Source organism: Flavobacterium arundinis (assembly GCF_038289855.1).
Classification (GTDB): Bacteria; Bacteroidota; Bacteroidia; order Flavobacteriales; family Flavobacteriaceae; genus Flavobacterium; species Flavobacterium arundinis.
The window spans coordinates 1-56,527 of the sequence record NZ_JBBYHR010000012.1; the positions used below are offsets into that span (position 1 = coordinate 1).

General features: G+C 43.1%; 57 protein-coding genes and 1 tRNA gene (1 of these 58 cut by a window edge). 23 read left to right on the forward strand and 35 right to left on the reverse strand.

The genetic code is table 11. From position 1 onward, the window contains the following. Positions 1-56: 56 nt before the first annotated feature. The gene (locus AAEO56_RS17765) at positions 57-1,925 is read left to right on the forward strand and encodes an OmpA family protein (protein WP_341698422.1); all 1,869 of its coding nucleotides are present in this window, start codon (positions 57-59) and stop codon (positions 1,923-1,925) included. Positions 1,926-2,208: 283 nt separating this feature from the next. Here AAEO56_RS17765 and AAEO56_RS17770 read toward each other — a convergent pair whose 3' ends face one another. After that, a complete protein-coding gene (locus tag AAEO56_RS17770; protein WP_341698423.1) occupies positions 2,209-2,661 on the reverse strand; it encodes a 6-pyruvoyl trahydropterin synthase family protein in 453 nt (150 codons plus the stop codon). Between the two features lie 93 nt (positions 2,662-2,754). On the opposite strand from AAEO56_RS17770, the gene AAEO56_RS17775 reads away from it, so the two are divergent. After that, the gene (locus tag AAEO56_RS17775; protein ID WP_341698424.1) at positions 2,755-3,381 is read left to right on the forward strand and encodes a 2OG-Fe(II) oxygenase; all 627 of its coding nucleotides are present in this window, start codon (positions 2,755-2,757) and stop codon (positions 3,379-3,381) included. A 295-nt stretch (positions 3,382-3,676) separates the two neighbouring features. Here AAEO56_RS17775 and AAEO56_RS17780 read toward each other — a convergent pair whose 3' ends face one another. Next, positions 3,677-4,450: an enoyl-CoA hydratase/isomerase family protein gene (locus tag AAEO56_RS17780; RefSeq protein WP_341698425.1), complete on the reverse strand. Its 774-nt coding sequence runs from the start codon at positions 4,448-4,450 to the stop codon at positions 3,677-3,679. 121 nt (positions 4,451-4,571) lie between these two features. Between AAEO56_RS17780 and AAEO56_RS17785 the strand changes: the two genes are divergently transcribed. Continuing rightward, a tRNA-Ala gene (locus AAEO56_RS17785) sits at positions 4,572-4,645 on the forward strand. Between the two features lie 420 nt (positions 4,646-5,065). Further along, positions 5,066-5,731 (forward strand): hypothetical protein, encoded by a 666-nt coding sequence (locus AAEO56_RS17790; RefSeq protein WP_341698426.1) that lies wholly within the window; start codon positions 5,066-5,068, stop codon positions 5,729-5,731. A 3-nt stretch (positions 5,732-5,734) separates the two neighbouring features. On the opposite strand, the gene AAEO56_RS17795 is transcribed toward AAEO56_RS17790, so the two are convergent. Continuing rightward, positions 5,735-5,962, reverse strand: a complete 228-nt coding sequence (locus AAEO56_RS17795) for a helix-turn-helix domain-containing protein (RefSeq protein WP_341698427.1) — start codon at positions 5,960-5,962, stop codon at positions 5,735-5,737. 77 nt (positions 5,963-6,039) lie between these two features. On the opposite strand from AAEO56_RS17795, the gene AAEO56_RS17800 reads away from it, so the two are divergent. From AAEO56_RS17800 to AAEO56_RS17815, 4 genes are all read left to right on the forward strand, one after another. Beyond that, positions 6,040-6,585 carry a hypothetical protein gene (locus AAEO56_RS17800; protein ID WP_341698428.1) on the forward strand — a complete coding sequence of 182 codons (546 nt, stop codon included), beginning with the start codon at positions 6,040-6,042 and terminating at the stop codon, positions 6,583-6,585. 7 nt (positions 6,586-6,592) lie between these two features. Beyond that, complete coding sequence (locus AAEO56_RS17805) at positions 6,593-7,126, forward strand: tetratricopeptide repeat protein (RefSeq protein WP_341698429.1); 534 nt, start codon at positions 6,593-6,595, stop codon at positions 7,124-7,126. A gap of 11 nt (positions 7,127-7,137) precedes the next feature. Beyond that, positions 7,138-7,407, forward strand: coding sequence for a hypothetical protein (locus tag AAEO56_RS17810; RefSeq protein ID WP_341698430.1), 270 nt, complete (start codon positions 7,138-7,140; stop codon positions 7,405-7,407). A gap of 106 nt (positions 7,408-7,513) precedes the next feature. After that, on the forward strand, positions 7,514-8,965 hold the full coding sequence (locus tag AAEO56_RS17815) for a toll/interleukin-1 receptor domain-containing protein (RefSeq protein WP_341698431.1): 1,452 nt from the start codon (positions 7,514-7,516) through the stop codon (positions 8,963-8,965). A 58-nt stretch (positions 8,966-9,023) separates the two neighbouring features. Here the strand turns inward: AAEO56_RS17815 and AAEO56_RS17820 are convergent, their stop codons facing one another. The 4 genes from AAEO56_RS17820 to AAEO56_RS17835 all read right to left on the reverse strand — a co-directional run bounded on the left by AAEO56_RS17820 (position 9,024) and on the right by AAEO56_RS17835 (position 12,532). Continuing rightward, complete coding sequence (locus AAEO56_RS17820) at positions 9,024-9,941, reverse strand: hypothetical protein (protein ID WP_341698432.1); 918 nt, start codon at positions 9,939-9,941, stop codon at positions 9,024-9,026. Next, the gene (locus AAEO56_RS17825; RefSeq protein ID WP_341698433.1) at positions 9,941-10,249 is read right to left on the reverse strand and encodes a helix-turn-helix domain-containing protein; all 309 of its coding nucleotides are present in this window, start codon (positions 10,247-10,249) and stop codon (positions 9,941-9,943) included. Before AAEO56_RS17825 ends, AAEO56_RS17820 begins: the two co-directional genes overlap by 1 nt. Before the next feature lie 83 nt (positions 10,250-10,332). Then, complete coding sequence (locus tag AAEO56_RS17830) at positions 10,333-11,247, reverse strand: hypothetical protein (protein WP_341698434.1); 915 nt, start codon at positions 11,245-11,247, stop codon at positions 10,333-10,335. A 19-nt stretch (positions 11,248-11,266) separates the two neighbouring features. Further along, positions 11,267-12,532, reverse strand: a complete 1,266-nt coding sequence (locus AAEO56_RS17835) for a phage integrase SAM-like domain-containing protein (protein ID WP_341698435.1) — start codon at positions 12,530-12,532, stop codon at positions 11,267-11,269. 485 nt (positions 12,533-13,017) lie between these two features. Here AAEO56_RS17835 and AAEO56_RS17840 point away from each other — a divergent pair, with 485 nt between their 5' ends. The 5 genes from AAEO56_RS17840 to AAEO56_RS19305 are packed head-to-tail and all read left to right on the forward strand — an operon-like array spanning position 13,018 to position 14,945. Further along, complete coding sequence (locus AAEO56_RS17840; protein WP_341698436.1) at positions 13,018-13,260, forward strand: Arm DNA-binding domain-containing protein; 243 nt, start codon at positions 13,018-13,020, stop codon at positions 13,258-13,260. A 4-nt stretch (positions 13,261-13,264) separates the two neighbouring features. Next, positions 13,265-14,116, forward strand: a complete 852-nt coding sequence (locus tag AAEO56_RS17845; protein ID WP_341698437.1) for a site-specific integrase — start codon at positions 13,265-13,267, stop codon at positions 14,114-14,116. 1 nt (position 14,117) lies between these two features. Beyond that, positions 14,118-14,252 (forward strand): hypothetical protein, encoded by a 135-nt coding sequence (locus tag AAEO56_RS17850; protein ID WP_341698438.1) that lies wholly within the window; start codon positions 14,118-14,120, stop codon positions 14,250-14,252. A 9-nt stretch (positions 14,253-14,261) separates the two neighbouring features. Further along, a complete protein-coding gene (locus AAEO56_RS17855; RefSeq protein WP_341698439.1) occupies positions 14,262-14,708 on the forward strand; it encodes an HAD-IC family P-type ATPase in 447 nt (148 codons plus the stop codon). Between the two features lie 15 nt (positions 14,709-14,723). Then, complete coding sequence (locus AAEO56_RS19305; protein ID WP_407934970.1) at positions 14,724-14,945, forward strand: cation transporting ATPase C-terminal domain-containing protein; 222 nt, start codon at positions 14,724-14,726, stop codon at positions 14,943-14,945. Positions 14,946-15,033: 88 nt separating this feature from the next. Here the strand turns inward: AAEO56_RS19305 and AAEO56_RS17860 are convergent, their stop codons facing one another. From AAEO56_RS17860 to AAEO56_RS17955, 20 genes are all read right to left on the reverse strand, one after another. Next, positions 15,034-15,219, reverse strand: a complete 186-nt coding sequence (locus AAEO56_RS17860; RefSeq protein WP_341698440.1) for a YgaP family membrane protein — start codon at positions 15,217-15,219, stop codon at positions 15,034-15,036. 177 nt (positions 15,220-15,396) lie between these two features. Then, positions 15,397-15,540 (reverse strand): hypothetical protein, encoded by a 144-nt coding sequence (locus tag AAEO56_RS17865; protein WP_341698441.1) that lies wholly within the window; start codon positions 15,538-15,540, stop codon positions 15,397-15,399. A 23-nt stretch (positions 15,541-15,563) separates the two neighbouring features. Beyond that, a complete protein-coding gene (locus AAEO56_RS17870; RefSeq protein WP_341698442.1) occupies positions 15,564-18,755 on the reverse strand; it encodes an efflux RND transporter permease subunit in 3,192 nt (1,063 codons plus the stop codon). A 29-nt stretch (positions 18,756-18,784) separates the two neighbouring features. Beyond that, positions 18,785-19,867 carry an efflux RND transporter periplasmic adaptor subunit gene (locus tag AAEO56_RS17875; protein ID WP_341698443.1) on the reverse strand — a complete coding sequence of 361 codons (1,083 nt, stop codon included), beginning with the start codon at positions 19,865-19,867 and terminating at the stop codon, positions 18,785-18,787. A 2-nt stretch (positions 19,868-19,869) separates the two neighbouring features. Beyond that, entirely contained in the window at positions 19,870-21,183 is a 1,314-nt protein-coding gene (locus AAEO56_RS17880) for a TolC family protein (RefSeq protein WP_341698529.1), read from the reverse strand. Between the two features lie 124 nt (positions 21,184-21,307). Then, positions 21,308-21,760, reverse strand: coding sequence for an OsmC family protein (locus AAEO56_RS17885; protein ID WP_341698444.1), 453 nt, complete (start codon positions 21,758-21,760; stop codon positions 21,308-21,310). Between the two features lie 2 nt (positions 21,761-21,762). Further along, positions 21,763-22,464 carry a peroxiredoxin gene (locus AAEO56_RS17890; protein ID WP_341698445.1) on the reverse strand — a complete coding sequence of 234 codons (702 nt, stop codon included), beginning with the start codon at positions 22,462-22,464 and terminating at the stop codon, positions 21,763-21,765. A 170-nt stretch (positions 22,465-22,634) separates the two neighbouring features. Beyond that, on the reverse strand, positions 22,635-22,817 hold the full coding sequence (locus AAEO56_RS17895; RefSeq protein WP_341698446.1) for a hypothetical protein: 183 nt from the start codon (positions 22,815-22,817) through the stop codon (positions 22,635-22,637). A gap of 303 nt (positions 22,818-23,120) precedes the next feature. Next, positions 23,121-23,423 (reverse strand): thioredoxin, encoded by a 303-nt coding sequence (gene trxA / locus AAEO56_RS17900; protein WP_341698447.1) that lies wholly within the window; start codon positions 23,421-23,423, stop codon positions 23,121-23,123. Between the two features lie 37 nt (positions 23,424-23,460). After that, positions 23,461-23,715 (reverse strand): heavy-metal-associated domain-containing protein, encoded by a 255-nt coding sequence (locus AAEO56_RS17905; protein ID WP_341698448.1) that lies wholly within the window; start codon positions 23,713-23,715, stop codon positions 23,461-23,463. A 1-nt stretch (position 23,716) separates the two neighbouring features. Further along, the gene (locus tag AAEO56_RS17910) at positions 23,717-23,923 is read right to left on the reverse strand and encodes a YgaP family membrane protein (RefSeq protein WP_341698449.1); all 207 of its coding nucleotides are present in this window, start codon (positions 23,921-23,923) and stop codon (positions 23,717-23,719) included. A 10-nt stretch (positions 23,924-23,933) separates the two neighbouring features. Then, complete coding sequence (locus AAEO56_RS17915) at positions 23,934-24,203, reverse strand: rhodanese-like domain-containing protein (protein ID WP_341698450.1); 270 nt, start codon at positions 24,201-24,203, stop codon at positions 23,934-23,936. A 71-nt stretch (positions 24,204-24,274) separates the two neighbouring features. Further along, complete coding sequence (locus AAEO56_RS17920) at positions 24,275-25,690, reverse strand: MBL fold metallo-hydrolase (RefSeq protein ID WP_341698451.1); 1,416 nt, start codon at positions 25,688-25,690, stop codon at positions 24,275-24,277. Positions 25,691-25,760: 70 nt separating this feature from the next. Then, the gene (locus AAEO56_RS17925) at positions 25,761-26,195 is read right to left on the reverse strand and encodes a DUF983 domain-containing protein (protein WP_341698452.1); all 435 of its coding nucleotides are present in this window, start codon (positions 26,193-26,195) and stop codon (positions 25,761-25,763) included. 164 nt (positions 26,196-26,359) lie between these two features. Then, a complete protein-coding gene (locus tag AAEO56_RS17930) occupies positions 26,360-27,151 on the reverse strand; it encodes a sulfite exporter TauE/SafE family protein (protein ID WP_341698453.1) in 792 nt (263 codons plus the stop codon). A 68-nt stretch (positions 27,152-27,219) separates the two neighbouring features. Beyond that, positions 27,220-27,846, reverse strand: a complete 627-nt coding sequence (locus AAEO56_RS17935; protein ID WP_341698454.1) for a Crp/Fnr family transcriptional regulator — start codon at positions 27,844-27,846, stop codon at positions 27,220-27,222. Positions 27,847-27,998: 152 nt separating this feature from the next. Further along, complete coding sequence (locus AAEO56_RS17940; RefSeq protein ID WP_407934968.1) at positions 27,999-29,126, reverse strand: efflux RND transporter periplasmic adaptor subunit; 1,128 nt, start codon at positions 29,124-29,126, stop codon at positions 27,999-28,001. A gap of 6 nt (positions 29,127-29,132) precedes the next feature. Beyond that, positions 29,133-33,476, reverse strand: coding sequence for a CusA/CzcA family heavy metal efflux RND transporter (locus AAEO56_RS17945; RefSeq protein WP_341698455.1), 4,344 nt, complete (start codon positions 33,474-33,476; stop codon positions 29,133-29,135). 766 nt (positions 33,477-34,242) lie between these two features. Beyond that, the gene (locus tag AAEO56_RS17950) at positions 34,243-34,773 is read right to left on the reverse strand and encodes a YeeE/YedE family protein (RefSeq protein WP_341698456.1); all 531 of its coding nucleotides are present in this window, start codon (positions 34,771-34,773) and stop codon (positions 34,243-34,245) included. 184 nt (positions 34,774-34,957) lie between these two features. Then, complete coding sequence (locus AAEO56_RS17955) at positions 34,958-37,942, reverse strand: histidine kinase dimerization/phosphoacceptor domain -containing protein (RefSeq protein WP_341698457.1); 2,985 nt, start codon at positions 37,940-37,942, stop codon at positions 34,958-34,960. 105 nt (positions 37,943-38,047) lie between these two features. Here AAEO56_RS17955 and AAEO56_RS17960 point away from each other — a divergent pair, with 105 nt between their 5' ends. Continuing rightward, entirely contained in the window at positions 38,048-38,806 is a 759-nt protein-coding gene (locus AAEO56_RS17960) for a response regulator transcription factor (protein WP_341698458.1), read from the forward strand. Positions 38,807-38,808: 2 nt separating this feature from the next. Here the strand turns inward: AAEO56_RS17960 and AAEO56_RS17965 are convergent, their stop codons facing one another. From AAEO56_RS17965 to AAEO56_RS17995, 7 genes are all read right to left on the reverse strand, one after another. Beyond that, positions 38,809-39,561: a LytR/AlgR family response regulator transcription factor gene (locus AAEO56_RS17965; protein ID WP_341698459.1), complete on the reverse strand. Its 753-nt coding sequence runs from the start codon at positions 39,559-39,561 to the stop codon at positions 38,809-38,811. 968 nt (positions 39,562-40,529) lie between these two features. Then, positions 40,530-42,809, reverse strand: coding sequence for a phage tail protein (locus AAEO56_RS17970; RefSeq protein ID WP_341698460.1), 2,280 nt, complete (start codon positions 42,807-42,809; stop codon positions 40,530-40,532). A 68-nt stretch (positions 42,810-42,877) separates the two neighbouring features. Then, complete coding sequence (locus AAEO56_RS17975) at positions 42,878-43,564, reverse strand: hypothetical protein (RefSeq protein WP_341698461.1); 687 nt, start codon at positions 43,562-43,564, stop codon at positions 42,878-42,880. Positions 43,565-43,574: 10 nt separating this feature from the next. After that, complete coding sequence (locus AAEO56_RS17980) at positions 43,575-45,974, reverse strand: hypothetical protein (RefSeq protein WP_341698462.1); 2,400 nt, start codon at positions 45,972-45,974, stop codon at positions 43,575-43,577. A gap of 50 nt (positions 45,975-46,024) precedes the next feature. Then, positions 46,025-46,276, reverse strand: coding sequence for a hypothetical protein (locus AAEO56_RS17985; protein WP_341698463.1), 252 nt, complete (start codon positions 46,274-46,276; stop codon positions 46,025-46,027). 640 nt (positions 46,277-46,916) lie between these two features. Beyond that, the gene (locus AAEO56_RS17990) at positions 46,917-47,342 is read right to left on the reverse strand and encodes a hypothetical protein (RefSeq protein WP_341698464.1); all 426 of its coding nucleotides are present in this window, start codon (positions 47,340-47,342) and stop codon (positions 46,917-46,919) included. A gap of 71 nt (positions 47,343-47,413) precedes the next feature. Next, on the reverse strand, positions 47,414-48,532 hold the full coding sequence (locus AAEO56_RS17995; RefSeq protein WP_341698465.1) for a hypothetical protein: 1,119 nt from the start codon (positions 48,530-48,532) through the stop codon (positions 47,414-47,416). Positions 48,533-48,854: 322 nt separating this feature from the next. On the opposite strand from AAEO56_RS17995, the gene rlmF reads away from it, so the two are divergent. The 4 genes from rlmF to AAEO56_RS18015 all read left to right on the forward strand — a co-directional run bounded on the left by rlmF (position 48,855) and on the right by AAEO56_RS18015 (position 51,290). Continuing rightward, positions 48,855-49,820, forward strand: coding sequence for a 23S rRNA (adenine(1618)-N(6))-methyltransferase RlmF (rlmF, locus tag AAEO56_RS18000; protein WP_341698466.1), 966 nt, complete (start codon positions 48,855-48,857; stop codon positions 49,818-49,820). A 143-nt stretch (positions 49,821-49,963) separates the two neighbouring features. Beyond that, positions 49,964-50,284, forward strand: coding sequence for an ArsR/SmtB family transcription factor (locus AAEO56_RS18005; protein ID WP_341698467.1), 321 nt, complete (start codon positions 49,964-49,966; stop codon positions 50,282-50,284). Then, the gene (locus AAEO56_RS18010) at positions 50,281-50,781 is read left to right on the forward strand and encodes an SRPBCC family protein (protein WP_341698468.1); all 501 of its coding nucleotides are present in this window, start codon (positions 50,281-50,283) and stop codon (positions 50,779-50,781) included. The genes AAEO56_RS18005 and AAEO56_RS18010 overlap by 4 nt, the downstream gene beginning before the upstream one ends. Before the next feature lie 101 nt (positions 50,782-50,882). Continuing rightward, on the forward strand, positions 50,883-51,290 hold the full coding sequence (locus AAEO56_RS18015; RefSeq protein ID WP_341698469.1) for an SRPBCC family protein: 408 nt from the start codon (positions 50,883-50,885) through the stop codon (positions 51,288-51,290). 70 nt (positions 51,291-51,360) lie between these two features. On the opposite strand, the gene AAEO56_RS18020 is transcribed toward AAEO56_RS18015, so the two are convergent. Further along, entirely contained in the window at positions 51,361-53,547 is a 2,187-nt protein-coding gene (locus AAEO56_RS18020) for a T9SS type A sorting domain-containing protein (RefSeq protein ID WP_341698470.1), read from the reverse strand. A 310-nt stretch (positions 53,548-53,857) separates the two neighbouring features. Here AAEO56_RS18020 and AAEO56_RS18025 point away from each other — a divergent pair, with 310 nt between their 5' ends. The 5 genes in view from AAEO56_RS18025 to AAEO56_RS18045 are tightly spaced (at most 14 nt apart) and all read left to right on the forward strand, a layout consistent with a single transcriptional unit that may run on beyond the window. Continuing rightward, positions 53,858-54,253: an OB-fold protein gene (locus AAEO56_RS18025; RefSeq protein ID WP_341698471.1), complete on the forward strand. Its 396-nt coding sequence runs from the start codon at positions 53,858-53,860 to the stop codon at positions 54,251-54,253. 14 nt (positions 54,254-54,267) lie between these two features. Further along, a complete protein-coding gene (locus AAEO56_RS18030; RefSeq protein ID WP_341698472.1) occupies positions 54,268-55,110 on the forward strand; it encodes a DUF5777 family beta-barrel protein in 843 nt (280 codons plus the stop codon). 1 nt (position 55,111) lies between these two features. Beyond that, complete coding sequence (locus AAEO56_RS18035) at positions 55,112-55,474, forward strand: cytochrome c (protein WP_341698473.1); 363 nt, start codon at positions 55,112-55,114, stop codon at positions 55,472-55,474. A gap of 11 nt (positions 55,475-55,485) precedes the next feature. Beyond that, positions 55,486-56,034: a YceI family protein gene (locus tag AAEO56_RS18040; RefSeq protein WP_341698474.1), complete on the forward strand. Its 549-nt coding sequence runs from the start codon at positions 55,486-55,488 to the stop codon at positions 56,032-56,034. A gap of 3 nt (positions 56,035-56,037) precedes the next feature. Then, positions 56,038-56,527, forward strand: partial view of an ankyrin repeat domain-containing protein gene (locus tag AAEO56_RS18045; RefSeq protein ID WP_341698475.1) — the 5' portion only. The gene runs 38 nt beyond the window's last position; only the first 490 of its 528 coding nucleotides appear in the window; the start codon lies at positions 56,038-56,040; its stop codon lies beyond the right edge, outside the window.

A 56,527-nucleotide genomic window follows, 5' to 3' on the forward strand; every position in this document is an offset into this window, starting at 1 on the left:
AGTATCCCGTTCCCCACGTTATTTCTAACCTAAAAGCGACATAATAAGATAAGACAATGAAGAAATTATATATTACCCTTAGTTTTATGCTCGCCACTATGGCAGTAACGGCACAGGATAACACCGACCTGGAAGCAGCCGACAAGCTGTATGCCCGTTATGAATACGTGGATGCAGCCAAGGCCTACGAAAAGCTGGACAAGAAAGACACCTATGTTTACGGGCAGATAGCCGACAGCTACTACAATGTATTCAACAGCAAGGAAGCCGTGAAATGGTACCCAAAAGCCATTGAAGGCAGTACGGATGCCGAAATATACTGGCGCTATGCCCAGATGCTAAAGGCCGAAGGCAAGTATGAGGAAGCCAACGCACAAATGCAGAAATTTGCATCAATGGCAGCGGGTGACCAAAGGGCTGTGGAGTTCAAAAAAGACCCGAACTACCTTCCTAAATTAAGGAACCAGGCGAAGCTTTATGATGAGAAAGCGCTGGATATCAACGACAAGAAATACGGCTCTTTCGGGGCAGTGCTTGCCGATGACAACACGTTATACTTTACCAGCGCAAGGAACACCGCAAGAAGGACCTACGGATGGAGTGAAGAGCCTTTCCTTGACATGTACACGGCAACCTACAATGCCAACGGTACCTACAGCGAGCCGGCACTATTGCCGGAAGTGAACAGCCGCTACCATGACGGGCCTGCATCGGTAACCGCCGATGGGAACACGATGTACTTCTCGAGCGAGAGCTTTAAGGAGCGCAAGCAGTACGAAAGGGACAAGGAAAACAACCTTAAGCTTGGTCAGGTCTATTTGTATGTAGCTACCAAAGAGAATGGCAAATGGGGCAATATAGAACCCGTACCGTTCAACAACCAGAAATGGTCAACAGGCAACCCTGCTATCAGTAAAGACGGCAAGACATTATACTTCTCATCAGACAGGGAAGGCACACTGGGTGGCAACGATATCTGGAAAGTAGAAGTGACGGGCAAGAACACGTATGGCGAGCCGGTGAACCTTGGCCCGAAAGTGAACACCACAGGACGCGAGAGCTTCCCGTTCATCACCGATGACAACAAACTGTTCTTCTCTTCCGACGGCCACAAAGGCTTTGGCTCACTGGATGTATTTATGATCGACCTGAATAAAGGCACCGATGCCATCAACGTAGGGGCTCCTGTAAACGGACCTAAAGATGACTTCGCCTTTACCTTCAATACCAAGAACAACATTGGCTTCTTCTCCTCAAACCGTGACGGGTTCGACAAGATCTACAGCGCAACACCATTGTGTGCAGTAGAAGCGATCGTACAGGTAAGAGACAAAAAGACCATGCAGCCAATTGCGGGCGCAAGGGTAGCGATACTTGACGAAAAGAACAATGTTATTGAAACCAGGACAGCCGATGCCAAAGGTATGGTGACCTACAATGTAGACTGCAACAGGGGCTACGGGCTTCAGGGCAGCATGGAGAAATACAGCAACGGCACAGCGAAGATACCTGCGGGCAAAGGCCCACAGGCTAACATAAACCTTGATCTTGAGCCAATACAGGATATCGTGACCCCGGTAGCAGTAGTGCTTAATGAAATCTATTTCGAATTCAACAAAAGCAACATCACTAAAGAAGCTGCTTTCGAACTTGACAAGCTAGTGGAAGCAATGAAAGCTAATCCTGAAATGGTTATCATGGCTAAATCGCACACGGATAACCGTGGCAGTGACAAATACAACATGGCGCTATCGAACCGCAGGGCGAAATCAACCGTACAGTATGTGATCTCCAAAGGCATCGCCAAAGAGCGCATCTCCGGCGAAGGCTATGGTGAGAGCCAGCCTAAGGTTGCCTGCACCGAATGTACCGAAGAGCAGCACGCACAAAACCGCCGCTCTGAGTTCATTATCGTGAAGAAATAAGCTTTACAAACCAACCAATACCTTAAAGCGGTTCCATACGGAGCCGCTTTTTTTTGTAGCCTCACCCCTCCCGATAGCTATCGGGACCTCTCCGAAGGAGAGGGGCAGCTTCACTCGGGCGGAATACATGACTATAATTATCTCGTAAATATGAAGTTTACGCAATTATGTAACTGCGTGAGCGATGGGAGCGGCATCCTGCCTGAGGAACGAAGGCAGATACAGCGGACAGCGCGGCCAAGCGTTGGCAGTAGCAGGGGAGGGACACGCCCAAATATAAAAGCTACTCGTTATCGCTTTGGTACCACTCGGCGAAGGAAGTTTCGGTTTCCTGGAGCCTTAGGGAATAGAGGCTGATGGAGGAGGGCAGGCGTTTTTTGATCTTATCGGCAAAGTCGATGACCATGTTTTCGCTGGTAGGCTGGTAGTCTACAAGTATGACATCATGGCCCCGGTCTTTCAGTTCGTTAGCGAGTTCAATATGCGGCGTGTTTTTGTTGAACACGGTGGCGTGGTCAAAAACATCTACAATCTCCTCTTTCACGATCTTTTTAAGGTCGCCGAAGTCGATAACCATACCGAATTTCACATTACCGGAGTCAGTGATGGGCGTACCAATAACCGTTACAGAAAGTTTATAGCTGTGGCCGTGCACGTTTTTGCATTTCCCATCATAGCCGTAAAGGGCATGGCCTGTTTCGAAACTGAACTGCTTGGTAATCCGTATCCTGCTCATCGTACTTGTATTAAGGCTGCAAATTTACTAAATAATATCCATATTGCAGGCTAATGGTTTTCGGGGTATCTTTGGCAGGCTAATAATAATGGTATGGACGAATTGCAACTGAACCCGCTGTATGAAACGGTTATTGACGAACTGATGAGTCAGAAATACAGTATTGTTGACAATTTCTTTTCGAAGGAAGAAGTGCTTGCATTGCGCAAATCGCTGCTGGCAAAATATGAAGAAGACCGCTTTAAGAAGTCGGCCATCGGCAACCAGGCGAATGAGAAGATCATTGGGGCGATACGCGGCGACTTTATCCTGTGGCTTGATGAAAGCAGTGCTGATACTGCCGAAAAGCAATTCTTCGCAAAGCTTCAGGACTTTACTGATTACCTGAACCGTACCTGTTTTATGGGGATTAATGAGAAGGAATTCCATTATGCTGTATATCCCGAAGGGACGTTTTATAAGCGCCATCTGGATACGTTCCAAAACGACAGCCGCAGGAAGCTTTCGATTGTGTGCTACCTGAACGATGAAGACTGGAAGCCCGAATATGGCGGCGAACTGACTATTTATATTGACGATAACGGCAGCGAAAAACCCATAGACATCTACCCGATGCAGGGCAGGATGGTAGTATTTGAAAGCCAGGTGTTGGAGCACGAGGTAAAGCCCGTTAAAAGGGAGCGTATGAGTATTACCGGGTGGTTAAAGACGCGCGGGTAATTAGCTCTTTGTTATCTCGTCTGAAAAAATTAAATTATTCATTTGTAGAGTTATCGAACCATCCTTCTTCTTTTGTCTTGAAACAAAAGAAGCATCCGCCGCGGCGGACAAGGCTCCAAATATTTCACTTAAAATCTACGTCAGGATTTTTGCATCGCGACCTAAGCCGCGGCTTGCTGCGCGCCGCTTGTGGGTCGCTCTCCTCCTCCCGGCGCTAAATCCTTCCTTGATTTTTACGAGAAATATTTGATGCCGAACTTCACTCGAACCTGCTTACTCTTACGGTTTGCAGATTTTATTTATTCTTGAATTTATTCAGTGCTTCCCTTGTAAAATCAGAAAGCACAAGTCTCCCGGATATCTTTGCGTTATCGGTAAGCAGCGTGTCCCAATGTTCCGTACCCTGCCAAAGCACCTGCTTCATAGCGGTAAGCGCTTCGGGATTATAAGAAGCAAATTTTGACGTGAAAATATCGAGTTCCTTATCTAATTCGCTTATAGTATCAAAAACTTTGGCGTACAGTCCTTTTTCTTTTGCCCAGTAAGCGTTTTTCCATTCGTCGGCAGCCAAGGTCATTTCGGCTAGTGCTGCTTTCCCCATTTTACGCTCTACAGCGGGTGCAATAACAAATGGGCCGATGCCGATGGTGAATTCAGACAGCTTCACAGCACTGTCTACAGTTGCCAGTGCATAATCGCATGCCGCGGCAAGCCCAACACCGCCGCCCACCGCCTTGCCCTGTATGCGGCCTATAGTGAGCTTGGAGCAATTGCGCATAGCATTGATGACATTGGCAAACCCCGAAAAGAAAACAGCACCTTCCTCAAGGTTAGAAACTTCAAGCAGTTCGTCAAAAGATGCGCCGGCACAAAAAGCCTTTTCGCCTTCGCTTTTCAGCACAATGATGTTCACATCAGGATCCTGGCTCAGGGTATTCAGTTCGTCAGTTAATCGCTGCAGCAGCTCTGCAGGGAACGAATTACTGGCCGGGTGTCCGAATTCTACTGTTGCTATTTTGTTTTGTATCGAAGTGTATAGTGAACCATTTGGCCTTGTGGTAACGCTCATAGTGCTGAATTTTTTGTAAAAATACTGGAATTCCACAAAGTTGGGAGCACTTTTTTAAGTTTTGTAAATTGATATTTGGATTTTGGAATTTATTTATACTATATTTGCCCCTGAAATTATTGGGGATGTAGCTCAGCTGGCTAGAGCGCTTGCATGGCATGCAAGAGGTCGTGGGTTCGACTCCCATCTTCTCCACCTTGTAAAATCGTAACAAATTCTTAGTGAATACGTTGCGATTTTTTGCATTTAATATCTGTACGATTCCTGTACGATGAGTTGTAAAATTATTTTTGCGATAGGTTCTCACACTTGTTTTTTTCTAATGCTCGACATAATATGTCATTTAAAAATGGGGTGGGGTAGGCAAAAACACTTCTCTCCAAGCACGTTCTACAGCATGGAGGTTTCAGTGTTATACACACACGAAAAATATAAAAAACGATATAATAGATATATGTACTATTACACCTTATATTCTTTACGATTTTCTAACCTTGAAATCCTTCCTTTTGGGGTGGGTCTAAATATTGGAACACGACTTAAATAACATAGTTATTTCTATATTAGTACAACCTCTACCCATAGGGTTCGGAATTAACTCCTAAAAGTATATATATGAAGATTAAAGTATTACAAGAGCAGCAAATAGATAAGTTGTTAGAGAAACTAAATATTGATTTTGAGCATGAAGTTGTGCCTGTTAAGGTCGAAGATTATTCAAGAGCTAAGCAATGTTACGCTAACGTGACAGAGAAGGTATTGAGAGATGGGGGGAAAATTCACTATGGCTGGTCTGTCCATTTTACTGAGGGAATCATCATTGAAGCTGAAAGGCATGCAGTATGGGAAGATGATAACGAGCAACTGCTTTGTGTCACTCCACATCCAAGTGGTTCCAAAGATGTGATATTTTTAACGGATAACTTACCAGTAGACCCTTCTTTACAGATTGATAATGTAAGGTTAAATATTACAAATAATTCTTTAGTCAATGACTGGATTCACCTTAGCAAAACAGTGGGAGATATATTTTATGGTTATACTGATAGGAAAAACGATGAAGAAGTCATTGCTAACACTAAGATTCTGCATGTAATACAAACTTTAGAAGAATATAGAGGTCTCGTTATTGGACTTATAAAAAAAGGCAGGGCAGAAAAAAGCAATTGCTTTTGCAAAGAAGGTGTAAACGGTAAAAAATACATTCACTGTCATCGAAAATTCATAGAGGCTGAAATTCCAGAACTCATTGCAAGTCTTGCCGAGTTTAAACTTCGATAGCAATTACTTTGTAAAGTCTAACAAAGTTTTAGGCTCTACACCCAATGCATTTGCAATCTTTACAAGTGTCTTAACAGTTGTGTTTATTTTGGCAAGCTCAATCCTTTGGATTTGTATTTTTGGAATTTCACTATCCATCGCTAAATCCTCCTGAGATAAGTTTTTAAGCTCTCTCAGTCGCCTTATATGCATCCCTAAGTCGATAAGAAATTTGTCCTCTGAAACTTCCATATCCAAAGGTCAAAACATTTATATTTGCCTTGGATACATTAAAGTATCCAATTAGACTAACCATAAATTTAATCACTATGAAAAAAATTGTACTCATTCTATCTGCTGTATTAGCGTTCGGTTGCTCAGGTTCTGATGATAGTTCGGATATTAACCAATCAACTAATAACTTCTTTAAGGTTAATAATACTACTTACAGTATTACAAACGCCAACATCAATAAACAGTCATCTGGGGATGGGACTGTATTTTTCATTACTCTAACAAATGCAGAAGTGTCTACCAGTTCAGATGGCATGCACGCAGTTATTCCTGATAACCTAACTCATTTGGCAAGCTTCACCCTTGATATGCATTCTGTGACCAATCAGTTACCAACGGGAACATTTAACTTTCAAGGAGATTATGGTTTTGATGCCTATTCGATTCAGGATAATATTATTGTTGAGGCGGGGCAAATCATCTCTAAAAATGTAGTTTCTGATGAAAGCGACTTTATCAATCAGGATGGGAGAATAATAATTACGAGAACAGGTGATAATTATAATTTTAATTTCAACTTGGTAACTTCATTGGGTTTAATACAGGGACAATACACAGGGGATGTAACAAAAAATTATTAAAAGTTACATGAAAAACTTATATATACTTTTTTGTATTGGAGTCATATCCTGCCAAAAACAACCCAACAATGATTACAACCCAAATGACACAATTATTACAGATTCTATCAAAGTCACGGATACCATTAGAAAAGCAGAAAATCCTACAGGAGGAATGAAATTAGTGCCAATTGTTTATGAACGTGATACAATAAAAGCTGCTATATTAAAAGATGAAGGATTGCGACTTTTACTTAATAAAGAAAATCTACTTGATGCAAAATATAAGACAGAGGAATCCTTAATGTATAATAACCAAGATGCTAATACATGGTATGTTTTAGGCAATATCAACCAGCAGATGAACAAATATGATGAGGCTCTATTTGCATATAAACATGCTATAGAATTAGACCCCGCTCATATTGATGCAATAATGAAATGTGCTATAGTTGCAGGCAAAACAGGAGACCAGTTCTCGGCTTGTGTTTATTTGCATCAGGCTTGTAATTTAGGTGACCCTGAAGCCTGTGAAGGAGTAAGAAAGTATTGTAATAATTAACTTGATTAGCTATGTTCGGATTTTTTAAGAAACCTATTCCTGAAGAAAGACTAACTAAGGAACTTGCAGGAGCAATCCAAAGTACTGTAAATTTAGCATTACTGGAATTCCCTTTGAAGGAAACACAAGGAATATATGTACGTATGGCTATTGATACGTGTAGACAGACTGCACTTGATAGAGCAGGCTACTTAGGGCAAAAATATAACTTAACAGTTTATGAGGTCTATTCGGTTATTGCAAAATGTCATTTTAAAGCCTTGGAGTATTTTTTAGAATAACTGCAAGCGTAAATCTTTGTGAATAACTCATCTAAATTGATGGATTATTTTTTTGTATAGATATTGTGAAATCTATAAATTTAACAGATAACTAATCAACGTTAAAATGAGTAAAAAAGTTTTTATTTCTTATGCATGGGGAGATACATCTCATCAGGAATGGGTCTCGTATTTAGGTACTCGTTTGATGGGTAATACAATTGATGTCGAGTTAGACCAATGGAGTTTAAAAGATGGACATGATATACATGAGTTCATGGAGTCTATGGTTAAAGCCGATGATATTTTCAGAGTTATAGTAATCTGTGATAAGAATTATAAAAGTAAAGCAGATAATAGAAATGGAGGTGTTGGTACCGAAACACAAATAATTACACCTGCAATATATAGTGACCAAAAGCAAGAGAAATTTATACCTATTGTAATTGAAAGAGATGAAGATGGGAAGGCTTATTTACCAATTTATTTAGCTTCACGTAAGTATATTGACTTTTCAAATACTGATGATTTTGAGAAGAGTTATGAAGAATTACTGAGAAATATAATGGAAGCACCTGCATTGCCCAAACCTAAGTTAGGCACTTCAATACCATTATATATAACCCAATCTCCAACGAACGACTCTGACTTGAACTCTATAGTACGAGTATTAGATAGCCAGTTAAAGAAAACTCCTGAGAAAGTAAATTCTTATTTTTCAGATTTCTTAGAGAAATTATTGGAGAAGTTAAAAGACTTTGATTTTAAACCTACAAGTCGTGATTACACTGTTTATGGAGATGAATTGCTTCAAAACTTACTTTCTTATAAAGTAATAAGAAATGATTTTATTGACTGCTTACTAATAGTTACGAAAGAAGAATACAAATTAGATGTTGAGACTATAATAAATTTCTTTGAAAAGTATTTGATTTACTGTCAGTCTACATCTAATATGAATGAAGGATGGAGTCCAAACCATACAGATAATTACAAGATTATTTTTCACGAGTTATTCATTTATACTGTGGCGATTAGTTTAAAGAATAAAAATTATACACTTACATCTGACTTATTACATTCTAAGTATTATGTAGCTAATAGTTATAGGGGAGGAAAGGAAAAGCGATTTACTTTCTTTTACACATGGCATGAGAATCTTGAAAAGTATAATGAAATAAAGTATAAGCGTCAAGCGGCTTTTGGACAGTATATCGTAAGTAATCTACATGAAAAATTATCTAAAGAAGATATTATTTTAGCAGATATTATATGTTACTATATTGGTGATGCATTTAGTATTGGAGACATTACTGACACTTGGTTTCCTACTACTTATGTTTTCAGAAATCCTTATGACGACAAAATGGATTTTTTTAGTAAACTAAGCTCACTTCGTCATTTTGATAAAACTAAAGTCGTTTTTGATGTAAGTACAGTAAATGAATTTAAGGAATTATTGGAAAAATATAAGGAGAGTAAAGAAGGACAGAAAAATGATTATAGTTATAGTTTTCGGGACAGGATTCAATTTTTACATGAGATAATTGATATTGATAATGTTGGTAAAAATAGATAAACAAAACCCACCGCTGATAGGTGGGTTTGTTGTACTTGCTATATTTGACATTCAAGCCCTAAGCAGCTAATTTATTTATTTGGGATGCTTCACAGTCCATCATTTCAGCAAACTTCTCTGAAACTCCTTTTAAAATCTCTCTTTGGGTAGTATCTAAGCCATATTTTACGATAAGGGCTTTAAACTTTCTCTGCCTGTCCTTTCTGACCTTATAACTACGGTCTCTGCTGAGTTTTTTCCAGTAATGTGGATTAGTGTACTCGTTCAGGCTATTTTTGTCTTCAGGGGGCATCTGTACGTTTGTGAAGTCGTCAATTATAGTAAGCTTTTGCAACTCCTCCCACAGAAAGGAATAAATCCTATTGACAATATCTTCTCGTTGCAGGTCTTCAAGGGAAAATATACCAAGTTGTTGGAGTTTTCTCTTAGATATGATTTTTACTTCCACCCGCAGAATATTACCCCTAATTCCATACTGCTTAGATTTGTTGTAAATCTTCAAGGAATAGTCGGTCTTGTGAAACTCCTTGTAATCGCCTTTTCCCCTAAATTTCAGGTCTTTATTATGGCTTTCAGAATCATACATTAGTAGATTGTAATCTAAAAAATGTTGAGGGTCTTTTGATATATGGATATTTAAGCCCAACTCTAAATTAGTTAAGGATGTTTTTTGAAGCCCAAAAGCCTCTATAAGGTGGGCAATGCTTTCACTTGCCGAGCAAAAGCTCAGGTCGTTGTAGTTATGTCCTTTCCCTCCTTTCAAAAGGTTTGTCAACTTATGTATGCTGCCTTTTACATAAGCTCCTTGACAGCTCAATACAACGTCCATGTTGAAGTATTTACCCTTCATCGGGCATTGTGATTCTTCACCTGTAAAAAGGTTAAGAGACGTGCTTAAATCAACAACATGAGTCTTTTTTATGTGATGCTCTAAAATCTCCCTCTCAAGCACCTTAAATCTAATGTTGTCAATCATTATGCTGCTTTTTTAAAGGTTCTTTTTTTAGGTGTCATTGGTATTAAAGATTCCATAATTTCTGACCTCTTATAGTATCTTCTCCCAGCGATTCCATAGACTTTTACCTTTCCATCATTTCTCCAGTGCCATAGAGTTGAATCGTCAATATTCAAAAGTTCACAGACTTCTTTTGGCGTAAGGATTTCTTTCTCTGTACATTGGATACAGGTATTTACAAATTTCTCAAATAGGGCTTGAGCTTTCTGAACGATAAGTTCGGCTAATGTCTCTGGGGACATTTCAATTAACTGCATTTTTGCTTGCATTTTTTAGATTTTTAGAATTATAATGCAAATTTATTTACGATTTTGCGCCCAAGAAGATTACGCCTTGTACCTTTTTGGATACATTATTTATCAAGTGATTGATACTGGAGTTTTAAAATGTTGTAAATAGGCATTCTTTTGGTATCGGACTTAAAATCCTCAAATCGAGGTTTTTCTATACCTATCTCATAAGCTTCATTTAACCAGTTTAACATATCTGTTAGTCTGATAGTTTTATGTATATACCTATCATGTTTCATAGCTTCATACATGAACCTGAAATCTGCCCTACTGGTATCATCCAGTTGAAAATGCTCACGCAATCTTTCCCATAGATAAAAAGCGTTTCCTGAAAAGATTTGACTGTAAATCTCCTCTTTTGGTGGGTCGGATTGTTCTATTTTGGGTTTAGATTCTTTAAAAGGCTCAATAATTTGGTCGTATATGTCACCATATTGCCCAACAAGAGATTTTAGACTGTCCCAATAATTGGAAGAATAGGTTTCAACAATGATTTCCTGTAATCGGTTAAGAGTTCCATCGGTTAGGATTGCTGCTTGTTTCTTTGAGTATGTATCTAAGGTTTGAAGTATTGATTTTAGCAATGATTTAGCTTGCCCGTCTGTTTGAGCCTGATTTATTGATTTCTGAGCAAACTCTAAAAACAGGTTCTGCTCTTCATGTATAAACGAATCATTTATTATGGTCTCAAACTCTTTACAGAGGTTATTATAATCAGGTCTGTCTATCAGGTCTTGATAATTAATATAACTCGTGTAATCGCTATCTTCGTGATTGTTGTTATAATCTTCTTCTGAAATAGGTTCTTCCTCCCAAGTTCCATCTCCAGATGGGAATACATAGCAATAAGAGCGAACTAAGTTTAGTTCGTATTCAATATCAAACCAATTACTGAATCTAAGTATAGTAGTATCAATATTGTATGTGTCGTTAAAAAGGTATCTTTTTCTGTTCGGGGCTTGCCAAAAATCCTCCATTTTATAATATATCAAGTGGTTAATGAAAATGTATGCTCATATCAATTGCGCTATCTTTTCCACTTTTGCCTATGTAGTTCAAAAACATGGCCTCACTACTATGGCCTGTCATTTTTCGTAAAACAGCTGTTGGAATATTTTTAGCATAGTTATTTGTCGCAAATGAGTACCTGCCAACGTGTGATGATACTAATTCGAACTTTGGATAAAAACCTTCTTTGTTTCGATATTTTTTACTCCCTTTTGAGGTCTCAACCTTTTTAGTGCCAAAAACTAAATCTGTAATGTTAGCTTTTTCGCAAAGCTCTTTAAGATAAATATTATACTTCTGGTCAGAAATTTTACGTGGGAACTCGCCATTCCTTTTGTTTAAGATGGTCATAACCTTTGCTGTTAAAGGGATGGTCATTTCATTACCTGTTTTTTCCTGAGTAAATTCTAAGAATGGTCTCAGTTCTCCCTTTGCAACGGTATGCATTTTTATCATGTCGCTTTTAAATCGTAAAAAATCAGATATACGTTGAGCTGTGTTATAACTTATTAAAAACCAGTCTCTAACATTTTCCAAATAGTCTGATAAATTGGTGAGCTCTTCGATACGACTAATTTCTTCAGGCGTTAGATATATAGGGTCTGACTTTTTGTATGAAATTGAGATGGCATCTAACTGGGCGTGTGTTTCAAGACCTAATGTTTTTGCATGACGGCATATAGTCTTGATGTATCGTATAGCTCGTGCAGTAGTATTTTGGCTATAGTCCTCAAGATAGCAATAGTCTTGAAATTCTTTGACAATTAAGAGGCTGAAATCTTTAATATAAACTGTTTTTTTTCTGTAATCTTGAAAACGTTTTACAACCTCCTGAACAACCCTAATTTTTCTTTTGGTGCTTTCGGTTACATTGCTTTTTCTGTAATCAATATAAGTGCTTATATAGCTTACAAGGTCTTTGGGTAAAGCATCAGTTTCATGTCGGGGATTGTAAAAATTATCTATAACTGCTTTTAGCCACTCCTTATTTACAATAGAAGGACTGACAGAATTAAACTCTTTAAGGATATGTCTTTCCAAGTCGTACATCTTATCGTTATTACTCCTTTGCAACTCTACTATTTCAGGGTCTTTGGTTCTCTTATTATGAAGCTTATCCCAGTATTGTTTTGAAACCTCAATTTTGCTCGTTCCTTGATAGACATGGTTTTTCCCTTCGTGGGTAAATAAAAGTCGTACATTTACAAAGGCAACGCTCTTTGTCGAGCGATAGAGGAAGTTTACAGCACTCATACAGCTAAATTTTGTACTGTAAAGATATGAAATCTGTACGATTATCGTACGATTAAGTTCAATTTACATCAAGTTCGTACAATATATTTCACGAATGTTTATCTTTGTAATGTTGATAATGCCTTGAAAATATGTGCATATATGCGTGTTTATGGATTTTGGTGAGGTTGTAAAATTTTACTACAGTACTCCCATCTTCTCCACTTTTAATGAATTTTACGCTTTTTCAAAACAAAGCAAAATCTTCAAAAAGTATCGTAAAACCTGCAAAATCAATGTTTTGCAGGTTTTTTTGTTTTTAATCTACCTGCAAAATTTTCAAAAGTGCACAAAAAGTTTGTGGCAAAATCGTGGCAATTTCATGTCATAGGTAAAATTGCCACAAAAAGGGGGTTAAGCTTTTGATTATCAACCTGTAAAGCGGGTTAACAACTTGACTTAGAGACGCTATAATTCGACCTTTATTAATTTAAAAATGTTGAATTATGTTAGAGCAAAGTTTTGGGCTTACCTTCTTTTTGAAGAACTCATCAAAAGAAAGCAAGGAGCGTATTATTTACCTAAGGGTAACAGTAGATGGAGTTCCTAGAGAAACGTCTACAAAGCGCAAATGGGACGCCACACGCTGGAATCAAAAGTTAGAGCGCGCCAGCGGTACTAAAGAGGACGCAAAAGCTACCAACTTGTTCCTCGATTCATTGGCTGCGAAAGTCAATCAGTACAGGTAACCTCATGTTAGAGGGAGAAACCATTAATGCACAAAAGCTGATCGATTTTATTCTTGGCAAGACGGTGTCCAAAGCTAAAGTTATGGAAGAATTTAGCCTTCATAATAGTGAGGTCTTGGCACTTGTGCCAAAAGAATATTCTAAGGTAACTTACATCCGGTATGAAACGGCAAAAGCGCATGTGCACCAGTTTCTAAGTTTCAAGTATGGGATCGATGATTTGGAGTTCAGGGAACTAAACTATGAGTTTATTAAAGACTATGAGTTTTATCTGAAGACAGTTAAAAATATCAGTAACAATACTACCCTGAAATATATATCGAACTTCAAAAAAATCGTCCTCAGGGCAATTGACAAAGATATTATTACCGTCGATCCGTTTAAGCGGTTTAAAGGGAAGAAGGATAAGATAGTCAAGAGGCCCCTGACTAGGCAGGAACTTTCCGTGCTTGAAAGCCATCCACTGCTTGTTGAAAGGCTGGCAATGGTAAGGGATGTCTTCGTCTTCCAGTGCTATACCGGCCTTGCATATATCGATGTTTTTAATCTTAAGCATTCTGATATCAAGCGTGGCGACGACGGCGACTTATGGATTATCAGTGACCGCCAGAAGACGGGCAGCGCTTTCAATGTGCCGTTATTACCACAGGCGCTCAGGATAATTGAACGCTATAAAGACCATCCCCAGTGCTTGATGCGCAATACAGTCCTTCCGGTAATTTCTAACCAAAGGATGAATGGCTACCTTAAAGAGATTGCAGACCTGTGTGGAATTGAAAGCCAGCTCAACACCCATAAGGCAAGGCGCACCTTTGGCAGTACCGTAACGCTAAATAATAATGTCCTATTCATGTAGTATGGGCAGCATAGCAAGCGACCGTGACCTGCTGATGACCGGGCAGCAGCTCAGCGAGCTTGATGAGGATACTTTTGCAGCAACCGTGGAACAAATAAGGGTATATGCCCGGGTTTCCCCTGAGCAGAAGCTGTAAATTATCAGGATGCTCCAGTCCAGGGGCCATTATGTGGCAATGACCGGTGACGGTGTCAATGATGCCCCATCACTAAAGCGGGCCATCATCGGTATCGCCATAGGTATTACAGGGACCGATGTTTCAAAAGAAGCCGCCCATATGATATTGTTGGATGACAATTTCTCAACCATCATACAAGCGGTCAGGGAAGGCAGATGGTTGTATGACAACAGATTAAAGTTTATAAAGTACCTGATGACCACGAATTCAAGCGAATTGCTACTGGTGTTGGTCGCTCCTCTGATCGGGCTGCCTGTTGCCTTGCTGCCAATACATATCCTTTGGGTTGGATTGCTGATGACAGATGTCGCATTGGCTGCCCAGGCAGGGGCCTTTAAAATAGGCTTTCCGTGGCAGACTACTGTTTTCAATGTTGTAAGCCTCAGCCAAATGGGCCATTTGCTGGCTATATGATCTGAACGGCCTTTTATAAGATCAGGCTTATTCTCAAATATCAGGCTTATTGCTGCCGTGGGGGCCGTTGTCGCATTACAGGCAGTGATCACCTACACCCGGGCATTTCAATCCGTTTTTCAAACACAATCGTTGAGTGTAGGCGAATTCCTGTTTGTCGGCGCAGCATCCAGCATTGTCTTCTTTGCAGTTGAAGCTGAGAAAGCGCTTTCCCGCAGAAAAGGGAAGGTTGACTGAATTATGCACCGATGATCGGGTCGGCCATGACCATTCACCACATGTTGATTCAGGTCATTTCCCTGCATGCGGAATGTAGGGCATTGCATCAGCCCTTTACGCCCAATTTCCTTAATATATCTTCCATAAGGCACCATTTTGTAATGGAGGACTGTAACAGGTTCGCACCTACAAAAGCAGTAAGCCATAGCCAGTCCCGGTTTACATAGATGCTAAGAATAAGGCTGATCAGGATTAGGGTTCCGGCAATGGCACGTATAAAGCGGTTGATCATAGTTTACATGTTTAAGTTAATAGATCGTTCTATATCCAAAACGGCGAGATGTATGTGCGATGCGGTTTCCTGCATTGCATTATGGGTAAGGGCAAGCTCCATAAGAGGAGCTATACTTTCCGGTTTAACGAAAGCATAGAAAAGCACCGACTCTGTTTCGGGGGGTTCTTCAGCAAACTAATTGCTTTCCACGTTATCGTTGCCTATATTGCTAACCCCTTTGACTTCCTGAAATGAATAACTCCTGATATCCGACGTCAGGAGCATTTTTTTAATGTCGGCTTCAAAAGCCAGAATTGCTGTAATAATGAGTAATTTCATACAAAATGATTTAAATGCAGGGATTATTTTTCCCATTTTTTTCTTTCGGTTATGTAGTAAATGATCGGCACTACCAAAAGGGTTAATATAGTAGAGACAATAGCCCCAAAAACCAATGATATTGCCAATCCCTGAAAGATAGGGTCGAATAAAATTATAGAAGCCCCGATAACCACGGCCCCTGTTGTCAGTAGGATAGGGGTCGTCCTTACTGCTCCTGCTTCGATAATAGCCTGTTTAAGGGCTATGCCTTCTTTGAGCCTGATCTCAATAAAGTCGATTAGCAACACGGAGTTCCGCACCATTACCCCGGCAAGAGCGATCATCCCGATGAATGAAGTCGCGGTAAAGAATGCGCCTAACAGCCAATGCCCAAACACGATGCCTATCAATGAAAGCGGTATTGCCATCATCATGACCATCGGGGTTTTAAAATTCTGGAACCAGCCGACGATCAGCATGTAGATAATGACGATAACGACCATAAAGGCAATTCCCAAATCCCGGAATACCTCGAGGGTGATCTGCCATTCGCCATCCCATTTTACAGTATAGTCGCCTTCATCAGCAGGCTGCTCCATATAAAGCCCGTTTATTTTGTAACCTTTGGGCAATTCCATTTTCCGGAGCCTCTCATTCATCCCTAAAATGGCATATACCGGGCTCTCCAACGCTCCTGCCATATCAGCGGTAACATATACGACACGTTTCTGGTCTTTACGGTAAACGGTTTTTTGCAGGGTATCGGCAACTACTGTTACTAAATCGCTTACAGCAACCATATTACCGCGGTTTCCCTTTATTTTAAGGTTTTCTATATCCTGCAATGACGTTTTGTCTTTATCATCGAGAGATAAAACGATACCCACATTGTCATTGGAGTTTTCAATATATAGGTTCGAGACAGGGTATTCTTTGAGTACATACGTCAGATTACCAACAATCTGTTGTGGCGCAATACCGCTTAGCATCGCCTTTTCCTTATCAACTTCGAGTTTGTATTCGGTTTGGTCATCTTCCGCCATCCAGTCTGTATCCACAATATCGGGAGTGGTTTCTAAAATTTCTTTTACCTGGGCAGCTACCTTGATCTGGCCTTCGTAGTCCGGGCCGTATATTTCCGCTACCAGTGTTGACAACACAGGCGGCCCTGGCGGTACCTCAATTACCTTGACATTTGCACCATATTTTTTAGCGATCTTCTGTATTTCCGAACGCACTTTCCCCGCAATGGCATGGCTCTGCATCTCACGGTCGTCTTTGTGCAGGAGGTTAACCTGTATATCGGCCATGTTGCTGCCCCCGCGCAAGTCATAGTGCCGCACCAGCCCGTTAAAGGTAATGGGCGCAGAAGTGCCGATGTAATTTTGGTAATTCACCACTTCAGGAACTCCCGATAAATATTGGGCGATCTCCCGGGTAACGGCCGCTGTCCTTTCTAAGGTAGTTCCCTCGGGCATATCAATGACAATTTGAAATTCGTTTTTATTATCAAAGGGCAGCATCTTCACGACGACCGATTTGGTAAAAAACAGTGTTACCGACCCTAGCAATAATAAGGCGGTTATACCCACCAAAACCCTTCTTTTCCTGCTGCTTTCCAGTAAGGGGCGTTCCAGCGCATTATATATTTTATATATCCGGCTGGTTTCGGGGCCCTGTTGCCTTTTATGCTCCTGCGCGTCTTTTTCCTGCAGCAGATGATACCCAAGATAGGGCGTTACTGTAAGTGCGACAAATAATGAAAGGAGCATGGCAATAGAAGCCCCAATAGGCATAGGGCTCATGTACGGCCCCATCATGCCCGATACAAATGCCATGGGAAGTATTGCGGCAATAACGGTAAAAGTTGCCAGTATCGTAGGATTTCCCACCTCGTTGATGGCATAAATGGCAGCCTGTTTAAAAGGCAGCCGCTTCATCTTGAAATGCCGGTGCATGTTCTCGGCAATAATGATGCTGTCATCTACTACAATACCAACTACGAAAACCAGGGCGAAGAGCGTAATGCGGTTTAAGGTATAGCCTAATAAGTAGTAAGCAAATAAGGTTAAGGCAAATGTCAGCGGTACAGAGAAAAACACAACTAATCCGCCGCGCCAGCCCATTGCCAAAATTACCAGGAATGTCACGGCAATAATTGCAATGCCTAAGTGCAGCAATAATTCACCCACTTTATCCGATGCGGTTTCCCCATAGTTTCGGGTAATCTCAACGTGAACATCATTTGGAATAAGCGTTCGCTGCAAATGCTCTACACGCTCAAGGATCTTTTCGGATATCTTCATCGCGTCGGCCCCTTTGACCTTACCTATGGAAATTGTTACCGCCGGGTACTCTGAAGGTGCCGTTTTTGATTTTTGACTGGCCTTGCCGTAGCCAAAGGAGACGTAGCTGGTTGGCGTAGCCGGACCATCCTGGATTTTAGCGACCTGATTTAAATATACCGGCAAATTAGCATTCACGCCAACTACCAAACGCCCGACGTCTTCCGGGGTTTTTAAGAATTGCCCTGTTGTTACAAGATATTCCTTATCGTGATTCACGAAGCTTCCGGATTGAGAACTGCTGTTGTTCGCCTGGATCATTTGCATGATACCCATTGCGTCGATGCCATTCCCGGCCATTTTATCTTTATCCAAAATAACTTTGACCTCGCGGTTCCTGCCTCCAATTTCTTTGGTGATCGCCACGTCTTTCACTTTCTCAATTTCAGAGGTGACCTCTTCTGCAAGCTGCCGCAGTTGGAAATCGTCGAGCTTTCCGCTCCAGAGCGTCAGGCCCAGCATTGGGACATCATCGATGGACCGCGTTTTTACAACCGGTTTGTAAACACCTTGGGGGAAGATGTTTTCGTGTTTCGCTAATTCGTTATACAATTTTACATACGAGCGCTCGACGTCCTGGCCTACATAAAACTGTACGATCAGCATGGCCCGGCCGTTCATAGCCATGCTGTGTATGTGCTCAACGCCTTTAATATTAGCTATTATTTTCTCTAAGGGCTTTACTACGCGGCTCTCAACTTCTGTCGGGCCTGCCCCGGGATAGCCTACCATAATATCGGCCATAGGCACATTGATCTGTGGCTCCTCTTCGCGGGGGATCAGAAACGAACTGTAGATGCCAATGATCATCAACCCTGCCATAAGCAGGATGGTAAGTTTTGAGTTAATGAAAAAATGGGCGATCTTGCCTGATATACCTTCTTGCATAGTTGTAGTTTTAAGTTTGTGGCGAACCGTTACTGTATCGAAATTTTTGCGCCGTTAAATAGTTTCCCTTCAGCGGAAACTATGTAGTGTTCCCCGGCCCCGAGCCCTGAGAGCACTTCGACCTGGTTCCCGAATGCTCTTCCTGTGCGCAGCCATCTGAGGATCGCAATGTTCCCGCTGCCTATAGTATAGATCCCGGTAAGCTGGCCTTGCTTTACAAGGGCGCTTTCAGGCACCAAAACTGCAGACGAAGCAGTGGTCTCCTTTGAACCAGCTATAGGGAATTGTACGTTGACGAACATTCCGGACAGCACTTTGCCACTTGTATTCGCCAAGTTGATTTTTACAAGGTATTGTGCGCCGGTATTTTTTGAGGAAAGGCTCACTTCAGCTACTGTCCCGTCAACTACTTCCCCGGTGGATTTTACCAGGACTTTCGCAGCCATCCCGTTTCTAATCGAGGTAATATCGGTTTCAGCCACCATGGCGGCTACCTGTAAACGCGAGGCGCCTTCAACGCTTAAAAGCGGCATTCCGGGATTTGCCATATCGCCCTCTTTTACAAATGTATTGGCCACTTCTCCTGAGAATGGCGAAGTTATGCTGGTATAAGAAAATTGCGCCCGGACTTCATTCCTCATTTGTTTCGCGCCTTCCAATGCTGCTTTTGCCATTTCGTAACGGGCGGCCATATCGTCCAGCTCTTTCTGCGAAGCACTTTGCTGGCCGAAGAGCGTCACGAACCGGTCATAATCTTTTTTGGCATTATTGAAAGCGGTTGCGGCTTGTAAGACGGATGCATCTGCCTGTGCTTTTTTCGCCTGCAGATCGGTATTGTTGATGCTTACCAGAAGTTGGCCTGCGCTTACTTTTTGGCCTGCTTTTACATGTACTTTGGTAATATATCCCATGATCCGGGTGCTTACAACAGCACTATTTTCGGCTTCTGTCTTTCCACTTGCGGTAACGTAACGCGTGTTATTCCCGGCTGTAGTTTCGCTCACTTTTACCGGAATCACGGTGACGTGAGTGACACTTTCGTTTTTATCTTTTCCGCATGATACCGCAAGAATGACTGACAAAACGGTAAGAGCTGTAACTATCTTTTTCATTGTTATTTCGTTAAAAATTGTAAGTATCGTTTGTTAAGGCTGTATTCAAAAACGGCTTGAAGGTGCTCCAGTTCCTTTTGGATCATCTGCGATTCGGAGGCTAACAGATCAGTGGTCTTTTCGAGTCCCTGCGTAAAACGGTTCTGCCGGATGCGATACGCCTCCTGAGATTGCTCAAAAGCGAGCTGTGAAAGGCTAACCTTATTCTCTGCATCTTTCAACTGGCGGTTTACCTTCCTTAACTCTAACTGGCTTTGCGCTTTGTATTGCTGCAATTCGATTTCTGATCTTTGGAGATCGGCTTTCGCCTTTTCCGTTTTCCCGATTGTCCTGTAACCGTCAAAAAGGCTCCAGGATAGTTGCAGGCCTGCTGTATAACCATTAGCGCCCGTCCCGAAAAGGCTGCGGTCATACAATTGATAACTTCCGAATGCATTAAGCTTGGGAAAGAAACCCATTTTTGCAGACTGCAGCATTTTTTGATAAGCCTCTGAAGATCTTTCCATAGCCTGGATGTCTTTTCTTTGGCCTGGTAACTGTTCAGAGGTAGTTTCAATGGTGATGGTAGTATCTAATTCTTCAGTGGGTTTATAAATGGCGCCTTTAGTATCTTCATTCATTAAGAAAGCCAGGTAATCTGAAGCATTTTGCACGGCACTTTTGGCATATTGCAATTGGTTGGCTATATCATTCACGCGCACCCGGGCATTCAGGACATCGGTTTTCTGCAAAAGCCCCTGCCTGAAATAATTGCTGACCATCTCTAAGTTGGCCTCCCCGGTAGCAGCGGCTTTTTCCAAAACGTGTATCGCCTTATATGCAAGCTGTAACTGCATGAAAGCCTTGCTGACTTCAAGTTCCAAATGCTCCGTCGTACGAAGCACCTGCAGTTCGGATGCCTGCATTTTCGCTCTGGCAGCCTGCCTTCCATAGAGGCCATCCAGATTAATGAGAGGTTGCAGGATCGCGAATTCTGTAGCGAAGTTTTGCGTTTCCCCCGGATCATTAAGTAACGCAGGATTAAAATCGGAAGCCGTCAGGATCTCCTGATTCAGTTTAGAGCCAAAAGCCATTAAGGGATTCGTGGTTGAAATGGCTGTTGCCGAAGCGCTGATTGTTGGCAAAAAAACAGAATTTGTCTGGCGGTATTCCGCTTTTGAAGCGCTGAATTCCTGTTCTGCGATCTTACGTTGCAGGTTTCCGGATGCCGCTTTCTCCCAACTGTCTTTTTTGGACAATGGAATCGTGTCTTGTGAAAAGCCGTGGGAGGGAAGGGCAAGCAGTGTGGCGAAAATTATTTTCCTTATTTTATCCATCATGGTATTTGTAATGATGAAGCAAAGGTATTGCTGCGGTAGAAGCCAGTCAGTAACTAATGTCACACAACAAAAAATGCCTGATCGCTCAGACATTTAAAATAATCAACTGGACATTATGAATCTATATAGACCGGACATGTATTGTCGGCTCCATGATAACTTTTGACCTGACGGAATTTGAGATCAGGCAGGCAGCCTCTGATTTTCGCAAAACCTTTTCCGCCCTTTCGCGATCTTTACCATCCGCAATAGTTACAGTGGGTTCAAGGATGATCTCGCTCATCATAAATGCGCCATCAACCTGTTCGAGTTTGCCTTTTGCCTTGCAGCTAAAACTTACAAAGGCCAATTTTGAATTTTCGGCTATCGATAAGAAAGTCGTCATCAGGCAGCTGCTTACCGCAGCTGTAAATAAATGTTCGGGCGACCAGATTCCGGGCATGCCGTGGGGAAACTCCGGTGGCGTCGCGACCTCGATGCAGGTTCCGTTCCCGCGATCCAGTTCAGGAGAACACATTACCCCTTTACGTTCTGTGTTCCAGTTTACTTCAACGTTGTAATAATGTGCTTCCATAATTATTGGGTTCTTACTTTTTCTAACGGCAATGGCCTGGTGCAGAAAAACCAGTCATAACAAGTCATTTCGTCCTTGTCTTCCATCCTTTCTTTGGCCACTCCGCAAGATCCGGCTGTTGGCACGATCACATCGTCGCCGGGACGCCAGTCGGCCGGGGTCGCAATGTTATAGGCATCGGCAGTTTGCATCGCTATCAAAGCCCTTTTGAGCTCGTCAAAATTCCGGCCCATCGACAGCGGATAATAGATCATCGCCCGTATTGTGCCTTTTGGGTCGATAAAGAAAACGGCACGTACGGCCTTGGTCGTGCTTTCTCCGGGCTGGATCATCCCGTATTTTTTTGCCACCGTCATACTGATATCTTCTATCAGGGGAAATTTAACTTCGATATTTTTCATGCCCTTGAATTGGATCTTTTCCTTTATGGTCCTTAGCCAGGCGATATGGCTATATAGCCCATCGATGGACAGGCCTACCAACTGGCAGTTCAGTGCCGTGAATTCGGGCTCCATGTGGGCAAAGGTCATAAACTCTGATGTACAGACCGGAGTGAAATCAGCAGGGTGACTGAAGAGAATGATCCATTTTCCCTCATAATCGGCGGGGAAATTAATATCTCCTTGTGTTGTAACTGCTGTGAATGCGGGTGCTTTGTCGCCTATCCTTGGCAATGTAGCGATTTGTTGTTCCGGGTTTTCCATACTATGAACTGACTAAAAACTGTTTAGGGTGTGTTCTTTTGATAATTGTATCAGGTAAAGGTATCTTATCGAATAGCCGATAGCTGTGATATTTATCACTTTACGGTTAATTTTTTCAAATAAAGAGTGCTTGGTTGCCCAAGCACTCTTTATTAAGTCCAAAACAGCCATTAAGGCTTTTTAGCGCAGCATCCAGCCTTTTTTTCTTTGGTGCAGGATCTTTTTTCTGCAGCAGTGCAGGACTTCTCCGTTTTGGCCTTCTTTTTTTGTTTTGGCTTTTCCTTCTCCTGGGCAGTTAGATTCACTGAGAACAGAACGGCTGCCAAAGCCATGATCGAAACAATTTTTTTCATCGTGTATAAATATTAATTACTATTTATTTTATTAGCCATCTATTATTTTTTTTCATCCTGATCGTCAGGTTTCTTTTTTTGCCATTCGAGCCTGTAAAGCAACCATCCAAAGCCTACTACTACGTGCAGTATAACTATCCCGAAAAATATTTTATCCATTATCTTACTTTTTAATAATCTGCGCTGCCTGAAGAGTTTTAATAGCTTGTTTCGTCAATTTTTACTTTCCCGCTGAAGTTCCTTACCAATGTTTTGTTAGAATTGTTTTATGAAACACTGTACCGCAAAAATCACAGATCTGGCCTACATGCTTTTTTCCAGGATCGTCCTGATGATTTCTTCCTTTGAAAGTACGCCGGATTGCCGCCAAAGCTGCTTGCCGTTCTGGAAAAGCATCAGTGTAGGTACACCACGAACACGGTAATGCTCTGCTGCTGCCTGATTTTTATCGACATCGATCTTGATGATGGTAACCCTGTCGCCAAGGTTGTCCTTGACTTGTTTTAAGATCGGGCCCAGCATTTGGCACGGGCCGCACCAGGCCGCAAAGAAATCGACCAGCACCAGTTTGTCTGAATTGATGATGTTGTCAAATTTATCGTCCATTTTATTTAGCCTATAAGTTTAGTTTGTAATCACTGGATTAACTTAATTTCCCTACCGCACAACTAAAATACGATTTTGCTTTGCATACGATGGTATTATTCCCCTTCTCGGGATAGCCGAGTTCTGCCAGCTTCCGTACAATTTGCTGCCTATCGGCATCGCCAACGATCACGACAATACCGTTTTCAATGGTAACTATGACCTCATCAACGCCTTTAAGCGTAAGCAATGCTTTCTCAATGCTGCTTACGCAGCCCCCGCACTTGATGTTCTCAACTTCGATCTGGTACATTTTATTTTCTTGTTTTACAGGTGTTTGTGTTTAAAATAGCATAGAGCGGGCAAAAGCTGATAAATGAAGTAGCAACGAGAATACAAGCAAAAATGCCCAATACGAGGCCTGCGGTGCCGCTAATTACATTTGTCAAATACAATATTCCAACTAAAACTGCCAGGACGATTCGTATGGCTTTGTCTGTCGAACCCATATTTTTTTTCATAACCCTGATTTTATTTATTAATGATATTATTTACCGCCTGCCAGGTGCCGCCGTTGGTGACATTGGTAAAGCCGTTCTTTTCCAGAGTGGCTTTTGCCCGGCTGCTGCGCATGCCGCTGCGGCAAAATACAACGATTTGCTTTTTATCCCTGAATTTGTCCAGTTGCATTTCCACCTGGTCAACCGGAATGTTTACAGAACCTTTGACATTTCCCTGGGCATATTCTCCAGGGGAGCGGACATCGGCAAGGAAGGCGCCTTCTTTTATTAGTTTTTCCATTGTTGTACTGTCTTTTTTTGAAAATATATTTTTTAGGATCCTTAGCATATATGATTTATTTTGGATGAATATTATTTTAGGGTTTTGCCTTGGCAAATGAAGCCTGTTTGGGATAAATTGGTTGTAGCAATGGCATTGAACCCTCCTTCGACTTCGGTAAAATCCCTATACCCGCGCGCCTGCAAGATAGAGGCGGCGATCATGCTGCGGTAGCCGCCGGCACAATGCAGGTAAAAATGTTCCCGGGGGTTAATGTCCTTTATCCATTCGTTTATAAATGCTAAAGGTTTGCAATATGCTTCTTCGACATGTCCGGCCTCATATTCGCTTTCTTTCCTAACGTCAATCACCTTATCCCGTAACAGTTTGACGTTTTCAGCAAACGCTGTGGCGGTAATGCGGTAGACGTTATCGATCTCATATCCGGCGTTTTTCCAAGCTTCAAATCCGCCGTCAAGATGCCCTACAATGTTGTCAAACCCAACGCGGCTTAAACGGGTGACGGACTCTTCCTCAAATCCCGGCTCTGTCACCAGGATAACCGGCTGGTTTACATCTGCGATAAGGGTACCCACCCATGGGGCAAAATCGCCGTCGATACCGATGTTTATGGATCGCGGAACGAATCCGTGGCAAAATACATTGCCGGGACGGGCATCCAGGATCAGGGCACCGGTCTCTTCCACTACTGCTTCAAACGCTATGGCGCTTATCTTGCGCATCCCCTGATTGAAAACGCTTTCAAAGCTCCCAATCCCGGATTTATTCATAGCCACGTTCATCCCGAAATAGGTCGGTGGCGGCAGGAGCCCGTCAGTGACTTCCTTTACAAATTCGCTTTCACTCATATCGGCCCTTAGGGCGTAATTGGATCTCGTTTGTTCGCCAATGGTGGAAACAGTTTCCTTGCTCATGTTCTTGCCGCAGGCGCTTCCGGCGCCATGGGCGGGATAGACGATCACGTCGTCGGGGAGCGTCATTATTTTTGTCCGGAGTGAATGGTAGAGGGTGGCTGCCAGTTGTTCCCTGGTCATCAAGGCCGCTTTTTGTGCAAGGTCGGGCCTTCCCACGTCGCCGATAAACAAGGTATCCCCTGAAAAAATCGCATGGTCTTTGCCGTTTTCATCAATTAGCAGGAATGTTGTGCTTTCCATGGTGTGGCCAGGGGTGTGCAATACCTTGATCCGGCAGGTTCCCAATGGGAATTCCTGTCCGTCAGCGGCGGAAATGTGTTTGAAATCGGCTGAAGCATTTGGGCCATATATGATTCCTGCACCTGTTTTGTTGGCCAGGTCTACGTGGCCCGAAACAAAATCAGCATGGAAATGTGTTTCAAAAATGTACCGAAGCTTTACATTATCGCGTTCCAGGCGATCCAGGTATGGTTGTGTTTCGCGCATCGGGTCAATTATCGCCGCCTCATTACCCGAAGTGATATAATAAGCGCCCTGTGCCAGGCACCCTGTATAGATCTGTTCTATTTTCATTTTACTGCTTTTGTCAGATTTATTCCAAAACGATGCTAATGCTTATATGCTGACTTTGAATACTGTTACATTAGTGAATAGTTGTTTTATTTTTTGTGGCTGGACTTGTGCTTACATCCCCAGGCCGATGGTATTTGTCGTCATCATGGAAAAACCAGGAAAGCCATAACATCCTCGACCATCGCATGAAAAATGGCTGCAGCAGTATCAGCAGGGCAATATTCGCAATAAGCCAGTAGAAGATGCGGATGTCACTGATCCCGATCCCTGTGGCCGCGATCCATAGTACAAAAGTGATGATCGAAAACCCGACCGTCAGCGCATAGCTGACATATCCTGTGCCAAAGTAAAATCCGGGCTCAAGCTGGGTGCGCTGCCCGCACACCTTACAATTACCTACCATTTTATTAGCAGACCCCATATGGTACCACCGGTGGGTAAACATTTCACCCTTGTGACAGCGCGGACATTTTCCGGATACGATATTTCTGATATAATTGACCATTATTTTATTTTTTGATAAAGGTACTCCCGGGACTTTTATCCTACAGTGACATTTGTTACACAACAGAAGATAGTAACGTTCGCACTTCTGTCGAATTTTATTAAAGTCCGCGGGGCAATCCGGGAGAAGAAGTGCATATGGCTGTTTTTAAGATATACAGGGATCTACCACACTGCGGTTTCTTTTATAATGATGTATATGCCCATTACCAAAACAAACCAGCCAAATATGGGTTTTAATGCTGCACCGTCTATCTTCCTGGATAATGCCGTCCCGATAAGCATGCCAAGAATTGCGATCGCTGTAATGGCTCCTAAAAGCATATGATCGATGGAAACACCGGACAGGGCATCGCCACCAAAACCGATTAGTGAATTGATCGAAATGATCAGCAGTGAGGTGCCTACGGCCTGCTTCATGGGGAGTTTTGCAAGGAACAGCAAAGCAGGAATTATTAAAAACCCGCCTCCCGCCCCAAGCAAGCCGGTAACAAGTCCGACCAGGAACCCGATCAGCGACAATCGGGTCATATTTGTTTTTCCAATCCCCTCGCTACCGGCAGCTGATCTTCTGATCATTGAAGTGGAAGCAGCTATCATAAGAACGGCGAATACGATCATTAGGAGCAAGTCCTTCGTTATCTCTAAATGGCCAAGCTGAAACAGGGCGCTGGGTATGGCGGGAAGTATAAGCTTTCGCACAAATAAGAGCGATACGACCGATGGAAGAGCGAAAACCAGTGCGGGGCCTATTTTTAGATTCCCAAGCTTGTAGTGTTGGTAACTACCTACCAGTGCTGTACTGCCAACTATAAACAGCGAATAGCTGGTGGCATCCTCCGGGGTAACCTTAAAGAGATAGACCAGGATAGGTACCGTTAAAATGGAGCCTCCCCCGCCAATAAGACCTAAGGCTATCCCAATTAGTAATGAAGCGATGTAGCCAAAATATTCCATCTCAAAAATTTTAGGCAAATATTGGCCTATAAATTTTTACGCAACGTAACATTTATCACACAGTGGATCTATTTCAGCAGCTCAATATGATTACGGTGAAGCCTGAGCAATTGGCGTTGTTCCATTTTCTTCAATAACCTTGAGACCACTTCCCGTGATGTATTCAATTCCGAAGCAATGTCCTGGTGCGATAATTTCAGGTCGTTAGTGCCAAGAGCCTGCTGATGGCGCTTAAGGTAGAAGTCCAGCCGCTCATCCATCGCCCGGAAGGCTATGCTGTCGATCACTTCCAGAACTTCTTCAAAGCGGCTGCGGTAGGTGTCGATCACAAACTCATACCAGGTGCGGTGCTGCATCATCCATTTGTCCATTAGCGGAAGCGGCACCATCATCAGTTCGGCATCTTCGACTACTTTGGCCATGATCTGGCTTTTCTCGCTTTTGGTCGCACAAATCATGGATATGGCACAGGCTTGTCCGGGCTGGAGGTAGTACATGAAAAATTCACCGCCGTTATCATCTTCGCGATAAATTTTGATCGTGCCGCTCAGCACAAGCACGGTACTCTTAATGTACTGGCCGGTGCGCATAATTACATCGCCCGAATGTACCGTTTGAAACACCGCATTGCTTTCAATATCTTCAAGCAGTGCCTTTGAAAATGCTGGGAATAAACTTTTAATATTGTCGGTCATAGGATTCTTATCAGATGGCAAAGATAAGATTAGTATAGATAAAGAAAGACGATAATCACCAATACCACAACAATTGGGACTATGATCGGCAAATGGTTAAATAGTAAATGATAGTGTGCCTGATTCAAAATTTTATATAATTAACGTTACGATTACTCTTCTTTATTTTTAAGTTTCATCAATAGGGTATAAGCCCCTTTAGTAACTATAGCCTTATTTTTCAACGACGCTGCATCTGTTAAGGCTATGTAGCCGTTTTCTTTAGTGCCGGTAGTTATGGCTATCATTTCGTAGTGTTGCGCTGCGGTTTGTATAAAAACATAGTCCTTGCCTTCAAAAGACACTACCGCTGATTCCGGTACCGCATTGGCCATAGCGGCTAAAGTTTCCACTTCGGCGTTCATGTACATACCGGGGAGCAGGCCCTTATCATATTGCTTAAAATGGCAATGCACTTCGGTGCTTCCATTAGCATTTATATCCTTGCTTATCAAAATAATTTCACATAGATATTTTTTATCAGGCTGGGCATTACTGTATGCAGATACTTTCTGCCCAATAGCCAGCAGAGCAACATCTTTGTCATAAACGTTTAGGTTTAAATGTATGTCGTCGGGGTTAATAAGTTCAAACATTACATCGCCCGGGCTGACGTACTTTCCTATGTTTATATTCACCTTGCTTACAAAACCTGTTATCGTACTTATTACCGTAATGCTCTTAGAAATTTTACCCGATGATAAGTTTTCAGGGTTAATATTTATTAGCTTAAGCTTTTCCGAAAGGGCACTTACCAAAATGCGCAGGTTTGCCAGTTCGGCTTCTGCCTGCTGGGTTACCTTATCGCTGGCGGCTTTGCTCTCATTCAGGCCTTTCTGGCGGTTGTATTCCAAACCTGCAAAATGCAGCCTGGATCTTGCCGTTAAATAATCCTGTTGCAGCTGCACATATTGTTCATCCTGTAAGATCGCTATGACTTCCCCCTTTCTGACAGGCATGCCGGGCAATAATTTAGTTTTTACCAGATAACCACCTAAAGGAGCGCTGACCGAGATCAGGTTTTGCGGTGGTACCTCAATTTTTCCATTTAGCTTAAGCACCGTCGCGATATTTTTTTCAGACAGCCTGGAGGTTTCTATCGCTGCATTTTGCAGTTGTGCTTTGGTGAGTACCACAGTATTTGTAGTGATGGCCTCTTGTGGAGCTTGCTGTTCTTCAGCAGGATTTTTGCATGCTGCCAGCATAAGGAATGTGCCGGCAAGTATTAGTATTTTTTTCATTTTAATTTAATTTGAGGTAATGGAATTAATTTCAATAATGGTATCATTAAAGGCTTTAACAGCCTCCAAATAATCGTTTTGTATTGCTATGGCCTGATTGGCCAGCATTACGAAATCTAAAAAATTGATCTCGCCGTTTACAAACTGGCTTTTGGCGGTTTGGCTAATAAGAAAGGCGTTTTTTAAACCGGAATCCTGGTAATAGTCCAAAATTTCACTGGCAGTGGTGTAAGCTAACAGTAAATTTTGGTATTGGGACTTAATAAGCTGCAACTGGGTTTGATACTGATTTTCTGCCATATTTACTGCTATCCCTGCTGCTTTTATCTTTGCATTCTGGCTACGTGTAAAAATTGGAATCTCCAGGCCGAGCTGTACCGAGCTAAAACGGTCATTGCTATAATAAAAACTATTATCGGGGCCCATACCCTTAAAGCTGTTATTAAAATACCCAACGGTAAGGTCCGGTAATTTTTGCGACTTCTCTAATTGCTTTTGGGCGGCGGCACTTTTTTGCTCTTGCTGTAAGAGTTTTAAATACACATTGTTTTCTATGCCTTCATTTATAGCTATAAGCCCGGCTTTTATATCCTGTGATTCCGGCATAAGTACTGACTCCGTATTTAGAAGTACCTGAAATTGAAGTAGTGTTCCCTGTAGTTCCTGTTGCAGCTGTTTTAATTGCATATGTATTGCTGCGCGTTGCGTTTCAGCGGTGGCTTTCTCCAATACATTACTTTCCCCTTTTTGCAGTATCAGGCTTGCTTTTTCATAAAAATCAGAAAAAAGGGTATCTGCCCGGAGCAATAGTGCTTCTTTTTCTTTTAGGTACAATACGGTGTAAAAGACCTGTGTTACCGCTTTTCTAACCTCATTTTCCTTTAGGGCTGCATTTAACAGCGATGATTTCCACTGCTCTGTAAAAAGCTGTTTCTGTCTTTTATAAACCGTAGGGAATGTGATGGTCTGCGAGATGCCAAAACGGGTATCGTTGTAGGCACTGTTGATCTGTCCGGTCTCACCAAAAACTGAGGTTTTGGGTATGTCAGCGGAAGATTTAATTAGTGCCTCGGCATATGCGGCATTAAGTTTTTCGTGCTTTACAGTATTGTTATTGGCTACTGCCATTTTAAGGGCGTCCTCAAGGCTTATTTTCTCCTGAGCATTTACTGTGCTAAGCATAAACAGGCAAACCATTATGGTAAGGCTGCCTTTTATTTTAAGCCTGTTTACCGGGATACCTTTTTCAAATAAGATATAGAGCAGGGGCAGCACAAAAAGCGTAAGGAACGTAGCAACCAGCAAGCCTCCTATTACAACGGTTGCCAGTGGGCGCTGCACTTCGGCACCTGCACCATTACTCACAGCCATAGGCAGGAAACCCAGCGAGGCTACAAATGCCGTCATCAATACCGGTCGCAGCCTTGATCTTGTCCCTTTTAAAACAATATGGGAGAGGTTTTTCATACCGTTGTTTTTAAGTCGGTTAAACTCGGCTATAAGTACAATGCCATTCAAAACGGCTACCCCAAACAGTGCGATAAAGCCTACCCCGGCACTTATGCTAAAAGGCATGCCACGCAATGCCAAAAAGAAGACGCCGCCAATGGCAGACAATGGTATAGCGGTATAGATAAGCAGGCCTTGCTTAACAGAATTAAAAGCGAAAAACAAAAGGATAAAAATAAGTAGCAGCGATACAGGAACAGCTATCATCAGCCTGTCTTTTGCCTGGTTAAGGTTTTCAAAAGCGCCACCATACGTAACATAATAGCCTACAGGAAGTTTTACGCCCTTATTTATTTTTGCCTGCAGTTCATTTACAATACTTTGTACATCCCGGCCTTTTACATTAAAGCCTACAACTATCCGTCGCTTGGTATCCTCGCGCTGTATCTGGTTGGGCCCGTTTTTAATTTGTACATCGGCTAATTGCTGCAATGGTATCTGGGTGCCATCGGGCGCGGGTATGAGCAGGTTTTGTATGTCTTCAACATCCTTTCTTTGGCCCTGATCTACGCGTACAACAAGGTCAAACCTTTTTTCCTGCTCAAAAACCAATCCCGCGCTTTGTCCGGCGAAGGCGGTATTCACTACTTTGTTTACATCGGCTATAGAAAGGTGGTGCTGTGCTATTGCAGGGCGGTTGTAGGCAATAACTACCTGAGGCAAGCCTGTAACGGGTTCTATGTACAGGTTTGTAGCGCCATTAACGGTAGTTATTATTTTGCCAAGTTTACTTGCAGTGATGGCAAGGGTATCAAGGTTTTCGCCAAATATTTTAAGCACTACATCCTGGCGCGCTCCCGTCATAAGTTCATTAAAGCGCATTTGCACCGGATACTGAAAACCTGCGGTGATGCCCGGGACATCTTCAAGGGCTTTGCTTATTTTTTCTGAAAGTTCATTAAATGTGTGGGCAGATGTCCACTCTTTTTTATCTTTTAAGATTACCATCATGTCACTGGCTTCCATGGGCATCGGGTCGGTGGGTACCTCGCCACTGCCTATTTTTGTAACTACTTTAAGCACTTCAGGAAAACGCGTTTTTAATATATGGGCCGCTTTTTGTGTACTTTCTATGGTAGTATTTAAGTTGCTGCCGGTCAATACGCGGGTATCTACAGCAAAATCGCCCTCTTCGAGTGCCGGTATAAATTCACCGCCTAAAAATGTTACCGTTATTATTGCTGAAACAAAAAGCAGCAGCACGCTGGCTAAAACCGTTTTTGGAAACCGCAATACTTTAGCAAGCCTGTGCTGGTATATATTTTCAAGGCGCTGCATTAATCTGTCCGACAGATTTTTTGCCAGCTTTGATCTTTTACTTAAAAAGAAAGCGCTCATCATGGGTATGTAGGTTAACGACAGTATAAATGCACCAAGTAATGCAAACGCGACGGTTTGCGCCATTGGCTTAAACATTTTCCCTTCAATACCCTGTAGCGTGAAAATAGGCAGGTATACGATAAGGATGATTATTTGGCCAAATACGGCACTATTCATCATCTTGCTGGCCGAGCTTTTAACGGTATCATCCATTTGCAAAGTAGTAAGTGTAGTAAAACCGTCTTTATTTCGGGCTTTAACTGATAGTTGGTGCATTACGGCCTCCACAATTATAACGGCCCCATCCACGATCAATCCAAAATCAAGGGCACCAAGGCTCATCAAATTTCCGCTTACCCCAAAGAGATTCATCATACAAATGGCAAAGAGCATAGCTAAAGGGATTACTGATGCAACTAATAAGCCAGCCCTGAAGTTGCCCAGGAAAACTACCAGCACAAACACTACAATGAGCGCCCCTTCCAGCAAATTTTGTTCTACCGTGCCAATGGCATTATTAACCATCTTTGTGCGGTCTAAAAAAGGTTCTATCTCAACCCCTTCAGGAAGCGTTTTTTGTATCTTGGCAATACGCTCTTTTACATTTTTGATTACCTCACTGCTATTAGCGCCTTTAAGCATCATCACAATAGCGCCGGAGACTTCGCCCTCATCGTTATAGCACATGGCACCGTACCGTGTGGCATATCCGGTTTTAACCTCGGCAACATCCCTTATAAAAAGGGGTACATTATTTTTGCCGGCTATGGCTATGTTTTCTATATCCCCGGTAGTACCTATAAGGCCTTCGCTGCGTATGTACAGCACTGTAGGGCCTTTTTCTATATAGGCACCTCCCGTATTCTGGTTGTTGTTTTCTACGGCATCAAAAACATCATTAATAGTAATGCCGTAAGCATTAAGCTTATTGGGGTTGATTGCAATTTCATACTGCTTGAGCCTGCCGCCAAAACTGCTTACTTCGGCAACGCCCTTAACACCTATGAGCTGCCTCCTTACGATCCAGTCCTGGATGGTACGCAACTCTGTTACATCAAACTTTTTCTCATAACCTTTTTTAGGTTTTACTACGTACTGGTAAATTTCTCCGAGCCCCGTAGATATAGGGCCAAGTGTAGGCGTGCCTATACCCGGGGGTATCTGGCCCTGTACCTGCTGCAGGCGCTCTGCTACCTGCTGGCGCGCCCAGTACACATCGATATCGTCATTAAAAACAATCGTTACAAGAGAAAGCCCAAAGCGGGAAAAGCTGCGGATCTCTTTCATACCGGATATGTTGCTGTTAGCCTGTTCTATGGGGAAGGTGACTAACCGCTCAATATCGGTAGCGCCAAAGGATGGCGCAATGGTAATGACCTGCACCTGGTTGTTGGTAATATCAGGTACGGCATCTATGGGGAGGCGGATGGCTTCGTAGGAGCCATAGGCTATCAGGGCAATTATAAAGAGCCCTACGATGAGTTTGTTCCGTACGGAAAACTCAATTATTTTAGTAAGCATAAATTTTCTTGTTAATCGTAGTTTTAAAAAATAAGGCATAGCACAAAACACACAAGTGTTTGTGAAAAAATCATAAACTATAAATGATTAACAGTTCTTAGGAGGCTGCCAAATTAAAGTATGAAAGCCGGGAGAATATGAAAAAGAGTATCCAAATAAATTTTGTTTTTTAAAGCTGTAATTAACCGCAGGCAAAAATTTAAATTCAGGTACTAGTGGATAAAAGGCGACAGATATACAACAGGTACTTGTATGCGATTTAAAGGGGAGTTTCATATCCTTTTCATAATCCGCATCAAACACGTCATGACCCTGGTAGTGATTGCATAAAAACCCCCAGATGGTTATGGTAGTATCAAGTTCCTTGTGTTCCATAAAATGCTCCACCATTACGGGCAGTTTTAGCAATTCACCCAACTGTGTTATAGACAGCAGGTAAACAGATAAGAATAGTATGGAAACATATTTTTTCACCTAACAAATATACCGCTAATTTTATAAAATTATTTTTGAAACCAACCTTAATGCGTTGTTTATAAGAAGTATAAATAAAACAGTGTACTGTCGTTTTAGTCGGTTCTGTCGCATCTGGAAATAAGATCTGCCTTATTGTCTTAAATTTTTATTTTATGAATATCAAAGGTTATTGCTGTCCGAAATCTATAATTCTTCAGGCCTGATATTTTAGGCTTAGGTTTATTCTGAGCTGTTGGGATGTTGAAAAGCTATTGAAGATGCTTGGCGTTCAGGGTGGTCATGCTATAATTTAGCGTTGGGTATATAAATGTACAGCATATATCAAGTTGCAAATGAATAAAAGAAAACGTAAAGTAGAGATTATTTGGGGAGTGTATGAAACATCTATTAACATGAAAGGAGAATATCGCGCTCCAAACCTACCAAAAACCCGCCAATAAGCAACAGTGCTATGGTTTGAAAAAGCACCGTTACCAAAAAGTTCTGTTGGCTGGTAGCTGCTGCCCGCGCTTTCAAATCTTTTTTGTCTAAGTTGGACTATAACCTCAGGGTTGATATCAGGAATGGGATTACCCGACAGGAAGTGCATGGCGATAAAGCCCCCAATAATAGCACCTGCCATAATCAGGAGGTTCCACCGCTGGCTGCGCCAGTCAAAGTAAAAGAAATCACAGTTTTTTCCCGCACCCAATTCGGCGCACACGGTACACAGGTTAGACGACATGCCGAAATTCTTCCCGGCAATAAAAGTGCTGTCATGGTAAGTGCAATTAGTGGACCTGACACATACCAGGGGGCACGATTCATAAATCCAGCTCATATTAGCAGTTTAATGAACTGCAAAATAAAGCCATGCAGTACAGCCAGTCAATATCATTTGCTACGTAACTTAAAATTGTCCTGTAACAAGATTTTCAAAATCGAACAAAAAGTTTGCGGCATATTACATAAGTTTAATAGTTGTCAATGAATAGAACCAGTGGATTATCCAAATTGTAAATTCCTTAAAATACCAGGACAAATTTTGTATGCCCTACAGAATTTACAGACAATTTTGCATTCAATTGGGTTGACATGATTTTTATCAGTTCCAGTCCGAAGGTTTTTGCCTTTGTTGTACCCGGGTCAAATCCCACACCGTTATCCTGCATCTTTAGCCTCATCTTATCATTCATGGTGTCCAGGCAAATCGTTATTTCGCCTGTGTTTTTATCCGGAAAACCATGCTTCATCGAATTGCTTACAAATTCATTTACTATAAGCCCCATGGGGATGGCAGTTTCAAGGTTCATCTCGATATCAGGCGCATCCACGTTTATAGTAATATCTGTACTGCCGGAATGGCTTTTCAGGATGGAGAGGGTTAAATTTTCAATGTAGCTCTTTGCACTTACATATTCTATCGACTGCGATTGGTATAAATGCTGGTGTATCAGTACCATGGCCATTATCCTGTCACGCCCTTTGGACAGGAATTCTTCAATCGAATTATTGTGCCTCCGGCTTTGGATGTTTAATAAGCTTATTACAAGTTGCAGGTTGTTTTTAACCCTGTGGTGAATTTCTTTTAATAAGGTTTCTTTCTCAATAAGCGATTTTGAAATTTCAGCCCTGGATGCGGTAAGCTGCTCGATAGCATAACGTAGCTCACGGGTCTTCTCAGCAACTTTTTCTTTCAGTGCCTCCTCCCGGCTCTTATGTATCTTTAAACCCATACGAAAGAAAAAATATGCCGCGAGTAGTGCAAAAAGGAGTATCCCAAGCCAAAACCAGGCAGTTTCGTAGTAACGGCTTTCAAACTGAAAGTCAAATTCCCTTGTTACGCTTTTCCCTGTGCCGTGCGTTATAATCCGTATATAAAGCTTTTCCATTCCTCCGCATGTCCGGGCAAAGCTAAAGTTATTTCCGGTTATTTTTTGCCATCGGCCCTGCTTTTCGAGCCGGTATTCAATGGTAAGGTTATCCCGGTTAAAGTAATAGGCGTAGGCAAAGTCAACTTCAATAATACCGGCATTGCTTGTAATAGTATAACCTGCCTTTCCCGGCATTATGGCTTCACCTTCGCACAAAACCCTGTCTATTATTATATCTTCACTGAAAGCCTGCTTTTTTAACTCCGATGGGTGAAACCACAAAAAACCTTTCATATTAGGAAAACCTATAATATGCCCATCATTAACCGAAGGATGCGTGCCGCCACCGTTAAATTCGTTTGTAACCAGCCCCTCCTGCGTTGTAAACCGGTACAAATCGACAGCTTTCCCTTCCAGTGTGTTTTGTATCACAGCGCTTTTTACGCCCGATAACAGGCCTTCGTTGGTGCTTATCCACATGTTGCCAAGCCTGTCGGTTTCCACTGCGTGAGTGGTGGTAATTGCTGCGTTACGTCCCTTAACATGCCAGGCTTTACCGCCTGATACCAAATACAGCCCCTGCCCGTAGCAGCAAACCCAGTAACTCCCTTCGTCGTTGCGCACAATTCTTCGCGCATAAACACTTTCCAACCCCTGTACAGCGTTGATCCTTTGTAAAAAAGGACTGTACTCGTACACTCCTTTTTCTGTTGTAATAACAATCTTGTTCTTCCACGAAAATAAACCTGTTACGCATATACCTTTTAATGCATTGGCTAAAAAAATATCGATCTCCGTTTTTCCGTTGCGCAGGTACATAACCGGCCGGTCCGGATGCCTTGTGGATACCCAAAGCATGCCGCCGTGCATACAATAGCCCGTCATTTCTGCCCAGTGGCCACCGTCATTGTTATCCCACAATATGTCAGAATTATCAATATTCCTTAAGACAGTTGTATCCTGTCGATAGAATTTGCTGTTATACTTCATTAAAAAAGAACGATTACTATTTTTAAAATACTTGTCTTCTTCCAAGTAGCCTGTTTCCAGGTCATATCTCCATCCGCTGGCGCTGTAGAGGGAATGCATATCAATCTTTGCTACGGAGTAATTAATATCCAGCTTGTAGTCCGAAAATCTCAGGGTTTTAAAACCGGTTTCCTTTACCATTAGTATGCCCGCAGTAATGGTGTTCATGAAATAGATGCCTCGATCATGGTCATGGTAAATACTATTGATGTCGGCAATGCCTGTAAAAGCCACAAAACGTGTCTGAAGCCTGTTGTTTACGTATTCCACAACATATACGCTGCCATCGGAAAATAGGTAGTAGTCGTCTTTATAGCCATGAATGAAGCGGTCGTTCCCGGTATCGTTTTTTAGCGAACGTAACAGGAAAGATTGCAGTCGCCCATCTGTTGTTACCGGCTTATTCTTTAGGAGGGTGGTTCCCCGCAATTCATAAATGCTTCCGTTGGCAGACACAAATAGCTTATCCCCAATTCGGAAAAACAGCCCGTTTTTTTTTATATAAAGATCTTCACTGTCATTTAATTCCGTGGTGTTTATAATTTTTATTGTATTTACATACCGCACATACAGATATTTCCCTACAGTAAAAAACTGTTGGGCATCAAAGCTGATATTATTCTTTATAAAGGCTATATCTACTTTAGGTACCGGAAAATCCTCCAGTGTTTTCCTAAGTTTTTTATTTACAGTTATATGGCTGTATACGTTGTCACGCATTACAACTTTGTCTCCCTTGCTAGCATCAAATCTGGAAATGACGCCTTTTTTAATAGAAAACCATTTGCGTGACGGATAGGTATCGAATAACACTTCCCCTGAACGTACATCCTTCGTTATTTGTTTAATACGTTCTATCTGGATGTTCGGGTACTTCGGATGAATCACTTTCTCAAGCTTCAGGCCGTCATAGCGGTATAGCCCCATTTCGGTAGCTATCCATAAAAAGCCATCATTGTCCTGCACACAGCCCCTGGTGGTAACCATGGGGTTATCCTTGTCGTTTATCCATAAAGGAACTGTAACCTGCGTGGCAGTCTGAGCATTAGAGGCCAGGCAAAGTAGAAGGATGTGCCAGAAAATTAGTCTTAAAATACGATAAAGCATATCATAGTAAATATATTACAACTCTTTGGCTTATTTGATTGTTAAATAAATATTAATTGATATATTTAATATTTAACTACAAGCCTATTTAAAAATTATATAAAAATGTCGTTTATAGCAATTATAGAGGATGAACTGCTTATAGCCAGGGATATACAGGACATTCTCGAAGAAGAGGGCCACGAGTGCATGGCCAACCTTACCGACTACGAATCTGCGATCAATGCGATTGAAATGCACCCGTTCGACCTGGTGCTTGTCGACATCATGCTCCGTAGTAAGGACGACGGTATCCGGATAGGGGAGTACCTTCATGAAAAAAAAACGGTACCCTTTATATTCATCACATCATTGCACGACAAGGAAACCCTTTTCCGTCTGTCAAAAATCCATGCATTCGGCTATATAGTAAAACCATTTAAGCCTGTAGACATCGTTACCAATGTGGTGCTGGCCCTCAACAGCTTCCGGCATGTAAACGTAAACCTCACCACTACTACCGCGCCGGAAATAGCCGACGATGTCCCGTTCCAGATACGAAAGGTTATCAACTACATACACGACAACATTTTCGAAAAAATATACCTGGACGACCTGGCCGCACAAACGCGGTGGAAAAAAAACCATTTTATCAGCATGTTTACCACAACGCTACAGGTAACGCCGCACCAGTATATACTCCAGTGTAAAATCCAAAAAGCGATGGCGCTACTAAGCGCTGATGACAGCATTGCGGCAGGTGCTGTGGCGTTCGACCTTGGCTTCAAAAGCTATAGCTCCTTCAGCAAACTGTTTAAGAAAGTGGCCGGTGTAACCGTAGAGGACTACAGGAAGAAGGAAATGTTGCGAAGGCACCTGCCATAGCGCTATTCAAACCCTACATCCATTGATTGCAGGAACTGGTTAAACTCCATTATTTTGCGCTTCGCCACTGCCACAGTAGAGCCGTCTATAAACTCGCATTGCATGCCGTCTTTTTTGTTTACCCGCTTCACGTACTCAAAATTGATGATAGAGGAGCGGCTGGCCCGGAAAAAGTAACGCTGGCCAGAGAGGATATTATCATATACCGACAGGTTTTTTGAGGCAACCAGCTTCGTGCCGTCTACCAACCTGAATTCGGTATAGCGGCCATCGGCTATACAGTACAGCAGGTCCTTCAGCTTGATGATCTCGTAGCTGTTGAGCGACGAAATAATGAAAAAACTCCGGTCGGTCGCGGCAGGCTTGTGCAGGTTTTTGGTTATCAGCTTGCGGTTCTTCATGTTCAGGAGCGCCTTAGCCACCGTAGTGGTGAGCGCATCCTTTTCTATAGGCTTTAGTATAAACCCGGAGGCATTATATTCATAAGCAATGGCAGCATTGGCCTTATCGGGCGACAGGAATATTACTTCCGGCTGTATTTTCATCCGGTTCAGCGCCACCAGTACGTCCATACTGCGTGGGGAAACAGTAATAAAAATAAGGTCGGGCTGCAATATGCAGGCCACATCGGCAACTCCTATTCCGTCTATGGCTACCGGAAGGACAGCGATCTCAAAAAAAATGTCATTTAACATTTCTTTCAAAAGGTGCGCTTCATGGCGATTGTCATCAACGATTATAGCTTTAAATGTCATGGTGAGGGTTGAATTATAAGCAAAGTTATTGTCTGGTGAATTAATGCCTATGCGAAAAAAAAGCATCGCATTTTATAAGTTTTTTTTACATGAATTTTGAGTATTTCAAAAAAACCGCAGGCGCAAGGCCCGCGGTCCATCCAAACCAAAGGCAACCAACCTTTAGCATCCAACTAATCGTACATTTATTTCGTAATGCGGTTATACATTTAAAAAACTAAACCGCAGGCCCGAAAGCCTGCGGCTTCCCCAAAAAGTGAAGGCAACCAACCTTCGAATCCAAAATAAATAGTTATATTTTTTGACACGCCAGGGTTGGGAACCCGACCAAAGTCGTAATTATTGACGTAGCTAAAAATGGCATCCAACATTTTCTCAGAATCTGTGCAGCTACCGGATTATCATTAATTAATATTCCTCCAAATGTCATTTGATGTTGTTTACACAGCAAAGGTAATACCCCAAAATCGACCGCACATGTGAAAAAAAAGCATCAGATGTTATAAATTATGATTTTTTACTACACGATGCCATTCTCCGGGCAACAAAAAAACCGCAGGCACAAGTCCCGCGGTTTCCCCCAAAAGCCAAAGGCAACCAACCTTTGACGTCCAATTAATGTAAAAACAATTTGTTCAGGTACTTTTAAACAGCCGTAGGCCTTTGGGCATACGGCATCTCCAAAAGATGACTCCCTACAACCTTACTATATTTACAAAAATGGTGTAGTTAATTTTGTAAAAACACACGGCAGGGGTGGGGGCCCGCCCGCCGCCGTGGTTATTTCCTCAGGCACAAGTCCAGAGGTTTTACCATAATAATAATAATGATATCTTACTAACACCATATAAAAACTGTTGTTAGTAGCCTTAAATTATAGCTTACTATGTAGGAGTGCGCTTTTTAAAAGTTGCTGAACAAATAATTACGCACAGTCAAATTAAATTTACTGATAAACTACTTGGAAATTATATCATTTTGATTAATGTAACATTATATGTCCCTCCCGTAGCGCCAGTATTCGTGATTTTAAGGGTGTCGTCAGCGTTATTAAAAGTAAGTCTATAGCTTAGGCTAACGTTGTTTCCTGCGAAGTTACAATTATTAGGTCCATCAACTTTTAATTGTACTGTAGTTTCCTGGTTAATAGTTGGTTCAGTATTGGCGGTTACACCGCCTAAAAAACGTATTGCACTTTGGGCGCCACTAATATTTGCAAGAATTTCGTGGTAATTATTTTGACCACAAACATTACGTTGGGTTATAATAATTTTATATGAACCAAAGCCTTGCGTTAATAAATTTGCTGATGTTGCACCCGCTGCTAATACAACTTGTGTTGTATTAGAATTAGCATTTGGAATAGCGTTCCATGTACCGTCACCCCTGAGATAAGTAGTTGCAGTAGCACCGGCCGGAAGTTTTGCCACGGTTATGGCATTATTGGCAATATCAACAGCTGCAATAGTACCGTCTGCAATTTTAGTTGAAGTAACAGCACCATTTTCTAAATCAGCTAAACCCACTGTTCCGTTTACGATTTTTGCCGTAGTGATGGAATTGTCAGCAAGGTCTGTAGTAATTATTGTACCATTTACAATTTTTTCAGAAGTAACAGCATTGTCAGCAAGGTCTGTAGTAATTATTGTACCATTTACAATTTTTGCAGAAGTAACAGCATTGTCAGCAAGGTCTGCGGTAATAATTGCTCCATCGGCAATTTTAGCCGACGTAACGGCATTAGCCGCGATAGTGGTAGTGTTGGTATTAGCCGCAGCGGTCACATCTCCGGTAAGGGCAGCCCTTTGAAAGCTGTTACCGTTCAAGGCCACCGATGTTGAACCTGTGTAAGTAGTTCCTGCTGGAGTAGCCCAGGTGCCATCACCCCTCAGGTAAGATGTAGCTGTAGCACCTGTAGGGAGTTTAGCAACGGTTACCGCATTGTTAGCAAGGTCAGCCGTAGCCACAGCGCCATCAGCAATTTTAGCCGAAGTAACAGCATTAGCCGCAATTACAGTCGCGTTGGTGTTGGCCGCAGCAGTCACATCGCCGGTAAGGGCAGCTCTTTGAAAGCTGGTACCGTTCAAGGCCACCGATGTTGAACCTGTGTAATTAGTTCCTGCTGGAGTAGCCCAGGTGCCATCACCCCTCAGGTAAGATGTAGCTGTAGCACCTACAGGGAGTTTAGCAACGGTTACCGCATTGTTAGCAAGATCTGCCGTGCCCACAGTACCATCGGCAATTTTAGCCGATGTAACGGCATTGGCCGCAATCGTGGTCGCATTGCTGTTAGCCGGAGCTGTAACATCGCCGGTAAGTGCAGCCCTTTCAAAGGTAGTACCGTTTAGCGTTACAGATTGCGAGCCGCTGTACGTAGTGCCACTGCCCGATCCGCTGCTGCCGCCGGAAACAATGCTCTCTACCGCTTTTATGGCATATACCATAGCCACGTTGCGCGGGCGGGTTTCGCTGTCGCCACCACCGTTGATGGTAACGGTGTGAGTATGGTTTCCGTCAGAAGAAGTTGTTTTAACTAAAGTACCTATTGTACTATTGTCGCCCCTCTGAAGATCTCTATTATAAGTGCCATTGTCCACACCGTCCAATTGAGTTGAAAATGTTGTAGTGTGTGTATGAGCACCAGCATTATTAGTAACGCCTGTGAATCCTGTAGTAGGCCTTGCGGTTGCCTGTGCCTGCGCACTGCCCAATACCCTTCCGGTATCTACACCACGGCCGCTGTCCAAGCCGCGTACAAACTCGCCGCGCAGGTCGGGCAGGTTAAAGGTGGTAGTGCCGTTGCCCGCTCCATAAGTCGTACCTATTTTAGCAAACAGGGCGGCATAGGTAGTGCGGCTCACTGCTGCACCGTTACATATTAGGTAGGTTGAAGGTACATTGGCAAACGGGAATATCGCTATGCTGCCCAGGCTTTGGTCTTCGGCCCAGTCTTTGCCCAGCGCCACCCACTTGGTACCGTCGGAGTAATACAACCCCGGGCTCACGGCAGTAGTGCCGCTCCCTGCGGTAGTAGTGTTATACACGGTCATACCCGCTACAAATGCGCTTAGCGGGCTTGCGCTTGTGGTGCTGCTTAGCGCCATCCGCGGGAACAATACACCCTTGTTGGTGCTTTCTAACTCAAAAACAGCGTTGCTGTCTACGGTCGTAGGGTTATCACCTATCTTTACCTGTGCCGTGGCACAAAGCGAGGTGAAAAACGCCATTAATAATAATTGTTTTTTCATGTTACTTCTTGTATTAGGATTGGAAAAAAACACACTTGTCGCGTTGTGTGCGGATATAATTATCAGGATTACTTTCGGATGGTGTACCAGTCGGCATGTTTATTTTTTTTGCCCAGGTACCACGTGGCTCCCACAGAGAGGCTCGAAACCGTGCCCGTAAGGTTGTTAGTGGGGTCGGCGGGCTTCCCGTCCCAGGTAAGGTGCTGCCTCACGCTGTACAATGCCGAAAGGTCCATGTTTACCGCAAGCCTGTCGGTTATCCGCACCTGCGGGGTTATGCCCAGTATCCATCCGCCGTTGTCTTCGTGGATACCTGCCGACTTAAACCGGGAGACAAACACCCCGGCATGGGCCAGCAGCCCCAGGCGTCCGGAAAACGATTCGAACTTTAGCACCCTGCCTATGTTGGCCACGCCCTGTAAGCCTATCCGCCACGATTTCGAGTCGAATGGCAGCGACCCGCTGCCGGAAACGCTCCGGAAACGGTCAAGGCCAATGTCGGCCTTAAAGCCAAAATATTCCGAGAGCATGTACCTGCCGCCAATATCAACGTGGCTTATTTCTGAAAAGAACATATATCGCTGTGGGTTCGAGAGGTAGTATCCCTCGGTAAAGGGACGCACGGGCTTGTTTTGCCCCACCATTACTTCTACCGACCACTGATTGAAAGGTACATCCGCAACGCTGGGCACTGTCTGCGCAAACACGCTACCGGAACCGATGAGGGCAAAAAAAGCATATCGGAATTTTTTCATGGCCCCGGTATTAGTTGTTAATTATTTTTTGTTTTACTACCGCACCGTTTGCCAGCGTTATTTTAGCCAGGTATACGGCCTGCTCATGGTCAAACGGCCTTTTTAGCTGCATGGTGTTTATATCCTTATATACCTGTACCAGCCTTCCGGTAAGGTCAAAAATCTCCACCTGTTTCATTTCGAGCCCTGCCTGCGCATAAAAAGCATGGTCTTTAGCATAGGCAAATGCGCCATACGCTGTGTACTCATTACCCGAAAGCGCTTCGGCAGTATACACAACCTCAAAACGGTCGGTGTTTACATTCTCGCCCTGTGCAAAGGTGTACGGGCCATCCTCTTTTACGTTGTGGTACAGCCCCAGCAGCTTGTCGTGCAGGTAAATGGTAACTTCATCGGCTGCAAACACGCCATCCCCATCGCTGTAGGTAACCGTGAAAGTTTCCTCCGCACGCTTTACCACCTGGAGCGGCACAATATCGGTAGCTTCAAAAGCCGGCCTGGTCTGGATAGCATACCCTGAGGTACTTCCCTCTATAATCGAATTTAACTCCGAGGAGCTTGCGTTAGCCATACGGGCAGAATCGTAACCATTATCATAGGTTGGGGTTCCCGCTGCGCTGTAGGCAATGAGTACTTGGCTGAAAGAACCCCTGCTTCCGGTAAGGTTGAGCCTGAACTTACCGGTTTGTGCACCGTTGGCTCTGAAAAAGTTGCTGTTGCCGGAAAGATCGCGGATACAGTTGCTCAGGCTAAAGGCTATTGGGGCTGGATTGAGCTTGCGTACATATACTGACTGCATGGTGGCAATGTACCCGTTGGGCACCTGGCATTGGGGGCAGGCCGCTACACCACCGGTGTAGTTAAAAACGGCATAGTCTGCATCATTATAATTGGTCGCACTGTTTTGAAGGCTTTGCCTGGGTGTATTGTAAGACCAGAAGTAAATTGTTTTCCTGAAATTATCGCCCATGGCATCGAGCAGCTTCTCGGCATTCATAGGCGATGGGTAAGGGTTTCCTATACGCACCCACCCGGCAGTATCGGGTACCGGCACAGCAATAGTCCCATTGTTGGCTGTACCTTCTGTTTTAATATATACAGGATACTTCTCGGTATACCATGCCCCTGCGCTGGTTGACAGGTTATAAGGTCCCTGCGTATACCGCACAGTAGCGGCAAATCCCCGACCGATTGGTACATTTGATGCCGTGACCGGTATGGAGCTTGTGCCATTGCTGTCTGTAAAGAAATTATAGAATGCTGAATTATCGTAGGTATCATAAGAACCGTTTACAGCAGTATTTGAAGGGCTGTTCATGTGTCCGAAGAAGGTAGAGAAATCATTTATGGGGCTGCTCAAGAACACATAATCAAACCTTCGCATCGGGTTGGTGATCTTGCTCATTTGTATCTTTGGGGGGGCAGCGGTGCCGCTTCGCTGCAACAAGCTGGCCTCGGGGCTCATGATCACGGTACCGCTTCCGGTAAAGCCATGTACCACCTCGAGCATGTCGCCATCCGCAAGTATATAATCAGCATTCAGCGTAACCGAGTGGCACGCAAGGCTGCCCGAAAACGGCCCGTCGATAACAATAGGATCGTTGATCCCCGGTGCGGAAGGGGACCATGAAGATCCGTTCCATGTTTTAACATTGCCCGATGATACCAGTACAGGAAGGCATGAAGCCTCTGTTTTAACGCCTATTGTTACAGCCTGGTAAACGCCCGGGCTAACCGCAGCTGTACTGGTAATAGAGCCTGTCGTTAGGGTTGAGGCGCCGCCGGTTAGCGCAACGCTGTCAGAGAACGAAGGGATCTCTACCCACTCGCTGCCATCATACCCTACTATAGTAATATAGGATAGCGAAGGGGTAAGCAGCATACTACCAATGTTGCTGGACTCCCGCCACGTCAGGGTGATTACCGCCGGCGAAGTGCCGCCCAGTTTCCAGTACTCCGTAGACGAGATCTCGCTTATTTCAGGAGCCAGGACAGCGCTAACCGCTGTCGGTAACCCGCGCACATAGGCTACATCTACCCCGGATGTCGTTGTAGGAGCAACGGCAACGGGCGCCAGTACCTCATCGTTCCCAACAGGAGCTATTACGGTTGCAGTACCATAATACCTGAAGTAACCATCTATAAAATGGCTCTCGGAAGCGTTGGCCCAGCTTGCCGCAGCGGCAAAGGAAAGCACACCGTAATTTGTGCTCCGCGAAGTAACTGTAGACGCCGGATTCGTGCCAAAATTATAAGTACCCTGGCTTACGTGCATGTTTGCGCCTGCGCCAATGTAGAGCGATGCATTGTTTTGTAACTGGGCATACAGTTCTGGAACCGGCACGGTGCAAAACAAATAAAGCAGCAGTAATAGCTTTACTGCCGAAAGATGTTTGTATTTATCAATCATACTATTTGGTTATTAAACGGTTAGTGATTAAATCCCTCGATGTAAGGGGATCATTCGAGTCGCCGGATAGTCCGGCCCTGTACGTAATAACCTGCACCAATGAGTACCCCAATGGACATGAGGTAAGGTATCCAGTCATCAATAGGAGCAGGTGGGTCTTCTACAGGGGGGCCATCGCCATCGTCTTCAAATCCTACGGTTCCGCCGAATCTGACGCCCGTCCTTCCCAGTTCCTCCGAAATCCCGGAGGAATAGGAAAATAAGGTGCTTAAAAGCGCAAAAATTAAAATAATCTTCTTCATTGTATAAATATTTAAGTGCATTAGTAACCATGGCTAATAATAAAATGAGGCACAGTACCGTAATCTAAAATGCTGACTTCAACTTTTGTAAATGCTATAGGTTTTATTTACAATTTTCCGGTACTGTGCTCATATATTACAGGATCCATGCCTGTTTACGGCTATTGGATATTATTAATCAGTGTAAATGTATGACCACTTTTATGACTGCATAGTAACCGCTTAATGAACGGTGCGCATCGTGTAACGAACAACAGGTTTTAACATATAAGCTGTCTTCGGTACCCAACCCGGAGCTGCCGGATATCCACTATAAAGCACACCTCAATATAAATTGATGGATAGGTATTTATCTGTAATTCAATAATATGATGTTGATGCCGTGGGGCACACACTGCTAGAATACTTGTTAAAAGGTTTGGGGGTATAGGGGGGTGGGTTATTCTGTTTTAAGGCGATTATGTTAAGGAAGCTACCTATAATGCAGCAATAAATTATGTAGGTGTGCAGCGCCTAGCGGTAAAAAATATACAACGCTATTTTTAAATACAGGCGTTCCAGTTTTTGCAGGTAGGTATCTTTCATCATCATTTGATTTTGCAAAAGAATTATCGTGTAATTTATAACTGCCACAGGGCATTTATTTTTTCCTGAGTACCTTGTTTATTTTTACAATAAAATTCTTGGCATCAGGCTTTAATGTTTTTTGAAGCTGAAAGCTTTTAGCGGGTTGGTCTTTGTATTCCAGGATAATCTTGTAGCGGACATTTTTGTAAAAAATTCCAACAGCCAGCAGCGGCAGTGCGTACACCAGTATTAAAGCCTTCTCCCTGATGCTATAATTTACCATAGCGGCAATAAGGCATACGGCAATGCATAGTACAAACCCCGCAATGTTTACTGTCTTTATCTGCCTCTTGATTATTTGTACCCTTCTCAGGTCTTTGTAGTAAATGGGGTTGTGCGCACTGTGTGCTGGTATAATTACCCTGTCGGTATACATTACGCCAATTGCGTTGATAAATAAAATGGCATCGCTATTTTGCGCAACTGCTGTGTTTTCCATTATAGGCCAAATAAATTTACAAGACCTGCATTCTTGCAGGGATCCTCTTTATAATAACTTCTTTATAAACTCTATGGTAACTGCGCATTGCACAGTAACAACTCAAGAAATAATGATCCTTCGGTTTCTGTTGAGTTACGAGCAATTACAATTTTGTTGTAAGGCTCCGAAGAACTGATATTAAATACCACACCACTATTGGAATCGCTATTTGTACTACACTTTAATATACCTTTTACCCCATCCTGGGTAGCGTTATAATCTTCCGCACAGCCTGCAAACGGCACAAGTTGCACGGCAATAGGCATATTATTGAGAAATGCGGTTACCGTTACACCTTCATTATCCTGGTCGCCGTTTACACCCGTGATGTAGCATTGCACATTCTTTAAAGAGCTGCTGAAATTGTAGCTAGCGCTTTGCCCATAGTATATTCTTGGGCATTGTGTAGCCGACGTAGTAACGCCACAATGTGTTATTGCAGTAACCGTGCTATTGGTTCCCGGTTTTGTTATGGTAATGTTTTGCGAATTAATACTTACGGTAACAGGAAACTGTCCGTAAGATGTACTGCATACAGCGTTACTGAAGGACTCGCTTATGCTGCGTGTAAAGCTGCAGCCTGGATTGGTATTCAATACAAAAGTTGCCGTGCCTGCAGCAGTCGGCGTACCTGAGGCCTCAAGGTTCACGTTATACGTTCCTGCTGCTGCCCATGTACCCCCTCCGGAAAAAGTGACCCCATTGGCGGTAGCGCTTATCGAGTAGGTGCCACCGGAGGCAACAGTAACTGTTATGCCCTGCGTTACCCCGGACACCGACTGGCCAACCGTCATTGTACCCTTGCTTAGCCCTGAACAATTGTAAGCCAGTACTTGGGAGGTGCCATTGCTGCCCGGCAGGCCATAAGCGGCAGACGGGTTCAGGCAATCCGACCACTGCCCGTTTGTATAGATCCTTAAGCAGTTATTGCTAAGGTCGTAAACAGCCATGCCGGTAACCGGGTTGCTGATCATCGAGACGTTAGCCACCCTTGGTAAAACAAGCCCTTTGTTGCTGCTTTGGAGCTCAAGTAACGAACTTGTACCAATGACGGTGGGATTGTCGCCGATTTTTACCTGGCTGTAAAATGTACTTATATAAAAAAAACAAACTAAAATTGCCTTAAGTTTTGCTCTGTGCCTTGTCATATATACTAAATTAATACGCAAAGAAATGCACACAAAAAAAATTGAATATGTTTAAAAACTACCTGATATGTCAAAAATTTGGTTTTTAATCAGTAAAAGGATTATAAGGAGCCACAATGAAATTCTTAGATCGCTCAGGCTACTTGACGTAGCTTTTACCAATCGCAAAGAATCGTTAAGTGGCCATCTTAAAAGTTACAGCGTGGACCTTTCGAGGCAACAGATTTCGCCACAACCTAAAACCATAGTATAAGCGGTGCTTTTTTTGTTTTAGAATGTTACAGCCTGAATACGTAACTTGCATCCCAATAATTCAACATCCATGGCATCAGATAAAAACCAGCAGGAAAAATCCGTGCTCCATCCACGTAATAAAAACAGGGAACGCTATGACCTGGATGCGTTAATTGATTGTACACCTGATTTGAAAGTCTATGTAAAGCCTAATAAATTTGGAGATCCCTCTGTCGATTTCTCAAATCCTGCTGCTGTAAAACTGCTTAATAAGGCCCTGCTTCACTATTATTATGGAATAAAGCACTGGGAATTTCCCGATGAAAACCTAACTCCGCCCATACCGGGAAGAGCAGATTATATCCATTATATTGCTGACCTGCTGAAGGAGAGTAATTTTGGCAGGATGCCCGAAGGAAATAAAATTACATGTCTCGATGTCGGGTTGGGGGCAAACTGCATTTATCCGATATTAGGGGTTGCAGAATATGGCTGGAACTTTATCGGTTCGGACATCGATCCAAAATCAATAGCTTCGGCGGAGGCCATTATTGATGCAAATCAAACGCTTGTAAATAAAATTGAATGTCGGCTGCAAGCGAACCCGAAAGCTATATTTCGAGGCATATTGGGTACAGGAGATAAAATTGATGCCTCACTTTGCAACCCCCCATTCCATTCTTCTGCCACCGATGCCCAAAAAGGTACACAGCGAAAAGTAAAGAACCTTTCAGGGAGAAAAGAGAAAACACCCGAACTCAATTTTGCAGGCATCAGCAACGAACTCATTTATGACGGGGGAGAGAGCGGGTTTATCCATAACATGATTCTTGAGAGCAGGGATTTTGCAAAACGCTGCTTTTGGTTCTCGACTCTGGTATCCAAACAGTCCAACCTGAAAGGTATCTACAAGGCTTTGGAAGAAATTAAAGCTGACCAGGTCAAAACCACCCCGATGGGAACCGGTAACAAATCTACCCGCATCGTAGCCTGGACATTCCTTTCTAAAGAGGAACAGAAAGTGTGGCGGGAAACAAGATGGAGAATTAAATAAGAAACCTTAATCCGTATGTTGTGGGTTTTTACTTAAATCCAACCTAACACATTCCAGATATAAAAAATTCCCAAAAAACTTGCGCAACCAAATAATTGCGCATATATTTGCAACTGAATGATTGCATAAATAGATATGAAATTATGAGAAGAGATATATTCCAGGCTATAGCCGACCCGACGCGAAGGGCAATACTGGTGCTTATAGCAGCGCAGGCCATGACACCAAATGCGCTTGCCGAACATTTTGACACGACGCGGCAGGCGGTATCAAAGCACCTGAAGATACTTTTGGAATGCGACCTGATAAGGCAGGAACAAAAAGGAAGGGAAATTTACTACCAGCTTGAAATAGACAAAATGAAAGAAATTGATAAATGGCTCGAGCAATTCCGTCAGCTATGGGAAACGCGGTTCAGCCAGCTTGACGATGTATTATCCAACCTTAAAAATAATAAATCATGAACAGCTATTTAAATTTCGATTTTACTGTAAACAAAGAAACGAATACAGTACATGTAAAAAGGGATTTCGCAGCAGAACGCTCTTTAGTATGGGATGTTTTTACAAAAGCCGAGCTGCTTGACCAATGGTGGGCCCCAAAACCGTGGAAGTCCGAAACGAAGTCGATGGACTTTAAAGAAGGCGGGCGCAGGCTGTATGCCATGGTAGGCCCGCAAGGGGAAAAGCATTGGGGGGTACAGGATTATACCTCTATTTCACCAAAAACCAACTTTCAGCAATCGAATACTTTTAGCGATGAAGATGGAAATCTGACCGAAGGCATGCCAACATCTGACTGGAACCTTGATTTTATAGATCATGGCGATACCACAACCGTCGATATTCAGATCAAACATGAAAAACTGGCCGACCTGGAAATGATGATACAAATGGGCTTTAAAGAAGGGTTCACCATGACGCTGAACAGCCTGGACGAGCTATTCGAAAAATTAAAATAAAAGGGTTTTGGCTGGAAATCCCCTCTGTTTTGACTTTAATCCACCCTTTTGTTTTAAAAGGTTTGTCATTTCTTTGTTATGCTAAATAACTAATAATAATTATGGGAAAAATAACCGTAGAGGCAACTGTTGCCGCAGACAGGAAAAAGGTTTGGGACTATTATACCAAGCCGGAACACATCACTAAATGGAATTTTGCGTCAGACGACTGGCAATGCCCAAGAGCTGAGAACGACATGAGGGTAGGCGGAAAATACAATGCCCGCATGGAGGCAAAGGACGGAAGCTTTGGCTTCGACTTTGAGGCGATCTATGACGAAGTTATAGAAAATGAGAAATTCACCTACTCTTTTGGAGGCAGGCAATCGACAGTAACATTTGACGAGCTTGGTGATAAAACAAAAGTCACTGTAGTTTTTGACGCTGAAAACGAACATCCTGAAGAATTCCAGAAACAGGGATGGCAGGCGATACTGGACAACTTTAAAAAGTATACAGAGAGCAACTAAGGTCCTGTATATATAAGCAAAACCGCGACTGTAGAAGCCGCGGTTTTATTATTTATATAAAATGAGTGCGTTATTCTTTAACGATTTTTATTGTCTTTGAAGCATTCTCCGTAATGATTTTCAGGATATAATTCCCGACTGCAAACGATGCCATATCAATCTGGCCCTGGTCACCGCTTACTGTTTTGGCAGTCATTTGCTGACCCAGCATAGTATATACTTCAACTGTTTTGATGGCTTCCGATGCTGTAATATGCAATACATCGGTAACCGGGTTCGGGTAGGCTTTTATGCTGCTGATGCTAAAATCGCCTGTGCCAAGGTTTCCTGAAATGGTTATGGTAATATCGTCAAATTTGGTAGGATCGCTAACCGAAGTAACCCGTATCACAATGGTCCCGTCAGCAGTGGCAGTTACCAGCCCGTCAGCGCCTAAAGTTGCAAAATCTCCCCCGCTAACTATTGACCATGTTACATCCTGGTCGGCGCCGTCAGGGTTCACTGTAGCTACCAGTTGGAGCGTTCCGCCGTCTGTAGTAATTGTTGCCGGTACATTGCCTTCAGTACCTGCCTCCACACTTTCAACGGCGATGACAGTATTTATAAGGACATCTATACTATCCGTTTTTGTAGGGTCTGCAACCGATGTAGCCTGTATGGTAACTGTTCCGTTGCCAGTAGCAGTAACAACTCCTGAAGCGCTTACTGATCCAAACGCTGAGCCGGCAATTACCGACCATGTTACTTCCTGGCTTGCGTCCGCAGGGTTTACGGTAGCTTCCAGTTGGAGCGTTCCGCCCGTAGTGGTAATTTCTGCCGGTACATTGCCTTGCGTTGATATTACAACATCTGCAACGGCTACAGGAACATTTATAGTAATTACAATATCATCAAATTTTGTTGGATCCTCTACCGAAGTTGCCCTCACAGTAACGCTTCCGTTAGCAACGGCGGTCACAAGCCCGTCGGCGCTTACCGAAGCAGATGAAGAACCACTCACCACAGACCATGTTACATCCTGGTTGGCACCCGTAGGGTTTACGGAAGCTTCCAACTGGAGCGTTCCCTCTGCTATCGTGATCTCGGCAGGTACCCCGCCTTCGGTGCTTACTGCTACGCTGGCAACCGGTATCACTACATCAATAAGGATATCGATAGTGTCAGATTTGGTCGGGTCTGCAACCGATGTCGCCTGAATGGTAACGACTCCGTTGGCAATAGCCGTAACAACCCCTGTAGCGCTCACTGATCCGAATGCCGATCCCGCCATAACCGACCATGTTACAGCTTGGTTGGCCCCCGCAGGACTTACGGTAGCCACTAGCGGCAATGTCCCTCCCGCTGTTGTAATCGTTGCCGGTACACTGCCCTGGGTTGTTACCTCAACACCCGTAACCGCTGGCGGTACGTTTACAGTGATTACGATGTCGTCAAATTTTGTTGGGTCTTCCACCGAGGTTGCGCGCACCGTAACAGACCCGTTAGCAGTTGCGGTAACCACTCCCGAAGCGTTCACTGTTGCAGGCCCGCTTACTACCGACCATGTTACAGCCTGGTTAGCGCCTGCCGGGTTTACAGTAGCCGTTAGCGGCAGTGTACCTCCTGCGGTAGTAATGGTTGCAGGTACGTTGCCCTGTGTGGCTACATCTACGCTGGCCACAGTAACCGCCCCTGCCGTTCCGTTAACAACAACCTGGTCTACCAAAGTAGAATAGCCATAATCGGTTTTACATTCTATAGCTATCTGGTACGTGGCAGACGGATTGGGAAGGCTGATGCTGCCCGATGGCGTCCAGGTAGTTACATCACTATGGTATTCCTGTAGTTGCACCCATGCCCCGGCAGCCGATGTGCGGTAATAGATTGTCAGCCAGTTTTGGTCAGGGCTCCAGAAAGGGTTTACATAAACAAAGTTCAGTGTAACATTGCTCATTCCTGTAAGGTTAAGTAGGGGGCTTACCAGCTTTGTCGTATCAAAATCATGCGACGTTCCGGGAAAATTAGCAAAGTCGCCATCATAAGGGTCAAGGTCATAACTACCTGTAGAGGCATCTTGTGTATAAGTCCAGGACATATTGTTCAGCTCATAAATCTGGGTCCAGCTGTCGCGCGTAGAAGAGTCGCTGTTGAATGTTTCTGTCCACGGGAAAGAGGTTATCTGCGCGTTCATGCCCGCAGTGACTGAAAGTAGTACAATCAGAAAAAGCCCTTTGATAATTCGGCCTGAAAACGGCCCGGTGTGTAAAGTTTTTTTCATAGATATTAATTTAAATTGATATTGGTTTAGATGGATTTTATAAAATAAAGTTTATAATTCGCAAGCTATTTCTTAATACATGCAGCATAAGTAACTATAACATCTTAATAATCAAATACCCTACCTGCCTTGTAGGCTATTTAAAAAGCGGCGCACCCTTTCTGTTTTTAAAAGCCTTTTATCAAATTCTCATTCAAAACTTTCAAATTCTAAATAGAAAATCCCATCCATCCTTATTTTAACCGTCGCTTCAGGATCTTCTATAGTTTTGTGGAAAATAAGTCTGTATTATATCTTATTCAATGTTGTAATGATGAGCAAAAAAGCGATAACAATAGTAGTGGTAGCTATCATATTAGCACTGGGTGCAGTAGGTTTTTATAAAGGCTACCTGTATAAGGGTGCAAGGGATATTGGAAATGAAGAAGCAACGAGCATTATTGCAGCGGACCAATTAGTAAGCGATTATAAAAAGGATGCCATGGCTGCAGACCAAAAGTACCTGAATAAGACTATTGAAGTGAAAGGGAAGATAACCAGCGTTTCAGACTCTGTCGCGATAATAGATTCGGTTGTGGTTTGCGGTTTTGACAGGCTGCCCGAAAAGAAAAGCAATGGTAAAGCGGCAACCGTAAAAGGAAGGTGCATCGGGTACGATGAGCTTTTTGGCGAAGTGAAGCTGGACCAGTGCACGATTAAAGAATAACACCTATAAAACAGATGAGAATATTTTTACTTGCCGCATGCCTTTTCGGCAGTATGGCAGCCAGTGCACAAGACGACCTGCTTACGGAGCTCGATTCGACTAAAACAGAAAACAATTATGCCACCGCCGTTTTCAAGGGATTGCAGGTGGTAACGCTGCAAACCACAAAAATGCCTGCAAAAAAAGAGTTTTATTTTGTGGTATCGCACAGGTTCGGGACCGTTAAAGGCGGGATATCCGAATTTTTCGGTTTTGATATGGCTACCACAAAAATAGGCGGCATTTATGGTATTACCGACTGGCTCTCTGTAAGCGCTTCGAGGCACACCATGCTAAAGGTATATGAAACCGGCCTTAAATACAGGGTGGCAAGGCAAAGTGATACTTTTCCGGTCGATGTGGTGGGCTACAATACGGTTGACATGAATTCTTTACTTAGAGAAGAAGATTACCCGAAGCTGCAATTCAGCGACAGGCTTTCGTATATCAGCCAGGTAATTGTTTCAAGAAAATTTTCGGACAGGCTTTCGTTTGAGCTGGTGCCGTCATTTATACACAAAAATCTGTATGACCCTGCTATAGAGAATGACAACCAGTTCTCAATAGGCTCAGGAGGAAGGGTGAAGCTGACCAAAAGGCTGTCGCTTAACCTCGAATATGTGTACAATTTCGACAAGCCTGATTTTTATAAAAATCCCCTATCCGTAGGGTTGGATGTAGAGACAGGCGGGCATATTTTCCAGCTGCTTTTCACGAATTCGCAATCGATGACCGAAAGCGGGTACATAACCCGCGCATCGGGCGATTGGGCAAAAGGCGATTTCTTTTTCGGGTTTAACTTATACAGGGTTTTTTAATATGAAAAAAATAAAAATATATATAGCGTACCCATTGTTTATAATGGCCTTATACAGCTGCGAGTCGAATACGTATGAAGACCTGCAGGATAGCCAGGTTATAACAGGTGATGTGACCTACCAGGACATACAGCCGATAATAGCGGCCAACTGCCTTAGCTGCCATGGCTCGGGCGGCGTGTCTGAATTCAGGCCTTTAGGTACGTATAACGAGCTTAAGGATGCGGTACAGAATACCAACCTGCTCCAAAGGATACAACGCCAAAACGGCGAGCCGGGCATTATGCCGCAAACAGGCAGGATGCCTCAGGACAAGATAAACCTGATACTGCAATGGAATGCTGACGGATTGTTGGAAAATTAAAATACTAAATTATGAAACGATTAAAATACATCGTACTTTTACTTCTAATGCTTTGCCCATTAGTGTTTTATGGGCAGAAATACAATACAAGGGCAGGAGTACTGAAATTTGAAGCTTCGGTGGCTTCTTTTGAAGAAGTTGCCGCTGAGAATAAAAGCGCTTCAGCTATTTTGGATGCTTCCAATGGTGAGATTGCCGTCTTAGCGCTTATGAATGGCTTCCGGTTTAAAGTGGCCCTGATGGAAGAACACTTTAATGAAAATTATGCTGAAACAAGCAAATACCCGAAGGCGACATTCAAAGGCAAAGTAGAAGGGCTGGACGTAGCAAAACTCACCTCGGAACCGCAGGCTTTCAACATTACAGGCGACCTTACCATGCATGGGAAGACGAAGAAAATTACTGATACGGCCAAAATATCAAAGTCTGGCAATAACATTATAATTACAGGCGGCTTCCAGGTGAAGCCTGCCGATTTTGATATCGAGGTGCCAAAAATGGTGAGCAAAAAAGTAGCTGAAAAAGTAACGATCACATACAATCTTTCTTTAACCAAATAACACATGAAAAAACTAGTATTCTTCCTTACAATGCTGGCATCTGTATTTTGCAATGCGCAGGCTTCACCTAAAATGGATGTATTCGATACCGCCCGCCGTGGTACGGTGGATGAAATGAAGGCGCTCATGGCGATAAAAAAAGACACCATTAATGCAGTAAACCCAATGGGGTTTACACCGCTGATCCTCGCCTGCTACCGTGGCAATAACGAAGTGGCGGAGTTTCTTATCAAGAATGTAAAGAATGTAGACTATGACAGTTCCAGTGGGACAGCCCTTGCCGCTGTAGCCGTAAAGGGCAACGTGAGGCTTGCAAAAGCATTGCTCGAAAAAGGGGCGAACCCGAATATTGCCGACCCAACCGGCATTACACCGCTTATCTATGCTACCGAATTTGAAAATATTGAGTTCATGAAATTACTGCTGAAGCACAAAGCAGATAAAAAACAGACGGACAAAGAGGGCAAGACCCCTTACGATTATGCAGTTTTCA

What these genes read in the sequence shown, in the direction of transcription:
- AAEO56_RS17765 (WP_341698422.1), top strand. Translation starts at nt 57, where the DNA reads ATGAAGAAATTATATATTACCCTTAGTTTTATGCTCGCCACTATGGCA.
- AAEO56_RS17770 (WP_341698423.1), bottom strand. Translation starts at nt 2,661, where the DNA reads ATGAGCAGGATACGGATTACCAAGCAGTTCAGTTTCGAAACAGGCCAT.
- AAEO56_RS17775 (WP_341698424.1), top strand. Translation starts at nt 2,755, where the DNA reads ATGGACGAATTGCAACTGAACCCGCTGTATGAAACGGTTATTGACGAA.
- AAEO56_RS17780 (WP_341698425.1), bottom strand. Translation starts at nt 4,450, where the DNA reads ATGAGCGTTACCACAAGGCCAAATGGTTCACTATACACTTCGATACAA.
- AAEO56_RS17790 (WP_341698426.1), top strand. Translation starts at nt 5,066, where the DNA reads ATGAAGATTAAAGTATTACAAGAGCAGCAAATAGATAAGTTGTTAGAG.
- AAEO56_RS17795 (WP_341698427.1), bottom strand. Translation starts at nt 5,962, where the DNA reads ATGGAAGTTTCAGAGGACAAATTTCTTATCGACTTAGGGATGCATATA.
- AAEO56_RS17800 (WP_341698428.1), top strand. Translation starts at nt 6,040, where the DNA reads ATGAAAAAAATTGTACTCATTCTATCTGCTGTATTAGCGTTCGGTTGC.
- AAEO56_RS17805 (WP_341698429.1), top strand. Translation starts at nt 6,593, where the DNA reads ATGAAAAACTTATATATACTTTTTTGTATTGGAGTCATATCCTGCCAA.
- AAEO56_RS17810 (WP_341698430.1), top strand. Translation starts at nt 7,138, where the DNA reads ATGTTCGGATTTTTTAAGAAACCTATTCCTGAAGAAAGACTAACTAAG.
- AAEO56_RS17815 (WP_341698431.1), top strand. Translation starts at nt 7,514, where the DNA reads ATGAGTAAAAAAGTTTTTATTTCTTATGCATGGGGAGATACATCTCAT.
- AAEO56_RS17820 (WP_341698432.1), bottom strand. Translation starts at nt 9,941, where the DNA reads ATGATTGACAACATTAGATTTAAGGTGCTTGAGAGGGAGATTTTAGAG.
- AAEO56_RS17825 (WP_341698433.1), bottom strand. Translation starts at nt 10,249, where the DNA reads ATGCAAGCAAAAATGCAGTTAATTGAAATGTCCCCAGAGACATTAGCC.
- AAEO56_RS17830 (WP_341698434.1), bottom strand. Translation starts at nt 11,247, where the DNA reads ATGGAGGATTTTTGGCAAGCCCCGAACAGAAAAAGATACCTTTTTAAC.
- AAEO56_RS17835 (WP_341698435.1), bottom strand. Translation starts at nt 12,532, where the DNA reads ATGAGTGCTGTAAACTTCCTCTATCGCTCGACAAAGAGCGTTGCCTTT.
- AAEO56_RS17840 (WP_341698436.1), top strand. Translation starts at nt 13,018, where the DNA reads ATGTTAGAGCAAAGTTTTGGGCTTACCTTCTTTTTGAAGAACTCATCA.
- AAEO56_RS17845 (WP_341698437.1), top strand. Translation starts at nt 13,265, where the DNA reads ATGTTAGAGGGAGAAACCATTAATGCACAAAAGCTGATCGATTTTATT.
- AAEO56_RS17850 (WP_341698438.1), top strand. Translation starts at nt 14,118, where the DNA reads ATGGGCAGCATAGCAAGCGACCGTGACCTGCTGATGACCGGGCAGCAG.
- AAEO56_RS17855 (WP_341698439.1), top strand. Translation starts at nt 14,262, where the DNA reads ATGCTCCAGTCCAGGGGCCATTATGTGGCAATGACCGGTGACGGTGTC.
- AAEO56_RS17860 (WP_341698440.1), bottom strand. Translation starts at nt 15,219, where the DNA reads ATGATCAACCGCTTTATACGTGCCATTGCCGGAACCCTAATCCTGATC.
- AAEO56_RS17865 (WP_341698441.1), bottom strand. Translation starts at nt 15,540, where the DNA reads ATGAAATTACTCATTATTACAGCAATTCTGGCTTTTGAAGCCGACATT.
- AAEO56_RS17870 (WP_341698442.1), bottom strand. Translation starts at nt 18,755, where the DNA reads ATGCAAGAAGGTATATCAGGCAAGATCGCCCATTTTTTCATTAACTCA.
- AAEO56_RS17875 (WP_341698443.1), bottom strand. Translation starts at nt 19,867, where the DNA reads ATGAAAAAGATAGTTACAGCTCTTACCGTTTTGTCAGTCATTCTTGCG.
- AAEO56_RS17880 (WP_341698529.1), bottom strand. Translation starts at nt 21,183, where the DNA reads ATGGATAAAATAAGGAAAATAATTTTCGCCACACTGCTTGCCCTTCCC.
- AAEO56_RS17885 (WP_341698444.1), bottom strand. Translation starts at nt 21,760, where the DNA reads ATGGAAGCACATTATTACAACGTTGAAGTAAACTGGAACACAGAACGT.
- AAEO56_RS17890 (WP_341698445.1), bottom strand. Translation starts at nt 22,464, where the DNA reads ATGGAAAACCCGGAACAACAAATCGCTACATTGCCAAGGATAGGCGAC.
- AAEO56_RS17895 (WP_341698446.1), bottom strand. Translation starts at nt 22,817, where the DNA reads ATGAAAAAAATTGTTTCGATCATGGCTTTGGCAGCCGTTCTGTTCTCA.
- trxA (WP_341698447.1), bottom strand. Translation starts at nt 23,423, where the DNA reads ATGGACGATAAATTTGACAACATCATCAATTCAGACAAACTGGTGCTG.
- AAEO56_RS17905 (WP_341698448.1), bottom strand. Translation starts at nt 23,715, where the DNA reads ATGTACCAGATCGAAGTTGAGAACATCAAGTGCGGGGGCTGCGTAAGC.
- AAEO56_RS17910 (WP_341698449.1), bottom strand. Translation starts at nt 23,923, where the DNA reads ATGAAAAAAAATATGGGTTCGACAGACAAAGCCATACGAATCGTCCTG.
- AAEO56_RS17915 (WP_341698450.1), bottom strand. Translation starts at nt 24,203, where the DNA reads ATGGAAAAACTAATAAAAGAAGGCGCCTTCCTTGCCGATGTCCGCTCC.
- AAEO56_RS17920 (WP_341698451.1), bottom strand. Translation starts at nt 25,690, where the DNA reads ATGAAAATAGAACAGATCTATACAGGGTGCCTGGCACAGGGCGCTTAT.
- AAEO56_RS17925 (WP_341698452.1), bottom strand. Translation starts at nt 26,195, where the DNA reads ATGGTCAATTATATCAGAAATATCGTATCCGGAAAATGTCCGCGCTGT.
- AAEO56_RS17930 (WP_341698453.1), bottom strand. Translation starts at nt 27,151, where the DNA reads ATGGAATATTTTGGCTACATCGCTTCATTACTAATTGGGATAGCCTTA.
- AAEO56_RS17935 (WP_341698454.1), bottom strand. Translation starts at nt 27,846, where the DNA reads ATGACCGACAATATTAAAAGTTTATTCCCAGCATTTTCAAAGGCACTG.
- AAEO56_RS17940 (WP_407934968.1), bottom strand. Translation starts at nt 29,126, where the DNA reads ATGAAAAAAATACTAATACTTGCCGGCACATTCCTTATGCTGGCAGCA.
- AAEO56_RS17945 (WP_341698455.1), bottom strand. Translation starts at nt 33,476, where the DNA reads ATGCTTACTAAAATAATTGAGTTTTCCGTACGGAACAAACTCATCGTA.
- AAEO56_RS17950 (WP_341698456.1), bottom strand. Translation starts at nt 34,773, where the DNA reads ATGAGCTGGATTTATGAATCGTGCCCCCTGGTATGTGTCAGGTCCACT.
- AAEO56_RS17955 (WP_341698457.1), bottom strand. Translation starts at nt 37,942, where the DNA reads ATGCTTTATCGTATTTTAAGACTAATTTTCTGGCACATCCTTCTACTT.
- AAEO56_RS17960 (WP_341698458.1), top strand. Translation starts at nt 38,048, where the DNA reads ATGTCGTTTATAGCAATTATAGAGGATGAACTGCTTATAGCCAGGGAT.
- AAEO56_RS17965 (WP_341698459.1), bottom strand. Translation starts at nt 39,561, where the DNA reads ATGACATTTAAAGCTATAATCGTTGATGACAATCGCCATGAAGCGCAC.
- AAEO56_RS17970 (WP_341698460.1), bottom strand. Translation starts at nt 42,809, where the DNA reads ATGAAAAAACAATTATTATTAATGGCGTTTTTCACCTCGCTTTGTGCC.
- AAEO56_RS17975 (WP_341698461.1), bottom strand. Translation starts at nt 43,564, where the DNA reads ATGAAAAAATTCCGATATGCTTTTTTTGCCCTCATCGGTTCCGGTAGC.
- AAEO56_RS17980 (WP_341698462.1), bottom strand. Translation starts at nt 45,974, where the DNA reads ATGATTGATAAATACAAACATCTTTCGGCAGTAAAGCTATTACTGCTG.
- AAEO56_RS17985 (WP_341698463.1), bottom strand. Translation starts at nt 46,276, where the DNA reads ATGAAGAAGATTATTTTAATTTTTGCGCTTTTAAGCACCTTATTTTCC.
- AAEO56_RS17990 (WP_341698464.1), bottom strand. Translation starts at nt 47,342, where the DNA reads ATGGAAAACACAGCAGTTGCGCAAAATAGCGATGCCATTTTATTTATC.
- AAEO56_RS17995 (WP_341698465.1), bottom strand. Translation starts at nt 48,532, where the DNA reads ATGACAAGGCACAGAGCAAAACTTAAGGCAATTTTAGTTTGTTTTTTT.
- rlmF (WP_341698466.1), top strand. Translation starts at nt 48,855, where the DNA reads ATGGCATCAGATAAAAACCAGCAGGAAAAATCCGTGCTCCATCCACGT.
- AAEO56_RS18005 (WP_341698467.1), top strand. Translation starts at nt 49,964, where the DNA reads ATGAGAAGAGATATATTCCAGGCTATAGCCGACCCGACGCGAAGGGCA.
- AAEO56_RS18010 (WP_341698468.1), top strand. Translation starts at nt 50,281, where the DNA reads ATGAACAGCTATTTAAATTTCGATTTTACTGTAAACAAAGAAACGAAT.
- AAEO56_RS18015 (WP_341698469.1), top strand. Translation starts at nt 50,883, where the DNA reads ATGGGAAAAATAACCGTAGAGGCAACTGTTGCCGCAGACAGGAAAAAG.
- AAEO56_RS18020 (WP_341698470.1), bottom strand. Translation starts at nt 53,547, where the DNA reads ATGAAAAAAACTTTACACACCGGGCCGTTTTCAGGCCGAATTATCAAA.
- AAEO56_RS18025 (WP_341698471.1), top strand. Translation starts at nt 53,858, where the DNA reads ATGATGAGCAAAAAAGCGATAACAATAGTAGTGGTAGCTATCATATTA.
- AAEO56_RS18030 (WP_341698472.1), top strand. Translation starts at nt 54,268, where the DNA reads ATGAGAATATTTTTACTTGCCGCATGCCTTTTCGGCAGTATGGCAGCC.
- AAEO56_RS18035 (WP_341698473.1), top strand. Translation starts at nt 55,112, where the DNA reads ATGAAAAAAATAAAAATATATATAGCGTACCCATTGTTTATAATGGCC.
- AAEO56_RS18040 (WP_341698474.1), top strand. Translation starts at nt 55,486, where the DNA reads ATGAAACGATTAAAATACATCGTACTTTTACTTCTAATGCTTTGCCCA.